This window comes from Neisseria mucosa, assembly GCF_003044445.1.
Taxonomy (GTDB): domain Bacteria; phylum Pseudomonadota; class Gammaproteobacteria; order Burkholderiales; family Neisseriaceae; genus Neisseria; species Neisseria mucosa_A.
The window spans coordinates 57672-113962 of record NZ_POWX01000005.1 but is presented as its reverse complement, the minus strand read 5'-3'; the positions used below and the strand labels follow the sequence as shown (position 1 = coordinate 113962).

General features: G+C 52.8%; 58 protein-coding genes and 2 pseudogenes (1 of these 60 only partly in view). 26 read left to right on the top strand and 34 right to left on the bottom strand.

All coding sequences use genetic code 11. The features are described from left to right. Positions 1-314 precede the first annotated feature (314 nt). Positions 315-1241, bottom strand: coding sequence for an ACP S-malonyltransferase (gene fabD, locus DBY90_RS04605; RefSeq protein WP_070491020.1), 927 nt, complete (start codon positions 1239-1241; stop codon positions 315-317). 19 nt (positions 1242-1260) lie between these two features. Then, positions 1261-2550, bottom strand: coding sequence for a DUF1294 domain-containing protein (locus DBY90_RS04600; RefSeq protein ID WP_107986599.1), 1290 nt, complete (start codon positions 2548-2550; stop codon positions 1261-1263). 422 nt (positions 2551-2972) lie between these two features. Between DBY90_RS04600 and DBY90_RS04595 the strand changes: the two genes are divergently transcribed. Next, positions 2973-3800, top strand: coding sequence for a factor H binding protein domain-containing protein (locus DBY90_RS04595; RefSeq protein ID WP_060975295.1), 828 nt, complete (start codon positions 2973-2975; stop codon positions 3798-3800). Between the two features lie 423 nt (positions 3801-4223). On the opposite strand, the gene DBY90_RS04585 is transcribed toward DBY90_RS04595, so the two are convergent. Beyond that, positions 4224-5186: a beta-ketoacyl-ACP synthase III gene (locus DBY90_RS04585; protein ID WP_101810279.1), complete on the bottom strand. Its 963-nt coding sequence runs from the start codon at positions 5184-5186 to the stop codon at positions 4224-4226. A 199-nt stretch (positions 5187-5385) separates the two neighbouring features. Next, on the bottom strand, positions 5386-6111 hold the full coding sequence (locus DBY90_RS04580; protein ID WP_070492054.1) for a 16S rRNA (uracil(1498)-N(3))-methyltransferase: 726 nt from the start codon (positions 6109-6111) through the stop codon (positions 5386-5388). Between the two features lie 76 nt (positions 6112-6187). Here DBY90_RS04580 and DBY90_RS04575 point away from each other — a divergent pair, with 76 nt between their 5' ends. Beyond that, the gene (locus DBY90_RS04575; RefSeq protein WP_036492236.1) at positions 6188-6982 is read left to right on the top strand and encodes an inositol monophosphatase family protein; all 795 of its coding nucleotides are present in this window, start codon (positions 6188-6190) and stop codon (positions 6980-6982) included. Between the two features lie 104 nt (positions 6983-7086). Next, positions 7087-7404 (top strand): DUF705 domain-containing protein, encoded by a 318-nt coding sequence (locus tag DBY90_RS04570; protein ID WP_267894283.1) that lies wholly within the window; start codon positions 7087-7089, stop codon positions 7402-7404. A 131-nt stretch (positions 7405-7535) separates the two neighbouring features. Here the strand turns inward: DBY90_RS04570 and purH are convergent, their stop codons facing one another. Continuing rightward, entirely contained in the window at positions 7536-9116 is a 1581-nt protein-coding gene (purH, locus tag DBY90_RS04565) for a bifunctional phosphoribosylaminoimidazolecarboxamide formyltransferase/IMP cyclohydrolase (protein ID WP_107986595.1), read from the bottom strand. A 321-nt stretch (positions 9117-9437) separates the two neighbouring features. Here purH and DBY90_RS04560 point away from each other — a divergent pair, with 321 nt between their 5' ends. From DBY90_RS04560 to DBY90_RS04550, 3 genes are read left to right on the top strand one after another with little or no spacing between them, the layout of a single operon-like run. Next, the gene (locus tag DBY90_RS04560) at positions 9438-10103 is read left to right on the top strand and encodes a CsgG/HfaB family protein (protein WP_003741163.1); all 666 of its coding nucleotides are present in this window, start codon (positions 9438-9440) and stop codon (positions 10101-10103) included. A 13-nt stretch (positions 10104-10116) separates the two neighbouring features. After that, positions 10117-10476, top strand: a complete 360-nt coding sequence (locus DBY90_RS04555) for a DUF4810 domain-containing protein (protein ID WP_039406100.1) — start codon at positions 10117-10119, stop codon at positions 10474-10476. Between the two features lie 5 nt (positions 10477-10481). Further along, on the top strand, positions 10482-11144 hold the full coding sequence (locus DBY90_RS04550) for a DUF799 domain-containing protein (RefSeq protein WP_411713445.1): 663 nt from the start codon (positions 10482-10484) through the stop codon (positions 11142-11144). A 173-nt stretch (positions 11145-11317) separates the two neighbouring features. Here the strand turns inward: DBY90_RS04550 and DBY90_RS04545 are convergent, their stop codons facing one another. From DBY90_RS04545 to DBY90_RS04505, 9 genes are all read right to left on the bottom strand, one after another. Continuing rightward, positions 11318-12487: a chloride channel protein gene (locus DBY90_RS04545; protein ID WP_199904693.1), complete on the bottom strand. Its 1170-nt coding sequence runs from the start codon at positions 12485-12487 to the stop codon at positions 11318-11320. 108 nt (positions 12488-12595) lie between these two features. Continuing rightward, the gene (locus tag DBY90_RS04540; protein WP_070492586.1) at positions 12596-13414 is read right to left on the bottom strand and encodes a hypothetical protein; all 819 of its coding nucleotides are present in this window, start codon (positions 13412-13414) and stop codon (positions 12596-12598) included. Positions 13415-13620: 206 nt separating this feature from the next. Continuing rightward, positions 13621-14484 carry a DMT family transporter gene (locus tag DBY90_RS04535; protein WP_107986591.1) on the bottom strand — a complete coding sequence of 288 codons (864 nt, stop codon included), beginning with the start codon at positions 14482-14484 and terminating at the stop codon, positions 13621-13623. 11 nt (positions 14485-14495) lie between these two features. Next, positions 14496-14738, bottom strand: a complete 243-nt coding sequence (locus DBY90_RS04530; RefSeq protein WP_049228114.1) for a Fis family transcriptional regulator — start codon at positions 14736-14738, stop codon at positions 14496-14498. A gap of 49 nt (positions 14739-14787) precedes the next feature. Beyond that, positions 14788-15414: a LysE family transporter gene (locus DBY90_RS04525; protein ID WP_070492540.1), complete on the bottom strand. Its 627-nt coding sequence runs from the start codon at positions 15412-15414 to the stop codon at positions 14788-14790. A gap of 53 nt (positions 15415-15467) precedes the next feature. Next, on the bottom strand, positions 15468-16466 hold the full coding sequence (dusB, locus tag DBY90_RS04520; protein ID WP_070492539.1) for a tRNA dihydrouridine synthase DusB: 999 nt from the start codon (positions 16464-16466) through the stop codon (positions 15468-15470). A 158-nt stretch (positions 16467-16624) separates the two neighbouring features. Continuing rightward, positions 16625-17275 carry a site-2 protease family protein gene (locus DBY90_RS04515; RefSeq protein WP_016686674.1) on the bottom strand — a complete coding sequence of 217 codons (651 nt, stop codon included), beginning with the start codon at positions 17273-17275 and terminating at the stop codon, positions 16625-16627. A 196-nt stretch (positions 17276-17471) separates the two neighbouring features. Continuing rightward, complete coding sequence (holA, locus tag DBY90_RS04510) at positions 17472-18473, bottom strand: DNA polymerase III subunit delta (RefSeq protein WP_070492538.1); 1002 nt, start codon at positions 18471-18473, stop codon at positions 17472-17474. Next, a complete protein-coding gene (locus DBY90_RS04505) occupies positions 18473-18952 on the bottom strand; it encodes an LPS-assembly lipoprotein LptE (protein WP_003741184.1) in 480 nt (159 codons plus the stop codon). The genes holA and DBY90_RS04505 overlap by 1 nt, the downstream gene beginning before the upstream one ends. A gap of 157 nt (positions 18953-19109) precedes the next feature. On the opposite strand from DBY90_RS04505, the gene pip reads away from it, so the two are divergent. From pip to DBY90_RS04490, 3 genes are all read left to right on the top strand, one after another. Next, the gene (gene pip, locus DBY90_RS04500) at positions 19110-20045 is read left to right on the top strand and encodes a prolyl aminopeptidase (protein ID WP_070492537.1); all 936 of its coding nucleotides are present in this window, start codon (positions 19110-19112) and stop codon (positions 20043-20045) included. Positions 20046-20308: 263 nt separating this feature from the next. Next, complete coding sequence (locus tag DBY90_RS04495; RefSeq protein ID WP_070492536.1) at positions 20309-20728, top strand: hypothetical protein; 420 nt, start codon at positions 20309-20311, stop codon at positions 20726-20728. A 97-nt stretch (positions 20729-20825) separates the two neighbouring features. Beyond that, positions 20826-21350, top strand: a complete 525-nt coding sequence (locus tag DBY90_RS04490; protein ID WP_070492584.1) for an RDD family protein — start codon at positions 20826-20828, stop codon at positions 21348-21350. A 94-nt stretch (positions 21351-21444) separates the two neighbouring features. Here DBY90_RS04490 and dnaN read toward each other — a convergent pair whose 3' ends face one another. Together dnaN and dnaA are read right to left on the bottom strand one after the other, a co-directional pair. Beyond that, entirely contained in the window at positions 21445-22548 is a 1104-nt protein-coding gene (gene dnaN, locus DBY90_RS04485) for a DNA polymerase III subunit beta (RefSeq protein ID WP_003758101.1), read from the bottom strand. 149 nt (positions 22549-22697) lie between these two features. Next, on the bottom strand, positions 22698-24248 hold the full coding sequence (dnaA, locus tag DBY90_RS04480) for a chromosomal replication initiator protein DnaA (RefSeq protein ID WP_070492535.1): 1551 nt from the start codon (positions 24246-24248) through the stop codon (positions 22698-22700). On the opposite strand from dnaA, the gene DBY90_RS04475 reads away from it, so the two are divergent. From DBY90_RS04475 to yidC, 5 genes are all read left to right on the top strand, one after another. After that, the gene (locus DBY90_RS04475) at positions 24247-24666 is read left to right on the top strand and encodes a hypothetical protein (protein WP_185952182.1); all 420 of its coding nucleotides are present in this window, start codon (positions 24247-24249) and stop codon (positions 24664-24666) included. The genes dnaA and DBY90_RS04475 overlap by 2 nt on opposite strands. Before the next feature lie 8 nt (positions 24667-24674). Further along, the gene (gene rpmH / locus DBY90_RS04470) at positions 24675-24809 is read left to right on the top strand and encodes a 50S ribosomal protein L34 (RefSeq protein WP_002214728.1); all 135 of its coding nucleotides are present in this window, start codon (positions 24675-24677) and stop codon (positions 24807-24809) included. Between the two features lie 2 nt (positions 24810-24811). Then, entirely contained in the window at positions 24812-25150 is a 339-nt protein-coding gene (gene rnpA, locus DBY90_RS04465) for a ribonuclease P protein component (protein WP_016687878.1), read from the top strand. Continuing rightward, a complete protein-coding gene (yidD, locus tag DBY90_RS04460; RefSeq protein ID WP_003741200.1) occupies positions 25150-25371 on the top strand; it encodes a membrane protein insertion efficiency factor YidD in 222 nt (73 codons plus the stop codon). Before rnpA ends, yidD begins: the two co-directional genes overlap by 1 nt. 112 nt (positions 25372-25483) lie before the next feature. After that, complete coding sequence (gene yidC / locus DBY90_RS04455; RefSeq protein ID WP_070492534.1) at positions 25484-27127, top strand: membrane protein insertase YidC; 1644 nt, start codon at positions 25484-25486, stop codon at positions 27125-27127. Between the two features lie 81 nt (positions 27128-27208). Here the strand turns inward: yidC and murI are convergent, their stop codons facing one another. Next, a complete protein-coding gene (murI, locus tag DBY90_RS04450) occupies positions 27209-28018 on the bottom strand; it encodes a glutamate racemase (RefSeq protein ID WP_070492533.1) in 810 nt (269 codons plus the stop codon). A 188-nt stretch (positions 28019-28206) separates the two neighbouring features. Here murI and ychF point away from each other — a divergent pair, with 188 nt between their 5' ends. From ychF to tyrS, 3 genes are all read left to right on the top strand, one after another. Beyond that, positions 28207-29298, top strand: coding sequence for a redox-regulated ATPase YchF (ychF, locus tag DBY90_RS04445; RefSeq protein ID WP_070492532.1), 1092 nt, complete (start codon positions 28207-28209; stop codon positions 29296-29298). A gap of 63 nt (positions 29299-29361) precedes the next feature. Further along, on the top strand, positions 29362-30183 hold the full coding sequence (locus DBY90_RS04440; RefSeq protein WP_070492531.1) for a hypothetical protein: 822 nt from the start codon (positions 29362-29364) through the stop codon (positions 30181-30183). 62 nt (positions 30184-30245) lie between these two features. Then, positions 30246-31544 carry a tyrosine--tRNA ligase gene (gene tyrS / locus DBY90_RS04435; RefSeq protein ID WP_070492530.1) on the top strand — a complete coding sequence of 433 codons (1299 nt, stop codon included), beginning with the start codon at positions 30246-30248 and terminating at the stop codon, positions 31542-31544. A gap of 119 nt (positions 31545-31663) precedes the next feature. Here tyrS and DBY90_RS04430 read toward each other — a convergent pair whose 3' ends face one another. The 6 genes and pseudogenes from DBY90_RS04430 to asd all read right to left on the bottom strand — a co-directional run bounded on the left by DBY90_RS04430 (position 31664) and on the right by asd (position 38174). Further along, complete coding sequence (locus tag DBY90_RS04430; RefSeq protein WP_070492529.1) at positions 31664-32149, bottom strand: pilin; 486 nt, start codon at positions 32147-32149, stop codon at positions 31664-31666. 84 nt (positions 32150-32233) lie between these two features. Then, positions 32234-32728 carry an REP-associated tyrosine transposase gene (locus DBY90_RS04425; RefSeq protein WP_070492528.1) on the bottom strand — a complete coding sequence of 165 codons (495 nt, stop codon included), beginning with the start codon at positions 32726-32728 and terminating at the stop codon, positions 32234-32236. Positions 32729-33072: 344 nt separating this feature from the next. After that, a complete protein-coding gene (locus DBY90_RS04420; protein WP_234405101.1) occupies positions 33073-33417 on the bottom strand; it encodes a pilin in 345 nt (114 codons plus the stop codon). Between the two features lie 47 nt (positions 33418-33464). Continuing rightward, positions 33465-33576: pseudogene (locus DBY90_RS13640) on the bottom strand (prepilin-type N-terminal cleavage/methylation domain-containing protein); the annotation flags it as partial. A gap of 1091 nt (positions 33577-34667) precedes the next feature. After that, positions 34668-36710: an ATP-dependent DNA helicase RecG gene (gene recG / locus DBY90_RS04410; RefSeq protein ID WP_107986587.1), complete on the bottom strand. Its 2043-nt coding sequence runs from the start codon at positions 36708-36710 to the stop codon at positions 34668-34670. A 348-nt stretch (positions 36711-37058) separates the two neighbouring features. Continuing rightward, positions 37059-38174 carry an aspartate-semialdehyde dehydrogenase gene (gene asd / locus DBY90_RS04405; protein WP_070492507.1) on the bottom strand — a complete coding sequence of 372 codons (1116 nt, stop codon included), beginning with the start codon at positions 38172-38174 and terminating at the stop codon, positions 37059-37061. A 306-nt stretch (positions 38175-38480) separates the two neighbouring features. Here asd and tsaE point away from each other — a divergent pair, with 306 nt between their 5' ends. The 5 genes from tsaE (at position 38481) to DBY90_RS04380 (ending at position 43009) form a co-directional block, all read left to right on the top strand. Continuing rightward, on the top strand, positions 38481-38957 hold the full coding sequence (gene tsaE, locus DBY90_RS04400; RefSeq protein ID WP_070492508.1) for a tRNA (adenosine(37)-N6)-threonylcarbamoyltransferase complex ATPase subunit type 1 TsaE: 477 nt from the start codon (positions 38481-38483) through the stop codon (positions 38955-38957). Then, positions 38939-40198, top strand: coding sequence for an N-acetylmuramoyl-L-alanine amidase (locus DBY90_RS04395; protein WP_070492509.1), 1260 nt, complete (start codon positions 38939-38941; stop codon positions 40196-40198). Before tsaE ends, DBY90_RS04395 begins: the two co-directional genes overlap by 19 nt. A 411-nt stretch (positions 40199-40609) precedes the next feature. Continuing rightward, the gene (locus tag DBY90_RS04390; RefSeq protein WP_070492510.1) at positions 40610-42145 is read left to right on the top strand and encodes a sodium-dependent transporter; all 1536 of its coding nucleotides are present in this window, start codon (positions 40610-40612) and stop codon (positions 42143-42145) included. Beyond that, positions 42142-42234 (top strand): methionine/alanine import family NSS transporter small subunit, encoded by a 93-nt coding sequence (locus DBY90_RS04385; RefSeq protein WP_009311042.1) that lies wholly within the window; start codon positions 42142-42144, stop codon positions 42232-42234. The genes DBY90_RS04390 and DBY90_RS04385 overlap by 4 nt, the downstream gene beginning before the upstream one ends. A gap of 367 nt (positions 42235-42601) precedes the next feature. After that, positions 42602-43009, top strand: a complete 408-nt coding sequence (locus DBY90_RS04380) for a YMGG-like glycine zipper-containing protein (protein ID WP_070493441.1) — start codon at positions 42602-42604, stop codon at positions 43007-43009. A 98-nt stretch (positions 43010-43107) separates the two neighbouring features. On the opposite strand, the gene smc is transcribed toward DBY90_RS04380, so the two are convergent. The 4 genes from smc to DBY90_RS04360 form a co-directional block, all read right to left on the bottom strand. Then, positions 43108-46590, bottom strand: coding sequence for a chromosome segregation protein SMC (gene smc / locus DBY90_RS04375; RefSeq protein ID WP_107986585.1), 3483 nt, complete (start codon positions 46588-46590; stop codon positions 43108-43110). 127 nt (positions 46591-46717) lie between these two features. Continuing rightward, the gene (locus DBY90_RS04370; protein ID WP_003743659.1) at positions 46718-48430 is read right to left on the bottom strand and encodes a flotillin family protein; all 1713 of its coding nucleotides are present in this window, start codon (positions 48428-48430) and stop codon (positions 46718-46720) included. A 282-nt stretch (positions 48431-48712) separates the two neighbouring features. Beyond that, positions 48713-49405 carry a transglycosylase gene (locus DBY90_RS04365; protein WP_107986583.1) on the bottom strand — a complete coding sequence of 231 codons (693 nt, stop codon included), beginning with the start codon at positions 49403-49405 and terminating at the stop codon, positions 48713-48715. Between the two features lie 84 nt (positions 49406-49489). After that, positions 49490-50053, bottom strand: a complete 564-nt coding sequence (locus DBY90_RS04360; RefSeq protein ID WP_003743664.1) for a hypothetical protein — start codon at positions 50051-50053, stop codon at positions 49490-49492. Positions 50054-50084: 31 nt separating this feature from the next. Between DBY90_RS04360 and DBY90_RS04355 the strand changes: the two are divergent. Then, positions 50085-50246, top strand: a pseudogene (locus DBY90_RS04355) (IS5/IS1182 family transposase); the annotation flags it as partial. Here the strand turns inward: DBY90_RS04355 and DBY90_RS04350 are convergent. The 3 genes from DBY90_RS04350 to DBY90_RS04340 all read right to left on the bottom strand — a co-directional run bounded on the left by DBY90_RS04350 (position 50237) and on the right by DBY90_RS04340 (position 51919). Further along, positions 50237-50902, bottom strand: coding sequence for a YqiJ family protein (locus DBY90_RS04350; protein WP_003743667.1), 666 nt, complete (start codon positions 50900-50902; stop codon positions 50237-50239). The pseudogene DBY90_RS04355 and the gene DBY90_RS04350 overlap by 10 nt on opposite strands. Before the next feature lie 239 nt (positions 50903-51141). Continuing rightward, positions 51142-51624 (bottom strand): OsmC family protein, encoded by a 483-nt coding sequence (locus DBY90_RS04345; RefSeq protein WP_107986581.1) that lies wholly within the window; start codon positions 51622-51624, stop codon positions 51142-51144. Between the two features lie 67 nt (positions 51625-51691). Beyond that, positions 51692-51919: a hypothetical protein gene (locus DBY90_RS04340; RefSeq protein ID WP_070865239.1), complete on the bottom strand. Its 228-nt coding sequence runs from the start codon at positions 51917-51919 to the stop codon at positions 51692-51694. Positions 51920-52047: 128 nt separating this feature from the next. Here DBY90_RS04340 and DBY90_RS04335 point away from each other — a divergent pair, with 128 nt between their 5' ends. Together DBY90_RS04335 and DBY90_RS13635 are read left to right on the top strand one after the other, a co-directional pair. Next, complete coding sequence (locus DBY90_RS04335; RefSeq protein WP_003743670.1) at positions 52048-52392, top strand: hypothetical protein; 345 nt, start codon at positions 52048-52050, stop codon at positions 52390-52392. A 54-nt stretch (positions 52393-52446) separates the two neighbouring features. Continuing rightward, a complete protein-coding gene (locus DBY90_RS13635) occupies positions 52447-52884 on the top strand; it encodes a PepSY domain-containing protein (RefSeq protein ID WP_003743671.1) in 438 nt (145 codons plus the stop codon). Between the two features lie 98 nt (positions 52885-52982). Here the strand turns inward: DBY90_RS13635 and DBY90_RS04325 are convergent, their stop codons facing one another. Genes DBY90_RS04325 through DBY90_RS04310 form a run of 4 tightly spaced genes read right to left on the bottom strand, consistent with a single transcriptional unit; the run spans position 52983 to position 55349 of the window. Beyond that, the gene (locus tag DBY90_RS04325; protein ID WP_070493413.1) at positions 52983-53645 is read right to left on the bottom strand and encodes a PspA/IM30 family protein; all 663 of its coding nucleotides are present in this window, start codon (positions 53643-53645) and stop codon (positions 52983-52985) included. A gap of 42 nt (positions 53646-53687) precedes the next feature. Further along, entirely contained in the window at positions 53688-54479 is a 792-nt protein-coding gene (locus DBY90_RS04320; RefSeq protein WP_234405099.1) for a hypothetical protein, read from the bottom strand. Between the two features lie 52 nt (positions 54480-54531). After that, positions 54532-54822 carry an NTF2 fold immunity protein gene (locus DBY90_RS04315; RefSeq protein ID WP_070493410.1) on the bottom strand — a complete coding sequence of 97 codons (291 nt, stop codon included), beginning with the start codon at positions 54820-54822 and terminating at the stop codon, positions 54532-54534. A 26-nt stretch (positions 54823-54848) separates the two neighbouring features. Next, positions 54849-55349 carry a hypothetical protein gene (locus tag DBY90_RS04310; RefSeq protein WP_070493407.1) on the bottom strand — a complete coding sequence of 167 codons (501 nt, stop codon included), beginning with the start codon at positions 55347-55349 and terminating at the stop codon, positions 54849-54851. Positions 55350-55539: 190 nt separating this feature from the next. On the opposite strand from DBY90_RS04310, the gene tldD reads away from it, so the two are divergent. After that, positions 55540-56291, top strand: partial view of a metalloprotease TldD gene (gene tldD / locus DBY90_RS04305; protein ID WP_199904692.1) — the 5' portion only. It continues 745 nt past the right edge of the window; the window shows 752 of its 1497 coding nt (coding positions 1-752); its start codon is at positions 55540-55542; the stop codon falls past the right edge of the window.

Here is a 56291-nt window from a genome sequence, read left to right as displayed (position 1 = left end):
GACGAAATTGCTGTTTTTAAATGAATAACGATTTTTATTTCTGTAAAGTTTTTTCAGACGACCTTAAATGTTCAAAATAAATTGATAGTGAACTGGAATGTATAGTGGATTAACTTTAAATCAGGACAAGGCGACGAAGCCGCAGACAGTACAGACAGTACGGCAAGGCGAGGCAACGCCGTACTGGTTTAAAGTTAATCCACTATAAAACATCCCCCTGTTGCTATTCCCTCCCCTATCCGAACACAACCGACAGACATTAAAAAACGACCTTTCATTAAGAAAGGTCGTCTAAAACATAACAAGCGGCAAACTTAATGCGCTTCGATAAAGGCAGCAACTTGTTCGGAATTGGTCAAAGCGCTGCACACGGCTTCTTTGTTGATACGTTTTGCCAAACCTGCCAACACTTTGCCCGGTCCGCATTCGGCTGACTCGGCAATGCCTTCAGCAACCAGCGCATTGACGGTTTCCGTCCAGCGCACAGGGCTGTAAAGTTGGCGGACAAGTGCGTCTTTGATTTTCTCTGCATCATCGTAAGCGGCAACATCGGCATTATGGATGACGCGGATTTGCGGTTGTTTGATTTCGACGGTTTTGAGTGCTTCGGCAAGTTTTTCCGCAGCAGGCTTCATCAGACTGCAATGCGAAGGAACGGATACAGGCAGCGGCAGCGCGCGTTTGGCTCCTGCTTCTTTAGCAGCGTTCATGGCGCGCTCGACGGCGGCGGCATTGCCCGCAATCACGACTTGTCCGGGTGAATTGAAGTTGACGGCTTCGACCACTTCGCCTTGCGCGGCTTCTGCGCAAATGGCTTTTACCTGTTCATCTTCCAAGCCGAGAATCGCCGCCATCGCACCTACGCCCTGCGGCACGGCAGACTGCATCAGTTCGGCGCGCAGGCGGACGAGTTTGACTGCATCCGCAAAATCCAATGCACCGGCGGCAACGAGTGCGGTGTATTCACCGAGGCTGTGGCCGGCAACGACGGCTGGTGTTGTGCCGCCCGCTTCCAGATAAGCACGATAAACGGCAACACCGGCGGCAAGCATGATGGGCTGGGTATTCACGGTTTGCCCAATGAGGTCGGCATCCGTACCGTTAATCATCGCCCACAAATCTTGACCCAAGACTGCGGAAGCTTCGTCAAAGGTATTTTTTACGACCGATTGTCCTGCGAAGCCGTCCATCATATTGAGGCTTTGCGAACCCTGACCGGGGAAGAAAAATGCAAAAGACATGATATTCCTTTGTTTTGGTTTAGTTTTTCAGAAAATTCGTCAGAGGATTATCGGCGTAATGTATCAGCAGGGCATAGGTAATGGCAACATTTATTGCCACTGTCAGCCAGAAAATCTGAACAAAAGGAACTTTCTTGGTTTTGTGGCGGAACGCGGCGCGCGCAACCAATGCGCCGGGCCAGCCGCCCAGTAGGCTGAATGCGTGCAGTTTGTTTTCAGGGATGCGGTTTTGGTACTCGTTTTTACGTCTGATTTTGCGCGCGGACTCCATCGCCGTCTGCTTATCCTGTTGATAGAGAATGAAGGCGGCAATACTGATAAGGACGTAAATGAAAAACAGTTTATTAGAAAGCGCGGCGACAACGGTCAGGAAAACGACGGCAATGACGCTGTTGATAAGGAGAGCCTGCATATCGATATTGAGCCTGTTGTGGTCGGGTGGCAATTCGTCAAACAGAAATGCTTCATCGCCCAACTGGACGACCTTGATCGCTTGTTGGCGGTTGCCTTCTATCGGGCGGTTGCAGTAGAAACTGACGCGCTGACCTGTTTGCGGACGGCTGGTATTGTAATGGTACGCGCTGATGTGAAAGAAAATATTTTGAGACTCGTCGCCGAAACGGATGAAGCCATAGCCTTTGGCATCATCCCATGTGGTAATCGTACCACTCATGACCTGATTAGGCGGTAGCAGATTCTTTTGGGCGGATTTCGGAGCGGGATAACGGGTTTCGGCAACCAACGGCTGCTCGATTTTGGCTTGAACTTTGGGACCGTGCTCCGGACGGGAAAAGTGTATGGTTTGAACATTTTCTTTTTTAGCGGACGCAGCGTGTATCGACTCAGGTTCGGGTTCGGATTCAGGCGTACTGCGGATAACGGCATTGACCAGCAGCCACTGTCCGTTGGGATGGCGGCGCAGCGTGCCTTCAAGGCGGTCGCCCGCCCTAGGCGTACGGGTTTGGTCGGCAAGAAACTGTCCCAGCACAAAGACCGGCTGCCCTTCATTTGAAACATCCATTCCATAACCACCATTCTTCGACCAATCCCAGTCGGTCAGCGTAATGACCGCGCTGTCATTGTTTTTATAACCCGGATTGACGCGCTCGACACCCCTTGCGACGGCGCGGTTGTTTTCCGTTTCTATTTGAAAGCTGACACGGTGTCCGGTTTCAGGTTCTTGATAATCGGGGTGGAGGGATTGGCGGTTGGCAAAGATGCGTTGCGAAGACTCGTCGCAAATAATGGAGCCGCGGCTCATTTCCCCGAACCAATGGGCGATTGTCCCGTAATGTTTATTATGGTTCATTTTATTTTTATATTAAGGAAAAAATGTATTGGATAATAACCAGCTTTCCAATTATACCGATTTATCATAATTTATGCAGAATTTAACCATAATGAATAAAAGGTCGTCTGAAACGGTGTCGGTTTGAAGCAACTACACGTTTTCAGACAACCTTTTTTGCGTGAAAAGAATTAGGAGGTATCTACAAGCATTGAGTTGTGCATTTGAAAAATAAATTGACGCATACAAAAAGCTTCCCCCCTCCCTGTTTCAATGTAATTAAATGAAAAACTCCCTCTTAACCCCCTATCAAAAAACTGACCAAAGTCTAAAATAACTTCTTGAAAAATTATAAAAAACATAAGAGAATGAACATCTTCGCACCCGAAGAAAATCTTTACATTATCCTTTACATTGTCCATAAACGAGCTTAGGGAAATATCATGACATACCTATCACGCGCCTTCTCTTTGTCTATCCTCGCAGTCGCACTTGCCGCCTGTGGCAGCAGCGGTGGAGACTCTCCCTCAACCCAAGCAGCAAATAACGCCAAGCCGCAAACGCCTGCAACCACACCGGCCGCAGATCAATCAGGTGGCAGCAGCGGCGATTCACCTACAACCCAAGCAGCAGACAACACCAAACCGCAAACGCCTGCAACCCAACCGCCAACAGACCAGACAGCAGGCAACGCTCCCAAAGAGCCGAAGCTGACGCTGGCAACCATGCCGGATAAAAGTGCCAAGCGGATTTACGAACTGCCTTACTCGACAGTTACAGGCATTACGCAAACGAAGCTGCAAGCTAACGGCTACACTGGAGAGGTTACAGATATCCAAATCAGCGGCACCCCGACACTTGAGTCAGCCTTGCCTAAAATGGGCAAGGTGGTTTATCACGGCGATGCTTTTAACGATCGAACCGATCCTGTAGAAGGTACTATTGGCTACGGCACAAGTCCCGGTTCTTTGGAATACACCATAGATTTCGACGAACGTACCGGCCATGGAAAAATTTCCTCGCTTCAATTAGATTTTGGAGACATCATGCTGAGACAGGGCAAGCTCGAAAAAATCAATCTGGACGGACAGGAAGTCATGGGTGTACGAAGCAATGTCGATGTTGCCAGGTCGGGCGATCCTTATAATCCGGACTATATACCGGCAGGCAATTACGAATTGGGCATCTTTGGTCCGAATGCCGACTCGATTGCAGGTAAACTCAAATCGTTTTTCAATATCGGTTTCGGTGGTACGCGGGACGGTAAATAAATACTTTGTACGAAGCAGGAAAATCATATGGCAAATGCCATCTGTGTCTGATCGAACAGCGCATTTTTTGGACTTTCATAAGGTCTGAATGATGAAAGGTCGTATGAAAACCCAAAGCATCAGGTTTTCAGACGACCTTTCATATTTTAAGCGGATATAGGGCTGGTCATCTTCTTTTGATATGACACTTGCCGTCTGCCTTCCCGCACAGGCAGGAATTCATCGGCAAGCTCAAGAAATCTTTGTTTGAAAAGAAATTGCTGCAATTCAAAATTGGATTCCCACCTGCGTGGGAATATAGTGGATTAACTTTAAATCAGGACAAGGCGACGAAGCCGCAGACAGTACAAATAGTACGGCAAGGCGAGGCAACGCCGTACTGGTTTAAATTTAATCCACTATAAGTTTGAAACAAACAAAAAATCAGTATTTCACCAGCACCGCGCCCCATGCGAAGCCGCCGCCTATGCCTTCGAGCAACAAGTTTTGTCCGCGCTTGATTTGACCGTTTTGGATGCCGACGTCGAGTGCGAGCGGGATGGAAGCGGCGGATGTGTTGCCGTGTTCCTGTACGGTCAGGATGACTTTTTCCATGTCCAGACCCAAGTGTTTGGCGGTGGAGTCTATGATGCGTTTGTTGGCTTGGTGTGGCACGAGCCAGTCGATTTGATCGGGGGTATAACCTGCTTCGCTGATGACTTCGTCGGCGATTTTTGCGAGCATTTTGACCGCGAATTTAAACACGCCCGGCCCGTCCATTTTGACGTAAGGAGAACCGCAAACTTGCCCGTTGGCGATTTGACCGGGTACGTTGAGCAGGTCGAGGTAGTTGCCGTCTGCTTTGAGTTTGCTATGAATGATACCTGCTTCGTCGGACGCGCCCAATACTACCGCGCCTGCGCCGTCGCCAAACAAAACGCAGGTCGTGCGGTCGTTCCAATCCACGATGCGGCTGAACGTTTCCGCGCCGATGACCAAAACCTTTTTCGCCATGCCGCTTTTGATGTAGGCGTTGGCGGTGGTCAGGGCGTACATAAAGCCCGCGCAGACCGCCTGCACGTCAAATGCGGGACAGCCGTTTTCTATGCCGAGTTTTTGCTGGACGATGGTCGCGGTGGACGGGAACTGCATATCGGGGGTAGCGGTTGCCACGATAATCAAATCGATTTCATCGGCAGCGACACCCGCTGCAACCAGCGCGCGGCGTGATGCTTCGGCGGCGAGGTCGCTGGTTTTTTCGCCTTCGTCTGCAATATGGCGGAACTTGATGCCGGTACGGGTGGTAATCCACTCGTCGGACGTATCGACTTTTTTCGCCAAATCGTCGTTGCTGACGCGGTTGGCGGGAAGATAGCTGCCGGTACCTAAAATTTTGGCGTATTGCATGTGAAGGCCTTTGAGCGTTGATTCGGATAATCGGCTATTGTAAGCGAAAACGGATGAATTGCCCAACGCCGCGAAGGCGTAAAACAGGTAAAGCGGGCAATGGCTTGAAAAACAAATATAAACATATGATTTTAATAAAACTTACTTTTCAAACCATCTAAAAATTTACGTTTCCCATCCCGTTTTCAGACGACCTCGGTTACACAAAATCCCCCCAAAGCGTCTGCATCGCTGCAATCGCCGCCAGCGAAGCGGTTTCCGTCCGCAAAACCCGCTTGCCCAGCGTTACCGACTGAAATCCCGCTTCAAACGCCAACCGTTCCTCCTCGTCCGTCCAGCCGCCTTCCGGCCCCACCATAAAAATCAGGTCGTCTGAAAACGGCTTGACGGCACGCAAACTCTGGGCACGGTTCAAACTCATCAACAGCTTGGTCGTTTCAGACGACATCTGTTTCAAAGCCTCGCGGTAAGGCAGCAGCGGGCGCACTTCCGGCACAATATTCCTGCCGCTTTGTTCGCAGGCAGACACCACAATTTCCTGCCAACGCACCACCCGTTTATCCGCCCTCTCGCCGCTCAGGCGTACGACGCAGCGTTCACTGATCACCGGCTGAATCGCCACCACGCCCAGTTCCACGCTTTTCTGCAAAGTAAAATCCATACGTTCACCGCTCGATACCGACTGCACCAGCGTGATTTTCAGCGGCGACTCGTTGTCCGTCTCCTCCTCGCGCAACACTTCCGCACAGGCACGGCGTTTTTCCAAAACATCCAAACGCGCGGGATACGCCTTGCCGTTGCCGTTAAACAAAACGACCTCTTCCCCGCAGCGCACGCGCAAAACATTTAAATGACGCACAACATTATCAGGCAGTTCAACGACTTGCCCCGCATATAAAGCATCAGGCAGATAAAATCTGGACATGGTTCTTCAAGTGAAAACGGATATAATAACGCGATTATACGATTTCGCACCCCAACCGCAAAAACAAGGACAAAAAGTGTTACACCGATTGCAAAAAGTCGTCCGGCACATCGCGCAAACCGAAGTCATGCCGCGCTTCCTGAATACCCCGTCGCACCGCAAAGAAGACGGCTCCATGCTCAGCGAAGCCGACCTTGCCGCCCAAACCGCCTTCGCCGCCGCCCTGCCCTTGTTGATCGACAGCCCCATGCTCGGCGAAGAAATGAGCGTGCAAGAACAAACCACCCTTTGGAAACTGCACGCGCATACCGACGGGCTGTGGGTCGTCGACCCCATAGACGGAACCAACAACTTCGTCAACGGACTGCCCCATTTCGCCGTTTCCGTCGCCTTCGTCAAAAACGGCCGCGCCGAACTCGGCATCATCTACAACCCCGTCAGCGGCGAATGTTTCTACGCCGAACGCGGCAAAGGCGCATACCTCAACGGCACACCACTCCCCCTGCGCACCGTCGACAAAAAACTCAGCGAAGCCATCGCAGGCGTTGAAATCAAATACCTGCGCTCCGGCAAACTCACCAGCCGCATGAGCACGCTCGCCCCCTTCGGCACCATCCGCAGCATGGGCAGCAGCACGCTCGACTGGTGCTACCTCGCCAGCGGACGCTACGACGTGTACGTCCACGGCGGGCAAAAACTGTGGGACTACGCCGCCGGCGCGTTGATTTTCGAAGAAGCAGGCGGCAACCTGTCCACTTTGGAAGGCGACGACTTCTGGAGCGGCGAACACGTCTTCAAACGCTCCGTCATCGCCGCCCTGCAACCTGCCCTGTTCGAGCGTTGGGAAAAATGGATACGGGAGAACCAATAAACCCGTTTTAACAAATAAAGCAGTAATTGAACAAAACAATGATAGAAAATATGAAAAGGTTTTTCAGACGACCTTTTTGATATCCATCCACCCATTTCAAAGCAATTAATCTAATGAGTAGACCTACCGTTATTTTCATTGATGTGGACGACACCCTTGTCAGAAGCGTAGGCAGTACGCGCATTCCCATGCCCGAAGTCATCCGCCAAGTCCGCCGCCTGCATGAAAACGGACATATGCTTTACCTCTGGAGCAGCGGAGGAGCCGACTACGCCCGTCGCAGCGCAGAAGAATTGGGCATATCGGAATGTTTTCAAGCATTTTTACCCAAACCGAACGCCTATATCGATGATCAAGCAGTACACGAATGGCGGTTCTGCACCCACTTCCTCCCCATCAACAGTGGGCAAATTGACCAATAGCCTCAACAGCGGCATTTTGTCGGACAGAATGAAAATGCAATTGCCGTGTATCTCTGGACATCTCTTGTACAAAAAGGTCGTCTGAAAATAGTTTTTCAGACGACCTTTGTTCACATTATTTATTTCCCGAATCAATGTCTAAAATGGCGAACACCCGTTACCACCATGGCGATGCCGTGTTCGTCCGCCGCATCGAAGACTTCCTGATCGCGCATCGAGCCTGCGGGGTGGATGATGGCTTTGATGCCCTGTTCGGCAATCACGTCCACGCCGTCGCGGAACGGGAAGAAGGCATCGGAGGCAGCGCATGCGCCGTTTAAGTCCAAACCTGCGTCCTGCGCTTTGCGGGCAGCGATGCGGGTGCTGTCCACGCGGCTCATTTGGCCTGCGCCGATGCCGTAGGTTTGACCGCCTTTGCCGAACACGATGGCGTTGGATTTGACGTATTTGGCGACGTTCCAAACGAACAGCAAATCGTTCCATTCCTGCTCGGTCGGTTGGCGTTTGGAGACGACTTTCAAATCGGCGCGGCTGATGCGGTGGATGTCGGGCGTTTGTACCAACAGTCCGCCGCCGACGCGTTTGAGTTCGAAGCGATTCGCGCCTGCTTCGAGCGGCACTTCCAACACGCGCACGTTTTTCTTGGCAGCGGCGATTTCGAGGGCTTCGGCGGTGAACTTCGGCGCCATCAAGACTTCCATAAACTGATTATCGGTAATCTGTTTAACGGTTTCGCCGTCCACTTCGCGGTTGAAGGCGATGATGCCGCCGAACGCGCTGGTGGTGTCGGTGGCGTAGGCGAGTTTGTAGGCGGTCAATGTATTGGCTGCAACGGCGACGCCGCACGGATTGGCGTGTTTCACAATCACGCAGGCGGGCGCGTCGAAGGATTTGACGGCTTCCCAAGCGGCATCGGCATCAGCGATATTGTTGTACGACAATTCTTTGCCTTGGAGCTGTTTGTAGGCTGCGAGGCTGCCTGCGGCGGGGTACACATCGCGGTAGAACGCGGCGCGTTGGTGCGGGTTTTCGCCGTAGCGCATGTCTTGCACTTTAATCCAGCTTTGGTTGAACTGGCTTGGGAATTCACCGATTTCGGGCGTGCCGCTCAAGACGTCGTCTGAAAGCGAGGTTAGGTAGTTGGAAATCATGCCGTCGTATTGGGCGGTGTGGCTGAACGCCTTGCGCGACAGGTTGAAGCGGGTTTTGTCGCTCAACGCGCCGCCGTTGGCTTCCATTTCGGCGGCGATGGCGGGGAAGTCGGCGGTATCGGTAACGATGGCGACGTGTTTCCAGTTTTTCGCGGCGGAGCGCACCATGGTAGGGCCGCCGATGTCGATGTTTTCAATCGCGTCTTCCAGCGTGCAGTCGGGCTTGGCGATGGTGGCGGCGAAGGGGTAAAGATTGACGCACACGAGGTCGATGTTGCCGATGCCGTGCTCTTCCATCTTGGCGACGTGTTCGCCCAAATCGCGCCGACCCAAAATACCACCGTGGATTTTCGGATGCAGCGTTTTCACGCGGCCGTCAAGCATTTCGGGAAAACCGGTGTAGTCGGCGACTTCAATCACGGGAACGCCCGCATCGGCAAGCAGCTTCGCCGTGCCGCCGGTGGAGAGGATTTCGACACCGAGTTTGTGCAGGGTTTGGGCAAATTCGACTGCGCCGTTTTTGTCGGACAGGCTGATCAGGGCGCGTTTGATGGAAGGCATGGGGATTCCTTTTAAGCAGATTTATAACTGGAAACAAACACTTTCAGGGGCGGTATTATCCTCTAGTTTCGGCTTTTTAGCAGCAGTTTTCCAGAAAAATTGTTGACAATTTTTCGATAAAAAAGGTCGTCTGAAAACCGTGTTCATAAGTTTTCAGACGACTTTCGCATATCCAACCACTTAACATTTTTAAATATTTTTAAAATTTCATACAGTTAAATCTTGCATACATTAACAAACAGCCATAGAATGCAAAATCGGTCGGATTGCATAATCTGCCCTAAAAAGTCCAAATTCCGAGTTACTCAGGAGTAATCAAACATGTACAGAAAATTCCTCTGCATTTTCGCAACCGCGGCCTTGGCAGCCGGCTGTGCGACCGAGTCTTCCAAAACCATCGAAGCCGTCAAAGTCAGCAGCTACAATACCCCTTATCACGGTGCGCGCGCGCCTATTTCCATCGGTAGCTTCGACAACCGCTCCACTTACCAGCGCGGCGTATTTTCCGACGGTGAAGACCGTTTGGGCAGTCAGGCGAAAACCATTTTACTGACCCACCTGCAACAGACTAACCGTTTCAACGTACTCAACCGTACACAATTGAGCGCGCTGAAGCAGGAAGCGGGCATCGGCGGCAAAACCCAAGCCCTTAAAGGTGCGGATTATGTGATTACCGGCGATGTAACCGAGTTTGGCCGCAAAGATGTCGGCGACCATCAGCTTTTCGGGATTTTAGGACGCGGCAAATCCCAAGTCGCCTATGCCAAAGTAGCGTTGAACGTCGTGGATGTACGCACTTCCGAAGTGGTTTATTCAGCGCAGGGCGCAGGGGAATTTTCATTGTCCAACCGCGAAGTCGTCGGCTTTGGCGGCACTGCGGGCTACGATGCGACGCTGAACGGCAAAGTATTGGACCTGGCCATCCGCGAAGCAGTCAATAATTTGGTTGCCGGCATCGAAAGCGGTGCTTGGACGCCTGCCCGCTGAAAGGTCGTCTGAAATGGACAAACTCATCAAAACAGGCTGCCTGGGCGCATTCTGCCTGCTGCTTGCCGCATGCGGCAACCCTCAGCAGACCCTTTATTATTGGGGAAACAACAATGCCGATGTTTACGAACGCCTCAAAAGCGACGGCAAACCCCTAGGCGAACAAATCGACGCAATGGAAAAATATTTCCAGAAAACCCGGAGCGAAAATAAAAAAGAAGCACCCGGCACACACGCCCATTTGGGAATGCTGTTGAGCGAAGCGGGGCAGGATCAGTCGGCAGCGGAACACTTCGAAACCGAAAAACGCCTGTTCCCCGAATCTTCCGCCTTCATGGACTTCCTGTTGAAAAATAAAGGAGCCCGAAAATGAGCAGCCTGAAAACCGCCCTTTTTGCCTCTGCAACCGCTATCATACTGTCAGCCTGTTCCGCTACCGCGCCGCAGCCTTTCGACTATTCCGCATTCAGGGAAAGCAAACCCCGCTCCATTTTGGTATTGCCCCCCTTAAACGAATCGCCGGAAGTCAAGGCAAGTGCGGGGATGCTCGCCTCTTCCACGCAACCGTTGGCAGAATCAGGCTATTACGTGTTCCCGGTTGCCGCAGTGGCCGAAACCTTCAAGCAAAACGGTCTGGACAATGCGCACGACATCCATCAAGTCAGCCTTGAAAAACTCAATCGGATTTTCGGCGCGGATGCCGTACTCTATATAAAAATCAACCAATATGGCACCAGCTACCAACTCATCCAAAGCGATACCCGGGTTACGGCGGAAGCCAAACTGGTTGACGCGAAAACCGGAAAAGAGTTGTGGCACGGTTCTGCAACGGCTTCCAGCACCGAGAACAACAATACTGCCGGACAAGGCCTGCTCGGCGCAATGTTGAGCGCAATCGTCCAACAGATTGCAAGCTCCGTCGGTGACAAAGGATTCGATATTGCCCAAGTTGCAGGCACGCGTCTGCTTTCGGCGTCCGCGACGAACGGCATCATGTACGGCCCTTATTCGCCCCACTATGAAACCCAGCCGGGTAAATAATCCCCAAAGCAAAGGTCGTCTGAAAATAGAGTTTCAGACGACCTTTTTTCTGCTGCGACATTCTCAATTCCGACCCCTCCATCATTTACAGCCGATACACCTTGCTCTCGATATGGCACTCCGCCATCTACCGCCATTTATCCTTTTCAAACAACTACTTTTCCCTATCTCTTCTATTCAAACCCCATTTTCCTTGCCGTTGCCACTGCGCCCGCCATCGTGATACACAAAGGCATCAGCAGGGCGGCGGGGGCGTAGGTGAGTTCGAGGATGAAGACTATGGCGGTCAGGGGCATTTTGAGGGAAACGCCGAGAAAAGCCGCCGCACCGATGACGGCGGCACTTTCAGACGACATGGCGGGGAAGAAGGTGTTCCACGCGGTGGCAGCGGCAAAGGCGATGGTACTGCCGAGCATCATGGACGGGGTAATCAGACCGCCGTATGCGCCGACGGCAAGCGCCATTAAGACGACCAGCCATTTGACGGCGGTCAGCTCAAGGCTGTGTTGCCAGTCGGTCAATCCGCCAAAGGTCAGTTGATTGCCTGCTTTGCCATTGCCCAAAATTTCGGGAAACCAGATGGAAATTACGCCGATGAGTGCAAACATACAGACGGCCAAGGGAATGATTTTGACATTGTCGCGCTTAATGAAGGGGAACTTTTGGGCGGTACGCTGGAAAAAGACGGCGGTTGCGCCCAGTATCGGGCCGATGATGGCGGAAAACCAAAGTAATGAGGTGTTGATGGAAAGGTTGGTCGGATGATATTGCTGCACGTCGCCCAAGCCGATGCGTGCGACGGCGGTGGCGATGACTGAAGTCAGCAATGCGGCGGCGACGGCTTGCTGCGTCCACAAGCCCAGCATGGCTTCGAGGATGAAAAGTGTGGACGCGAGCGGTACGTTATACACGGCCGCCAAACCTGCACCCGAGGCGCAAGCAATGACCAGCCTTGCGTCGTCTTCGCTAAATCCGAAACGGTTGACGCCGACTGAAGCGAAAGCGGCGGTCATTTCGCGCGGCGCAACTTCACGACCGAGCGGCGAACCAAGCCCGACGGTAATGATTTGCAACAGTGCATGGCTGACGGTTTCAAAAAACGGAAAACCGGCGAGCGGATTTTTAACCACGGCTTTGATACTCGGTTGCGGCCTGCCGTGGCGTTTGAGCAACCACCACCCCAAGCCGACCACCGCACCACAAAAAGCCATCACGCCGATACGCCGCGCAGGACTTGCCTGCGATACGCCCTCCCTGAAAGAAACGTATAGGCCGTCTGAACCATAACCATAGGCAAGATGTTGAATCGTATGCATGATTTCGGTTAATACAATGCCGACCATGCCGCCGATAATGCCGGTAATGATGAGGGTGGCCCAAAGTTTATGCGTTTCTTTCACGGGATTTGACTTGAGGTAGTAATGGTTTGATAAAAGCATTTTTTAAGGGAACTATTGTCCGCCTAAGGGATAGTTTTTGGGGGCAACGTGTGTCTTGCCGTCATAAGGAATCACATATTTCTGATTTTTATAACGTTTTTTACCATCCACCCCCTTTACCGTTGCGCTTAATGCCCAAACGCCTGAGGCTGAAGGACGGCTTTTATCCAAGGCAATTTTTGCATCGATGCTGGTATATCGGTCTTCACAATCGCGTTTTTCCCGCCCTTTGTATACATCACAATTGCCATAATATGCGCCGTTATCTTTACCATTCACAATGAAGCTGCGACGGATACGGTTGCTATTATCGGTAAACAGAAAGTTTCTTCCAGTTGTCGTTTCGCCTTGCCCCGTATAGCCTGATTCGACAGCGTAGCCCCAGTTTTGCTCACCCATCTGGACAAACTGCCAAGCCTTATTCTCCGGCACGTCCCCCCATGCGCCGATTTCATCTTTTCCGTGCTGTTTGATTGTCCACTTGCCGTCTGTTTTTTCCAAAACAAACAATTCTGCCAAGCCCGAAGAAGCATGCGCGCCCTGTTTTAATTTGTACTTCATATCATAGGCAAAACCCGTGTACAAAACATAGCGCGTGGCTTTACCGTTGCGCGTTACGCTATGGTCAGCAACGGGTTTCATACAATACATAATATTGTCAGATGCTGTCTCACTGTCTTTCGGCGGCTCGGTAAGCTGACAGTTGTGCGCCGCAAGCGGACGGTTGTAATACTGGGCAATAGCTGCTTGGACGGCAGCTTTGTCGTTATTGGGCGCAGCCGATGCCAAAACGGGGCTAGCGGCAAGCAGCAGGGCAATCATATATTTCATCGAAAATTTCCTGATATTGTTATAGTGGATTAAATTTAAATCAGGACAAGGCGACGAAGCCGCAGACAGTACAAATAGTACGGCAAGGCGAGGCAACGCCGTACTGGTTTAAAGTTAATCCACTACAAAACCACATTAAAACAAGATACTTGCGTATACCTTCTCAGGTCGTCTGAAACCCGATTCACACGTTTTCAGACGACCCCTTACGCATTCTTTCCTCTGTTCGACAGCCATCCCACCACAAACGTCGAAGCGATGACGATGAACACGCCCGAAGCGGACACGGCGGATAAATGTTCGCCCAAAATCAGTACCGCCATGATGACGCCGATGACGGGTTCGAGCGAAATCAAGAGACCGGAGACATTGGCAGGGACTTTGTTCATGCCCTTATTCCATAAAAGATAGGCAAGCCAACTGCACCCAATCCCCAAATACAAAACCGACAACACGCCGCCCCACGACCAGCGGACTTCATAACTTTCAGCCAACACCAGCGAAAACGGCAGACACAACACCGCCGCCGCCGCCATGGAAGCAGAAGTAAATGCAGGCGCGCCGATGCGGGCAATCATCTCTCGGCTCGGGCGCATCACACCGGCAAAACCGATTCCGGCAAGCAAAATCAGCAAACAGCCGAACCAATCAACCGCGCCGCCCTCTTCCGCGCCGCCCAATACCATCATCCCGATACCGACAAACGCCGCCGCACCGCAAATCCAGTGGTAAATTCTCGCTTTGTCGTTGAAAAAGAAATGACCGACAAACACCACCAGCAATGGTTCAAGCCCGACCATGGTAATCGCGCTGGCGGCAGAGGTGTATTTCAAACCGATAAACTGAAGCAGCAAAACGACGACGTAGTTGATAAAGGCAATCCACAACAACGGCTTCCACTCGCGGCGCGGAATCTTGCCGAAATGACGGTAACAGGAAGGCAGCACCATCAACGCAGCAATCAACAGCCGCGCCTCGACCATCAGTGCGGCATCAAGCATCTCGTAGGAATATTTGGCGGCGATAAACGAACTGCCCCAAATAATCAAGGCAAGGACTTGATAGAACATTTCAGACGACCTCAGCCCTCCAGCAGACCGTGTTGCAAGAGTTTTTTACGCAGCGTATTGCGGTTCAGCCCCAAAATCACCGCCGCTTTAGACTGATTGCCGCCGCATTGTTCCATCACGCAAATCAGCATCGGTTTTTCGACTTGGTGCAACACCATATCGTAAACCGCACACGGCGTTTCCCCGTTCAAATCCTTAAAGTATTGCTTCAGGTTTTGTTCGATACATTGCGCGATGTCTATTTTTTGTTCCATTTTATCTTCCCTTTCCAAAATCGATTGCCATATCCGTTTTCAGACGGCCTCAGCTTCCGCTCATCACTTTCACGCCCAACAACGCCAGCGCGCCGCCGCAAACCCTGTCTATCCAGTGGCCGAAACGCGAGAACCGCCTGCTCACGGCGGGAACGGACAGCATCAGCGCCACCAGTGCGAACCAGATAAAAATCATCAGCGTCATCCACGCGCCGTAAACCGCCATCTGCCACATCGGGGTCGCAGGCAACAACACCACGGTAAACAGCGACAGCATATACACCACCGCCTTCGGGTTCAGCACGTTGCACAACACGCCGCGCCACACGGTTTTGCCAACCGGTTCGCGCGCGGCTTTCTCCGCTCTGATTTCCAACACATCGCCGCCGGCTTTGGCGCGGATGCCCTTATAGCCGGTATAGACCAGATACAGGCCGCCGATGATTTTAACCGCCGTCAGCAACGGCGCGGACTGCGCGACCAGTGTAACCAGTCCGAATACCGAATAAACGATGTGCACGCCGAAACCGAGCGCGATACCCAGCGCGGTCAGCAGCCCTGCCGCCCTGCCGCGGCCCAACGACTGCTGCGAAACCAACACGAAATCGGGGCCGGGCGACATGCACGCTAGAAAATGCACGCCGGTGATAATCCAAAAACCATGCCAAAAGTCCATTTGCGTTTCCTTTCTGACGCATTTCCCCACAGAAACAGCGTTTTCAGACGGCCTCAGCGGTAACCGCACGCCCAAGCATCGGTCAGTTCGGGCAGCCTGTCCAGATAGTCGGCCACCGCGTCATATTGCGCCGCCGCGTCGTCCAGACGGTTGATTTCCCGACGTGCCGCTTCGCCTTCGGGCATGGAATCCAGATACCAGCCTATGTGTTTGCGCGCAATCCTCGCTCCGGCGGCGGCACCGTAAAAATCGTGCATGGCGCGAATGTGGTTCAAAATCGTGGCGTTGCATTCTGCCAAGCTCAAGGCAGGCGGCAAAACGCCGTGTTCGGCGTAATATTTCAAATCGCGGAAGAGCCACGGTCTGCCTTGTGCGCCGCGCCCTATCATGATGCCGTCGGCGGCGGTTTGTTTGAGGACGGCGGCGGCTTTTTGCGGCGAAGTGATGTCGCCGTTGACCCAGACGGGGATTTTCAGACGACCTTTGGTTTCGGCAATCAGGTCGTAAGTTGCTTCGCCCTTGTACATTTGCGTGCGTGTGCGTCCGTGGACGGCAAGGGCGGCAATGCCGCAATCTTCGGCAATGCGGGCGATGGCGGGTAGGTTTTTGTGGTCGTCATGCCAGCCCAAACGGGTTTTGAGGGTCACAGGAACATCCACCGCACGGACGACGGCTTCGAGAATGGCGGCAACCAGCGGCTCGTTCTGCATCAGCGCGCTACCGGCTTGAACGTTGCAGACTTTTTTGGCGGGACAGCCCATGTTGATGTCGATAACCTGCGCCCCAAGGCTGACGTTGTAACGCGCAGCATCCGCCATCTGCTGCGGATCGCTGCCGGCAATTTGGACGGCAACGATGCCGCCTTCACCGGCAAAATCGCTGCGGCGCAGGGTCTTTTTGGTATTTCTCAGCGTCGGGTCGCTGGTCAGCATTTCGCACACTGCCCAACCTGCGCCAAAATCCCGGCAAAGTCGGCGGAACGGCTTGTCGGTAATGCCCGCCATCGGGGCGAGTGCAATGGGATTGTCGATAATGTAGCCGCCGATGCGCATGGTCAAACCGCCGTATGGAAAGGGCTGCCATTGTACAATTTTTAAGCAGGGTTTCCAATGGGATTTACTATGGAAACAGGTAAAACAAAGGGCGCAATCATGCGCCCTGCGGGTGTGTTTAAGGTTTCAGACGACCTCTTCGCCGTCTTGCAGACGGTTCAGTTTAACAAGGTCATAAAGAGGTACACAGCCGTCTGTATCAGCGCAACGATAGGCAGGATGATTTTTGCCAGCAGCCCTGTGAACATCAATATTAGGACAATCCACATTCCGTAAGGTTCGATTTTGCGAAACTGCATGGACTGTTTGGCAGACAGGAAAGTATCGATAAAGATGCCGCCGTCCCAAGGCAGGATGGGAATCAGGCTGAAAGCGACCCAAATCGCGTTCACGATAACGCCGTATTGCGCCATTCGGACCAACGGCTCCTGATAGGATTCGGGCGCGTAAACGGCAAAGGCGGCGACAAAGCCCCAGAAAAACGCCAAAATCAGATTGGCAATCGGACCGGAAATGGAAACCCAACGCCAAGCGCGACGCGGATCGCGGAAATTGCGCGGGTCGATGGGCATCGGGCGCGCCCAGCCGAAAACGAACGGGGTCAGCAGCAGGCTGATTATGGGTACGACGATCGTACCAACCGGATCGATATGCGGCAGGGGGTTGAGTGTCAGCCGCCCGTATTGTTGGGCGGTACTGTCGCCCCAACGGCGGGCGGTATAACCACGCGCGACTTCGCGTATGGTCAGGGCGAGGAGGACGGGTGGAATCGCGAGCAGGACAGTGCCCAGGTCAAAGTTTTGAAACATGGTTTTCCTTTGAAAGGTCGTCTGAAAACGACGGTGTATGTGCGGATGGCCTATTTATCGGAAACGGGAAGATTTCTGCCTCATTCAATATGTTCTTTTTTGTCGGGTTTTCAACCCCTCCCCAGTCTTCATCATACCCGGGCAGGCTCTAATAACGGGATGTGTCTCGCCGCAAGCGACCCGGCTATACACACCTTCACACCGCCAGCCCCGTTACCAACTGCTTGAACTCCGTCCACGCGTCGCCGTCTTCTGCACCTTTGATGATGCGGTCGATTTTGGCGCAGGTTTTGAGGGCTTCGATCAGGCGGACGGCGGGAATGCGTTTGACGGCAATCGGCGCGAGGGTTTGTTTGTCGCCCCACAGGCGCAGGCTGTTGCGAACGGATTGCACGCTCTGCCCTTGTTTGAGCGCGGCGGTCAGGCGGATGAGGGTGCGGATGTCTTCGGCAACCGCCCATAGCAGCAAGACGGGTTCTTCGCCTTCTTCTTCGAGTCCGTCCAGAAGGCGGGCGACGCGCAGGGCATCGCCTTTCATCCATGCGCCGGAAAGCTGGAACACGTCGAAACGGGCGACGTTGGCGACGGCGGCTTCGGCATCGGCGATGTTGACGGTATGGTTTTGCGGGTGCAGCAGGGCAAGTTTGTCGATTTCTTGGCGGGCGGCGAGCAGGTTGCCTTCGACGCGTTCAGCAAACAGGGCGAGCGCGTCGGGTTCGATGTCGAGTCCGACCTTTTTCAGACGACCCTTTATCCACTGCGGCAGGGCTTGCGCGCTAATGGCTTTGGCTTCGAGTACCGTGCCTTTGGCGGCGAGCGCGGTGAACCATTTTGCCTGCGTTTGGGCTTTTTCGAGCTTGGGCAGCAGAATCAGGGAAACGGTGTCTTCGGGCAGGCGTTCGGCGAAGGTTTGCAGCGCGTCGCCGCCGTTTTTGCCGGGCTTGCCGTTCGGAATGTGGATTTCCAAAAGTTTCAAATCGGCGAAAAGCCCCGCGCTGCCTGCACTTTGCAGCAGTTCGTTCCAGTCGGCGCCGTTGTCCGCCGTAAAGACTTCTCGGTTGAGATAGCCTTGTTTTTTGGCGGCGGCGCGCAGGGTGTCGAGGGCTTCGATGCGCAACAGGTCTTCTTCGCCGTGAATGATGTACAGCGGCGAAAGCGGCATATCCGCGCTGACCTGTTCGATATTCATGACCGCCATCAATACGCTTTCAAGAACGTCAGGCGGCGGACGATTTGGTCGGCGGCGTCGGCACGCATTTCCGCCCAAATGGTTTCGCTTTCTTCCTGTTTGCCCAATACTTCGCTGTCGTTGTAGTCCATCGTGCGGTTGACGAGAATGGTCATCGGTTCGCCCACAGGCTCGCCGTTGCGCATGGCTTGGGCTTCGACGCGCAGGGTCAGCAGGTATTCGTTGACCAGCGCGGCGCGGGTGATGGTGTAGATGTCCTGACGGGTTTCAATGTTCTTGATGTGCAAAGTCATTTGCGCTTCGGCGGCGGAAACGGGTTTGCCGTCGGCGCGGCGCAGGGCGTTTTCCAAAGCCTTTTGCATGACGGAGGCGTTTTGGATGTGCCAAGCGGGATACGGCAGCGTGCGTGCGGTGCCGCCCATGCCTTTGAGGTGAAAGCCGCAGGCGGACAGAAGCAGTACGGCGGCGGTCATCAGGATTTTGTTCATTTCATTCTTTCTGTTGCGCGGGTATCGGGGAATTATAGCGGATAGTCGGGCGGTCGGGAAACGCGGCGGCAGAAGCGGATTTCAGACGACCCCTTGCCGTTTGTCGTTTACCTGCCCGATGGGTACAATCCAAACGTCAGACAACAGGAGAAACATCATGCACCCCATCCGCGAACCCATCCGCAGCGGCCTGCTGCCCGTATCGGACATCCACCAAATCTACTGGGAAGAATCCGGCAATCCCGACGGGCTGCCCGTCATCTTCCTGCACGGCGGCCCGGGCGCGGGCGCATCGCCTGCCTGCCGCGGCTTTTTCAATCCCGACGTGTTCCGCATCGTCATCATTGACCAGCGCGGCTGCGGCCGTTCGCTGCCTTACGCCTGCACCGATGACAACACGACTTGGGACTTGGTTGCCGACATCGAAAAAGTCCGCGAAATGCTGGACATCCAAAAATGGCTGGTGTTCGGCGGCTCATGGGGCAGCACCTTGTCGCTCGCGTATGCCGAAACCCATCCCGAACGCGTTGCCGGACTCGTTTTGCGCGGGATATTCCTGTGCCGCCCGTCCGAAATGGCGTGGCTCGACGAAGCGGGCGGCGTCAGCCAGATTTATCCCGCGCAATGGCAGAAATTCCTCGCGCCCGTCGCCGAAGAAAAACGCGGCAGCCTGATTGCGGCGTATCACGAAATGCTGTTCGGCGAAGACGAAGCAGGTCGTCTGAAAGCCGCCAAAGCATGGGCGGACTGGGAAAGCTACCTGATCCGCTTCGAGCCGCAAGACGTCGATGAAGACGCCTACCAATCGCTCGCCATCGCCCGTTTGGAAAACCATTATTTCGTCAACGAAGGCTGGCTGAAGGGCGACAAAGCGATTTTGGCGAACACGGACAAAATCCGCCATATCCCGACCATCATCGTGCAAGGACGCTACGACTTATGCACCCCCATGCAAAGCGCGTGGGAACTGTCGCAGGCGCTCCCCGACGCCGAGTTGCGCGTGATTCAGGCGGGACACTCGTCGTTTGATCCACCCTTGGCGGCGGCGTTGGTGGAAGCGGTGGAAGATATGAGGGAACGTGCGGCGTGGTAATAATAAGGAATTGAAATCATAAAAGCATGGTTTGCCGTTATTTCTGTGCGAATGGGAATAACGGCAGACAAACAATATCGTTTTCTTTGACTTTGCGACAGGAAAATCCGCCTGCCGCCACCTTCCCACCAAATTCCGAAAATACTGTAAAATAGCGTTAATTACGAGATTCAAGGTCGTCTGAAAACCGACGCGGCAGGTTCTACAAAACTAGCCTCCGTTTTTCAGACGATCTCCCACCCTTAATAAGGAACTGCAACTTCATGGACAACCAAACCAAACTCCGTATCGGCGGCCTGCTTGTGCTGACCACCGCCGTTTTAAGCCTGCTCATCGTCTTAATCGTCGATTCATGGCCGCTCGCCATCCTGCTCGCCGTTATTATTGTCGCCGCAGCCGCCGGCGGCTTCGTCTGGACTTCGCGCCGCCAACAGCACCAGTTCATCGAACGTCTGAAAAAATTCGACATCGATCCTGAAAAAGGCCGCATCAACGAAGCCAACCTGCGCCGTATGTACCACAGCGGCGGACAACACCAAAAAGACGCGGTAACGTTGGTCTGCCTGTCGCAAAAATGCTCGGTCGATGAAGCGCACGCCATGTTCAAAAAACGCCCGACCCGTCAGGAAATGAACCAAATGGCAGCCCAGCAGGCGCGCGGACAAAAACGTCCCCACCGCTGATTCCTCCCAAACAAAGGTCGTCTGAAAACGAATGCGGCGGATTTGCCGAAACAAAACATTCCGTTTTTCAGACGACCTTTTTACCGACAAGACCGCCATGACCGCCCTTCCCCCCGCACCCATCAAACGCCGCCTTGCCGCCCTGATGTACGAGTTGCTGCTGACCGGCGCCGTAACCGCCATCGCCGCCATCCTTGCCGGCATCGCCGCCATTTTCCTCAACCCCATCTCCCAGCTTCTTTCCAGCTTGGCTACCTGCATTATCTTTGTAGGAAGCTGGTGGCTCTACTTCAAAACCAACTGGACGAAGACCGGCCGCACCCTCGCCATGCAGACTTGGAAAATCGGACTGCACGGCCGCAACGGCACGCTGCCGCCATTATCGCAACTGCGCATCCGCTTTATTTGGGCATGCATCTTCGTCGTTTTCATCCCCCTGCTCGCATACGCGGGCTTGCGCCACCTGCTCGCCATCCCGCCCGTGCCCGCCTTCGGCGCCGCCCTGATCTGGCTCATCCTGCCATGGGGCTTCGCCCTACTGAACCCCGACCGGCAGTTTTTATACGATTTCTTGGCAGGAACGCGATTGGTCGATTTGAAACAGGAAGCATCCGAAAGCTGATCGTTTCACTGCCGTGTAACTACATAAAAAGGTCGTCTGAAAACCAAACAGGTTTTCAGACGACCTTTTTATTCATTTCAAAACAACCATCGTATCAGATGCGCATCGGCATAACGATGTATTTGAAGTTCGGGTTGTTCGGTACGGTAAACAAGGTCGAGCGGTTGGCATCGCCGAAGGCAAGCTGCATATCGTCGGAATGGATGTTGCGCAATACGTCCATCAGATAGCCGATATTGAAGCCGACTTCGAGTTCGCCGCCTTGGTAGGCGATTTCGAGTTCTTCGCGTGCTTCTTCCTGCTCGTTGTTGCTGCACACGACGCTCAAGAGGCCGGGTTGCAGGAACAGGCGCGCGCCGCGGAATTTTTCGTTGGCAAGGATGGCGGCACGTTCAAGTGCGCCCAAAAGTTGGGTGCGTGAAACGAGGAAGATTTTGTCGTTGTCCAACGGGATGACGCGGTTGAAGTCGGGGAATTTGCCGTCGATGACTTTGCTGACGATGGTCGTACCGTTGCATTGAAAGCGCACTTGGTTGTTGAGCAATTCGACGCTGATGGGTTCGGATGGGTTGTTCAGCAGCTTGAAAAGTTCCAAAACGGTTTTGCGCGGCAGGATGACTTCGGTTTTTGGCAATTCGGCTTCGATTTGGCTGGCGGCGTAGGCAAGGCGGTGGCCGTCGGTGGCGACGAGGCGCAGTTGGTTGCCTTCAACCTGCATCAGCAAGCCGTTGAGGTAGTAGCGGATGTCTTGCACTGCCATGCTGTATTGGACTTGCGAAAGCATGGTTTTGAAGGTTTCTTGCGACAGGGAAAACGCTGCACTGATGTCTTCGCCGACGCTCATCAGCGGGAAGTCTTCGGCAGGCAGGGTTTGCAGGGCGAAGCGTGATTTGCCTGCACGCAGGGTCAGGCGGTTGTCCGCCCAGTCGAGCGAAACGATGGCGCTGTCGGGCAAGGCGCGCAGGATGTCTTGGAATTTTTTGGCGTTTGTGGTGATACGGAAGTCGCCTGCCTGACTTTCCGGACCGGCTGTGTTGATTTGGATTTCCAAGTCGGTCGCCAGGAGTTTGGTTTGACCGTCTTTGCTTTCGAGCAAGACGTTAGAGAGGATGGGCAGGGTATGGCGGCGTTCGACGATACCGGTAACGGCTTGCAGCGGCTTGAGCAGACTGTCGCGGTCGGCTTGTAAAATCAGCATGGTCAATTCCTTTTGAATCGGTTATTTCGGATGTTTCTGAATCGGGTTCGGCGTGCGGGATGAATAATGCGCCGCCGTTAAAATCAAAGTGTATTTGTGTTTTCAGACGACCTTTTTAAGAGAGGGGTCGTCTGAAAGCCGGTTCTGACTCAGTTTTGAATCAGAATCAGGAGTTTTTCATAATCTTGCGCCAACTCGGGATCTTCTTCGCGCAGTTTTGCGACGGCTTTCACGCCGTGCATGACGGTCGTGTGGTCGCGTCCGCCGAACGCATCGCCGATGGACGGCAGGCTGAGGGTGGTCAGCTCTTTGGTCAGGCTCATGGCGACTTGACGCGGACGGGCAATGTTGCGCGTGCGCTTTTTACCGAGTATATCGCTGATTTTAATGCGGTAATATTTGGCAGTCGCGTCGATAATGGTGTCGGCGGTAATGATTTTGTGTTTTTCGGCGATGATGTCCTGCAAAGCCGTGCGCGCCAAATCCATGTCGATAACGGGGCGGTTCATAAAGCGGCTGCTTGCGCTGACGCGGTTGAACGCGCCTTCCAGTTCGCGCACGTTGGAACGAATCAGGTTGGCAACAAACAATGCGGCCTCGTCTTCAATGCTGATGCCTGCCGCTTCTGCCTTTTTCTGCAAAATCGCCACGCGCATTTCCAGCTCGGGCGGCTCGAGTTCTAAAGTCAAACCCCATGAAAAACGCGATTTGAGGCGGTCGTCCATGCCTTCGATTTTGGCAGGCAACACGTCGCAAGTGAGGATGAGCTGTTTTTTCTCGTTGTGAAAATGGTTGTACAGATAGAAAAATTCTTCCATCGTACGGTCTTTGCCTTTGATGAACTGGATGTCGTCGATAATCAGCAGGTCGTATTGTTTGTATTGCTGCTTGAACACATCGTAAGTATTGTTGCGCACTGCTTTCATAAAGCTGCGGATATAGTCGTCTGAATGCATATAGCGCACTTTGGCGTCAGGGCGGTTTTTCAGCAGTTCGTTGCCGATGGCCTGCACCAAGTGGGTTTTACCCAAACCCGTGCTGCCGTATAGGAAAAACGGGTTGTAGCCCTGCCCCGGATTCTCCGCAATGGCTTGGGCGGCGGCTGCGGCAAGGCGGTTGCCCTTACCTTCGACCAAGGTATCGAATGTGTAATCGCGCGACAGATTGGTTTGCTCGTAACGCGCTTCTTCCGCATCGCGCTGCGCTTCCGTTTTGGCTTTGGTAACGACTTTGGATTCTGCGGGCGCGGCGGCAGGCTGTTTGCTCTCGTGCGGCAGATTTTTCATGCGCTGCGCCAAAATATCCGCCGCCGTTTTCGCAACGGAGGGCTTGTCCGAGTTTTCAGACGACGTCTCGTCCGAAAAAGATTCTTGTGCGTCAGCTTTCGGCATTTCTTCCGTCAACGCAGCGTGTTCAGGCGCAACCGCCTCCGCATTTTCCGCCATTTCATAATGCTGCCCAGCACCCGCCTTAAACGCAAAAGCCGCTTGCAGCGGAGCCAATTCCGCACGCACTACTTCGATTTTGGCGGCAAACTGGCTTTTGAGCATATTGCAGGCAAACTGGTTTTTACCGTAAACCACCCACACGCCGTTTTCCTCACCCACGGTCAAGGGCGCAATCCATTGCGCGAACTGCCCGGCAGGCAAAATATCGTGAAGTCGGCGGAGGCACTGCGGCCAAAATTCTGCTAGCGTCATGAATAAGCTCGAGTCGTGGAAGTCGTTGGAAAGAAACGGAGAGAAACCGTCGGAAATTGCAGCCTTTGAAAATGCGGTTTCAGCCCGACGGGAAAAGTGTCGCAAATACCGCACAAACCCTATCCGCCAAACCGAACGTCGTCTGAAAATACAATTAAATTATTTTCAGAAAATCATCACGATAAATCCGTATCAACATTTTCAGACGACCTATCGCCCGGCAAAGGGACAGGAATTGCCGATTATACCCACTCCGACCAACTTTATCCACAACCCGCCGGAAATTTTATCCACAAAGCGCCGCGCAAATCCGCAAACCGAATCATCCCGCGCGCCATATCCATTTACTCAACCGAGATTGACAAAAGATGAAAATTGGAGTGTAATTCACGGTTTATTTATCTACCGATTTTTTTAGGAAACATCATGAAACGCACTTATCAACCTTCCGTTACCAAACGCAAACGCACCCACGGCTTCCTGGTTCGCTCCAAAACCCGCGGTGGTCGCGCAGTATTGGCAGCCCGTCGCGCCAAAGGCCGCAAACGCTTGGCAGTGTAATTTTGGACTACCGCTTCGGAAAGCAGTACCGCTTATTAAAAACGGATGATTTTTCATCCGTTTTTGCGTTCAAAAACCGGCGCAGCCGCGATTTGCTGCAAGTTTCCCAATCTGCCGACAACGGATTGAACCATCCGCGGCTCGGCTTGGTCGTCAGCAAAAAAACAGCAAAACGCGCGCATGAGCGCAACTATATGAAGCGCGTCATCCGCGACTGGTTCAGACTGAACAAAAACAGCCTGCCGCCGCATGATTTCGTCGTACGCGTCCGTTTGGCATTCAACCGGCAAAATGCCGCCGAAGCGCGAAACCAATTGACGCAACTCATGCGCAAACGCTGATGAATACCCTGTTGTCCAAATTCATCCTCGCGCTGATCCGTTTTTACCAATACGCCATCAGCCCGCTGATACCGCCGCGCTGCCGCTATACCCCGACCTGTTCGCAATATGCGGTCGAGGCAGTCAAAAAATACGGCGCATTTAAAGGCGGCTGGCTCGCCGTCAAACGCATCGCCCGCTGCCACCCCTTCGGCGGACACGGACACGACCCTGTCCCGTAATCCGAATCATTCGGATAACTTGATTTCCTTTAATTTCCCGTCGGTTTCTATATAATGCCGTCTGAAGCAGTTTTCATCTCCATTACATACCCGTCAATTCCAGGAATCTCTTATGGATTTTAAAAGACTAGTGGCATTTTTTGCCATCTCGCTGGCAATCTTTGCCGGCTGGGAACATTTCTTCCCCAGCCCCAAACCCAATCCGGCACAACAAGCCGCGCAGCAACAGCAGCAAACCGCCGCAACCGCTGCCGCTGAAGCCGCACTCGCTCCCGCAACGCCGATTACCGTAACGACCGACACAGTCAAAGCCGTCATCGACGAAAAAAGCGGCGACCTGCGTCAAATGACCCTGCTCAAATACAAAGCAAATGGCGACGAAAACAAAGCATTCACCCTGTTTAACGACAGCAAAGAATACACCTACGTCGCCCAATCCGAGCTTTTGGATGCGCAAGGCAACAACATACTGAAAGGTGTCAACTTTACCGCAGCGCAAAAAGAATACAGCCTCAACGGCGACAAAGTCGAAGTCCGCCTGAGTGCGCCTGAAACAAACGGACTGAAAATCGACAAAGTCTATACCTTCACTAAAGACAGCTACCTCGTCAACGTCCGTTTCGACATCACCAACAGCAGCGGCAAGCCTGTCAACCTGAGCGCGGACTACCGCATCGTACGCGACCACAGCGAACCTGAAGGTCAAGGCTACTTTACCCACTCCTACCTCGGCCCCGTCGTTTACACTCCTGAAGACAAATTCCAAAAAGTCAGCTTCTCCGACTTGGACGACGATGCCAAATCAGGCAAAAACGAAGCCGAATACGCCCGCAAAACCCAAACCGGCTGGCTCGGCATGATTGAACACCACTTCATGTCCACCTGGATTCTCCAGCCTAAAGGCGGACAAAGCGTTTGCGCCGCAGGCGACTGCCGTATCGACATCAAACGCCGCAATGACAACCTGTACAGCACCAGCGTCAGCGTTCCCCTTGCCGCCATCCAAAACGGCGCAAAATCCGAAGCCTCCATCAACCTCTACGCCGGCCCGCAGACCACATCCGTTATCGCCAATATCGCCGACAATCTGCAACTGGCAAAAGACTACGGTAAAGTACACTGGTTTGCTTCCCCACTCTTCTGGCTTCTGAACCAACTGCACAACATCATCGGCAACTGGGGCTGGGCAATCGTCGTTTTGACCATCATCGTCAAAGCCGTACTCTACCCGCTGACCAACGCGTCCTACCGCTCGATGGCAAAAATGCGCGCTGCCGCGCCCAAACTGCAAGCCATCAAAGAAAAATACGGCGACGACCGCATGGCACAACAGCAAGCCATGATGCAGCTTTACAAAGATGAAAAAATCAACCCGCTGGGCGGCTGTCTGCCTATGCTGTTGCAAATCCCCGTCTTCATCGGCTTGTACTGGGCATTGTTCGCCTCCGTAGAATTGCGTCAGGCTCCTTGGCTGGGCTGGATTACCGACCTTAGCCGCTCCGACCCCTACTACATCCTGCCCGTAATTATGGCGGTCACCATGTTTGCCCAAACATTCCTCAACCCGCCGCCGACCGACCCGATGCAGGCAAAAATGATGAAAGTCATGCCGCTGGTTTTCTCAGCCATGTTCTTCTTCTTCCCTGCCGGCCTGGTATTGTACTGGGTAGTCAACAACCTCCTGACCATCGCCCAACAATGGCACATCAACCGCAGCATCGACAAACAACGCGCCCAAGGCGAAGTGGTTTCCTAACAGCGGTTTGACACACTAAAAAGGTCGTCTGAAAACTTAATTTCAGACGACCTTTTTTAGTTTCGGAAGGCGGGATACGCCTTATCCCAGCGAGACCATTTCGATTTGTTCCATGCTGCGTCCGAGGAAGCGTTCGCCTATGGTGCGGAAACGCAGAGGAATGTCGCTGACGTAGAAGCGGTAGTCGGGGCTGTCGTTTTCAGTGTTGAGCAATCCTGCTTGGGCGAGCGCTTGGGCGGTGGCTTCGGCGGTGGTGATGGCGGAATCGACCAGGGCAACGTTTTGCGCTTCTTTGCCGATCAGGGGCTTGAGCAGCGGGAAGTGGGTACAGCCGAGGACGAGTGTGTCGATGTCGTCCACCAAGAGCGGTTGGAGATATTCGCGCACGGTCAGGCGGGTTACTTCGTGGTCGAGCCAGCCTTCTTCCACCAGCGGCACGAGCAGCGGCGTCGCCTGCGTGCGCACGAGCGTGTCGGGATTTTGGGCGTGGATGGCGCGGGCATAGGCGTTGCTGTTGACGGTGGTGTTGGTGGCGATGATGCCGATTTTGTTGTTGCGCGTGGTGTTCAAAGCCGCCTGAGCGCCGGCGGAAATCACGTCCAATACCGGCATATTGCCTGCTTTTTGGCGGATTTTCTGTCCGGCAACGGCGGCGATGGTGTTGCACGCGATGACGAGTGCCTTAACATCGTTTTCCAGCAGGAAATCGACAATCTGCATGGCGAAGGTTTCGATGGTGGCGCGGGATTTGGTGCCGTAGGGAACGCGGGCGGTGTCGCCGAAGTAGATGATGTTTTCCATCGGCAGGCGTTCCATCAGGGCGCGGACGTTGGTCAGGCCGCCGACGCCGGAATCGAAAACGCCGATGGGGCGTTGTTTGCTGGTAGTCATGATGCGGTTTGTACGGATTAGGTATGATGGGGCGATTGTACACGTTCGGCGCAAGGCTTAACAGGGACGGAGGTCGTCTGAAAGGGGGACGTGTGGAAACAACGCTTTTCAGACGACCTTTACAGTTTTTGAGTCATTCCCGATATGCTATAATCCGCCGTTAAACTTTTATCTTTTCAGGAAAAAACATGAGCTTGAAATGCGGCATCGTCGGCCTGCCCAACGTCGGCAAATCCACCCTCTTTAACGCGCTGACCCAATCGGGCATCGAAGCGGCGAACTATCCCTTCTGCACCATCGAACCCAACGTCGGCATCGTCGAAGTACCCGACCCGCGCATGGCGGAGCTGGCAAAAATCGTCAATCCGCAAAAAATGCAGCCCGCCATCGTCGAGTTCGTCGATATTGCCGGTTTGGTCGCAGGCGCGAGCAAAGGCGAAGGCTTGGGCAACCAGTTCCTCGCCAACATCCGCGAAACCGACGCCATCGTCAACGTCGTGCGCTGCTTTGACGACGACAACATCGTCCACGTTTCCGGCAAAGTCGATCCGATTGCCGATATCGAAACCATCGGCACCGAACTAGCACTTGCCGACCTCGCCAGCGTCGAAAAAGCCATCGTCCGCGAAGAAAAACGCGCCCGCTCAGGCGACAAAGACGCGCAAAAACTGGTCGAACTGTGCAAAAAACTGCTGCCGCATCTGGACGAAGGCAAACCCGTCCGCTCCTTCGGTTTGGACGCGGAAGAACTTGCCATGCTCAAACCGCTGTTCCTGCTGACCGCCAAACCCGCCATGTATGTCGGCAACGTTGCTGAAGACGGTTTTGAAAACAATCCGCACCTCGACCGCCTGAAAGAATTGGCTGAAAAAGAAAACGCCCCCGTCGTTGCCGTTTGCGCCGCGATGGAGAGCGAAATCGCCGAATTGGAAGAAGACGAAAAAGCCGAATTCCTCGCTGAAATGGGCTTGGAAGAACCCGGCCTGAACCGCCTGATTCGTGCCGGCTACGACCTCTTGGGCCTGCAAACCTACTTCACCGCCGGCGTCAAAGAAGTCCGCGCCTGGACCATCCACAAAGGCGACACTGCCCCACAAGCTGCCGGCGTCATCCACACCGACTTCGAACGCGGCTTCATCCGCGCCCAAGTCATTTCCTACGACGACTTTGTCTCGCTCGGCGGCGAAGCCAAAGCCAAAGAAGCCGGCAAAATGCGCGTAGAAGGCAAGGAATATGTCGTGCAGGACGGGGATGTGATGCACTTTTTGTTTAACGTGTAAGATATACATTTGGTCAGTTTCACAGAGGCTGACCAAACACAAATCTTTAAAGATGTCTAACTTATGAAACAGAGTTATATTGCATTGATTACTGGTCTAATTTTTCCTACTATTGTGGCCATATTCGCATGGTCCTTAGGCTGGATTACTATTCCAGATGACAAACTTTCTATAGATTACAGCTACTCAACAAAACCTCTTTTCCCCTCAGAAAATAATGAGTTATTGAAAAGTTTAAAAGTGTCATTTCAAGGGAAAGAAACCCAAAACCTCAACATAAGCACCATTGAATTTATCAATCAATCTCCCAAAAATCTTGACAATTTAGATATTCAGATTAAATGGCCAAAAAATTATACTCTTCTTTCATCCTCTAAAAATATACCTATTGGATATTCAGAAAAATCAATACATGACTTATACAATCCCAATGAATCTCAAATAACATACAATCTACAAAAGTTTGATAGAAGCAATCTTGACTCAGATAGAGAAATTATTTCTTTTACCTTATTATTTTTGGGAGATGCCCCACTTAAAGAAGAAATACATATCTCAACTTCAACAAAATCTATCCAATTTGCTGATTTTGATGAAAAAAGAGAAAAAATAAATACAAAAAATAAAATTTTTCTTTTTATATTTTTTATAATATATTTAATTGTACTTATAATTTCTTTATTTTACGCCAATAAGAAAAGTAAGCAGAAAGAAATAGAATATAAAGGAAAAATGGAAAACTATATAAAAAATACGATTATTCCCCGTTACAAAATATTAAATAATAGTATTGACCAAGAAGTTGATCAAACATTTAACGAGTTAAAAATGATCAGTCTATCTATTTATAATCCAAGAAAATTCAAAAAAATGAATAAAATTTAGCTCCCTACCATTTACTTAGCCATTTGGGCACTTTGATTTCACTAGTAATTTGAGAATTTAACATGACCCCCATCATCCAAGACCTACAATCGCGCGGCTTAATCGCGCAAACTACCGACATCGAAGCCTTAGACGCTTTGTTGAACGAACAAAAAATCTCCCTCTACTGCGGTTTCGACCCGACGGCCGACAGCCTGCATATCGGCCACTTGTTGCCCGTGTTGGCATTGCGCCGTTTCCAACAGGCAGGGCATACGCCGATCGCTTTGGTGGGCGGTGCGACCGGTATGATCGGCGATCCTAGCTTCAAAGCGGTAGAGCGCAGCTTGAATTCCGCGGAAACCGTTGCCGGCTGGGTAGAAAGCATCCGCAACCAACTGAAACCGTTTTTGAGCTTTGAAGGCGAAAACGCCGCCATCATGGCGAACAACGCTGACTGGTTCGGCAGCATGAACTGCCTCGATTTCCTGCGCGACATCGGCAAGCATTTCTCCGTCAACGCCATGCTGAACAAGGAATCCGTCAAACAGCGTATCGAGCGCGACGATGTGGGCATTTCCTTCACCGAGTTCGCCTACTCCCTACTGCAAGGCTACGACTTTGCCGAACTGAACAAACGCCATAGCGCGATTTTGGAAATCGGCGGTTCCGACCAATGGGGCAACATCACCGCCGGTATCGACCTGACCCGCCGTCTGAACCAAAAACAAGTATTCGGTCTGACCCTGCCGCTGGTCACCAAATCCGACGGCACCAAATTCGGCAAAACCGAAGGCGGCGCGGTATGGCTGAACGCGAAGAAAACCTCGCCGTATCAGTTCTACCAATTCTGGCTGAAAGTTGCCGATGCCGATGTGTATAAATTCCTGAAATACTTCACCTTCCTATCTATCGAGGAAATCGACGCCATCGAAGCAAAAGACAAAGCCAGCGGCACCAAGCCCGAAGCGCAACGCATCCTCGCCGAAGAAATGACCCGCCTGATTCACGGCGAAGCCGCCCTGCAAGCCGCGCAGCGCATTTCCGAAAGCCTGTTTGCCGAAGACCAAAGCAGCCTGACCGAAGGCGACTTCGAACAGCTCGCCCTCGACGGCCTGCCTGCATTTGAAGTTTCAGACGACCTCAACGTCGTTGAAGCCTTAGTCAAAACCGGCTTGGCCTCGTCCAACAAAGAAGCGCGCGGTTTTGTGAACAGCAAAGCGGTATTGCTCAACGGACAAGCCGCCGAATTGAACAACCCGAACCACGCCGCCGAACGCCCCGACGATGCCTATCTGCTGACCGACGCGCACAAACGCTTCGGCAAATACACCATCGTACGACGCGGCAAACGCAACCACGCGCTCTTGGTTTGGAAATAAGCCTTAAATGACAGAGGTCGTCTGAAAACTTGTTTCAGACGACCTCTTCACTAAAAATATCTTTATAGGCAAAGCCCACACTATATTGTGGCTGCTAATTCAATCTACACACTACACTTCTAACGGCAGCTTGACGGTAGATAAATAGCAGAAATACCGTTGACAGCCGGAGCGGAACATTTCCAACCTCGCACTTCTTTTGCTGTCGCACGCATAAAATCTTTACTGGTTGCCGGAGTAGTCAATTCCGCGTCGGTATAAGGAATCAGTTCAACCTTATTATGCTTCCCCAGTTCGGGGATATTGTGCATGATGGCGGTGATCTTACCGTTTTCGTCGGTATCAACATTAAAGGTCAGATGGGTTGCACCCGTATTTCCACAACTAAACCCGTTGTTGGCAGCAGGAGCGTCGATAAACCCTGACATAGAGGCTTCGGTAACGGCTTCGCGGCATTGCGTCATCATCAACAAACCCTCGCTGACTTTGGCTCGAATGGTATAAGCATGATAAGACGGTAGGGCGACAGCGGCGATAATGCCGATAATGGCAACAACGACCATCAGTTCGATTAGTGTGAAACCTCGGATTGAAGACGTTTTCATTTCGTTCCTAACGTATGTAGTTGATATTTTTCGACGACCTTAAAAATAAAAGTAGGTCGGATTCTCGAATCCGACATTTTCAAACTACTCATCATATTTAATGCTAAAATCTACATTATCTCCACCCCAGTGCTTTGGGTAAATCCCCTGTTTGACATAACGATGAAAAGTAGAAAACGGCCAATCGGAAACCTGAACAACATAGCCATGCTTTACTGGATTAAAATGTAGATAATTGAAATGATGGATAAAGTCCGTTTCATCACGAATGGTATGTTCCCAAAACCTTTTTTGCCAAAGCCTGCTTTCCTTACCGATCAAATATTGGCTGTACCGTTTAATTTGCCGCCAACGTTCTGAATAATCCGCATCATTTTCAGGAAGACGCCAAATCGTATGTAAATGGTCGGGCATCAGCACCCATGCCTCAATTTCAAACGGATACCGCTCCCGAACCGTCATTACCGCCTGCCGCAAAGCCGAACGCACCGTTTCATCAGTCAGGATTTTTTGTCGTTTATCAGTAACCACCGTAAAAAAGTAAGTACCGCCCGTTTGATAAAAGCGTCGGTATCGCATGAATTCCCTTTTTTCAATTAGATTTTTTGTTTTTCAGAAAGATTTTTGTCGGATACCAGTATCCGTATGTCGAAACAGAACAATCCACGTAGATCGGATTCTCGAATCCGACATTCCAATCATTCCCAAATTTTCGCAATGTGTGAAAATCGGTTCTTTTGTCGGATACAAGTATCCGACCTACGTCGAAACCGAACAATCCATGTAGGTCGGATTCTCGAATCCGACATTCCAATCATTCCCAAATTTTTGCAAGGTGTGAACAGCGGCTTTTTTGTCGGATACGAGTATCCGACCTACGTCAAAACCCCGCCCGAGGGCGGGGTTTGCTATTCAAGCCTGAATTAGCGGCAAGAAGCAGGCAGGTATTTGGCTTGGATACCTTTTTCAGTAGGAGCAGCACATTTCCAACCTTTGATACCGCCATTAACCAAAGATTTGCGGTTAAAATCGGCAGCTTCCATGGCGCTAGTCAAATCAGTATCTTTATAAGGAGTGAATGTCAAATTAACATTTGTACCCAGTTGGCTGATGTTTTGAGCCTCTACGTTAATTGCACCAGCCGCAGTAGTTGTAATTGCTTTAACATATTGGGTAGAAGTTGCATCTGTAGTACCGGACTCACCACAACCAAAGCTATTAGCCTTAGTAGGAGTCTCAGCCAAACCGGTTTGAGAAGCTTCGGTAATTGCGGTACGGCATTGGGAAGCAGCCAGTACAACTTCAGATACTTTGGCGCGTGCGGTGTAGTCTTGGTAAGCCGGCAGGGCGATAGCGGCCAGGATACCGATAATTGCTACGACGATCATCAATTCGATCAGGGTGAAACCTTTTTGGATTGCTTTCATTTAATAAACTCCAGTTTAAAAAGTGTTGTGAATAAATTGTTTGTTGTTAAAAAACCGTAATGTGTTTGGCTCTCTTGTTTTATGAGTAAAACCATCAAGTAGAAGGAATATACAGCTTCCCGGTTCGGGCTTCGTTGCTTCGTTTCCTTGCCGGACGTAATGTATCAAGCAGGTGATGTGCCAAGTCTGGATTTTTTTGGATTTTTCGTGAAAATATTTTGTAATTTTATGTTTTTAATAGGTTTAAATTTGTTTTGAGAGATTTTTCTGGCAGATTCGGGCTTTTTTATGACGTAGAATTTTTTGGGGGATATGACGTGTTTTGTCATTTTCGAGAAAAAAAGGGAAACGTTTTATGTCATATGACGTATTTCGTCACTTTCATACCTATTTTAATAATATTGAAATAAATTTGATAAACGGTATAGTTTTTAGACAAGCGGTATTTTGAAGTTTTATATATTTTTAATACGATGATTTTATGTTAATTTTTTATACAAATTTGATAAACGGATTTTAATTCAGATAAACGGTCATACTAAAAAGGTAATTATAGATATTTAGTTTATTTTTGAACGTTTAGTTTGACTAAACCCGTCGTCTGAAAATATGGCTGGTTTCACCGGTAAAACATAAACGCCCTGCCGAGACCAATATTTCTGCAAACCGCATCTGTGGGCAAAGCCCACGCTACAATATAAGCTGATAAGGCAAAAAGGTCGTCTGAAAACTTGTTTCAGACGACCTTTTTTCTAAAAATACCTACATCGATACGGCTTGCTGCATATATCCGATAAGCCGTTAACCTGCCCGCCACTGCAAGCTATTTCTCCAATGTCCAAAATGTCGGATTCAAGAATCTGACTTACATCACTTGCGGGTATCTGCAAGCGGCTGCCGTAGCGTGGGCTTTGCACGCGAGAATATATAGAGACCTGCCGCAACTGACATTTCTGCAAACTGCATCCGTGGGCAAAGTCCATACTGCGGTAATCGTTGAATATTTCTGAAAATCAGAGGTCTGGATTCCCGCCTGCGCGGGAATGACGGCACGGTTGGCAGGGATATAGAGTGTGTTTTTTCAGACGACCTCACACGCCCAAATACCCTTCCCTGCTGGCAAGCCATCTTGCCAGATGCGCTTCGACGATTTCGGGGTTTTGTTCAATCAGCAAAGGGGCGATTTCGCGCGCTTGTTCCAAGAGGTGCAGGTCTTCTTCGAGGTTGGCGAAGCGCAGCATGGGGACGCCGCTTTGGCGCGCGCCGAGAAATTCGCCGGGGCCGCGGATATTGAGGTCTTGGCGGGCGATTTCGAAGCCGTCGGTGTGTTCGTAGATGACTTTCAGCCGCGCTTTGGCAAGTTCGCTCAAAGGTTCGGCAAACAGGAGGACGCACACGCTTTCTGCCGCGCCACGCCCTACCCGCCCGCGTAATTGGTGCAGCTGCGCCAAGCCCATGCGCTCGGCGTGTTCGATCACCATCAGGGCGGCGTTGGGCACATCTACGCCGACTTCGATGACGGTGGTGGCGACCAAGACGTTCAGACGGCCTGCGGCAAACTGAGCCATGACTTCGGCTTTTTCGGCGGCCTTCATGCGCCCGTGTACCAAGCCGATGTTGAGTTCGGGCAAGGCTGCCTGAAGCTGCTCTAAGGTTTCGGTAGCGGTTTGCAGTTGCAGGGTTTCGCTTTCTTCAATCAGCGGGCAGACCCAGTATGCCTGCTGCCCTTTGCGGCAGATGTTGAGGACGAAGCCTTCGACTTCGGCGCGGCGGACGTTGTTGACGAGGCGGGTTTTAATCGGGGTGCGCCCGGGCGGCAACTCGTCGATGACGGACACGTCCAAGTCGGCGAAGAAACTCATGGCGAGCGTGCGCGGGATGGGCGTGGCGGACATCATCAACTGGTGGACGTCGCGCCCTTTGTTTTTGAGGGCGAGGCGTTGGGCGACGCCGAAGCGGTGCTGTTCGTCCACAATCACCAAGCCCAGATTTTGGAACTCGACGTCGTCTGAAAATAGGGCGTGCGTGCCGACGGCGATTTTGACGGTGCCGTCGGCGAGTTTGGCTTTGGCTTCGTCTTTGGCTTTTTTGCGCTGGCTGCCGGAGAGCCAGACGACTTCGAGTCCTAACGGTTCGAGCCATTGTTTGAACTTGATGAAATGCTGTTCGGCAAGGATTTCGGTCGGCGCCATCACGGCCGCCTGCGCGCCGGATTCGATGGCGGTCAGGGCGGACAAGGCGGCGACGATGGTTTTGCCGCTGCCGACATCGCCTTGCAGCAGGCGGTGCATAGGGTGGGTTTGCGCCATATCGCGGCGGATTTCGGACACGACCCTTTCTTGTGCATCGGTCAGGGCAAACGGCAAGGCGTGGCGCAGGGCTTGGGTCAACGTGCCGTCGCCGCCCAATGCCGCCGCCGTGCCGCTGACGCGCTTCTGCCGCGCCAGCCGCATGGAAAGCTGTTGCGCCAAAAGTTCGTCGAATTTGAGCCGCTGCCATGCTGGCAACGCGCCGTCGGAAAGCTGGTGGATGGTAAAACTCGGTGGCGGCGAATGCAAAAGGCGCAGACTTTCGGCGAGGTGCGGCAGTTTCAGACGACCCAATAAGGCATCGGGCAGCGTGTCGTGCAGCGGCGTAACGTCCAACGCCGTCTGAATGATGCGGCGCAAAGTGGGCTGGTTCAAGCCGTTTACAGTCGGATAAATCGGCGTGAGGCTTTCCGCCAAACCGCTGCTCTCCGCATCGCGGATTTTGGGATGAATCATCTCGTCGCCGTAAAACCCGTGTTTGATTTCGCCCACGGCGCGGATGCGTTTGCCGGCCGCCATCTGTTTCTGATGGCTGGCGTAAAAGTGGATAAAGCGCAGAAAAAGGACGCTACCGGAATCGTCGGCGATTTGGACAATCAGCTGCTTGCGCGGTTTGAACGTTACTTCCTGATGGATAACTTCGCCCTCGACCTGACACGGTACGCCGATCGGCGCATCCTTAATCGGCATGATGTGCGTCTCATCCTCGTAACGCAGCGGCAAATGCAAAACCAAATCCCATGCGGTATGGAGGTTGAGTTTGTCGAGCTTCTTGGCGGAAACGTCGGTGATTTTGAGCTGTTTCTGGGTTTCGGGCGTCATCATGGCTTTGTCCTTTAATGGCGCGTATTTTAGCTGAAAATGTAAGAAGGGGTCGTCTGAAAGGACGTTCAGACGACCTTGGAGGCATTGCACAGGTAGAGTTTGAAAATTTATTCATGCCGTCGTTCCCACGCGGGAGGGAATCTCGATTTCGGAGCTTCAGAAAGATTTACAAAATTGCCATGATGTCAAATTTCTAGATTTCCGCCTGCGCGGGAATGACGGCATAAGGTTTCTATGTAAATCACTTTAAACCGTTAAATTCAAAAATCCGTCCACCCCTGCTACTTTCAGACGACCTTGATAAAAAAGCAACGGATAAACCGTTGCTTTTTGTTTGAACTGCGAATCTTACAAACTGCCCAACACGATGCGCAATACGCGGCGCAGAGGTTCGGCTGCACCCCACAAGAGCTGGTCGCCGACGGTAAACGCGCTGATGTATTCGCCGCCCATGCCCAGTTTGCGGATGCGTCCGACGGGGACGGACAGTGTACCGGTAACTTTTGCAGGGGTCAGCTCGTGGATGCTGGCTTCTTTTTCGTTGGGGATGACTTTTACCCAGTCGTTCGCGCCTGCCAAAATCGCTTCGATTTCGGAAACAGGCAGGTCTTTTTTCAGTTTCAGGGTGATGGCTTGGCTGTGGCAGCGCATAGAGCCAATGCGGACGCACAAGCCGTCGATTACGGTCGGATTGTCGCTGCGGCCGAGGATTTTGTTGGTTTCCACGCCGCCTTTCCATTCTTCTTTGGACTGGCCGTTGCCCAAATCCACGTCAATCCACGGAATCAGGCTGCCGGCGAGCGGTACGCCGAAGTTGGCTTTCGGATAGTCTTCGCTGCGCAGGAAATCGGACACTTTGCGGTCGATGTCGAGAATCGCGCTGGAAGGATCGGCAAGCTCGTCCGCTACTTTGGCGTGAATCGCACCCATGCCGCTGATGAGTTCGCGCATGTTTTTCGCGCCTGCACCGGATGCGGCTTGGTAGGTCATGCTGGTCGCCCATTCGACCAAATCGTTTTGGAACAGGCCGCCCAGCGCCATCAGCATCAGGGAAACGGTGCAGTTGCCGCCAATGTAGTTTTTCACGCCGTTTTTGAGGCCGTTGTCGATGACGTTGCGGTTGACAGGGTCGAGGACGATAATCGCGTCGTCTTTCATGCGCAGGGAGGACGCCGCATCAATCCAGTAGCCGTTCCAGCCGCTGTCGCGCAGGGGTTGGAACACGGATTTGGTGTAATCGCCGCCTTGGCAGGTCACGATAATGTCCATTTTCGCCAGTTCGGCAACGTCGTTCGCGTCCAATAATGTTTTAGCTGCCTGACCGAAATCAGGTGCCGCGCCGCCGACGTTGGAAGTGGTGAAGAAGAACGCTTCGGGAATGTGGGCGAAGTCGTTTTCTTCTTGCATACGCTGCATCAAAACCGAACCGACCATGCCGCGCCAGCCGACGAAACCTACTTTCATGTTGAGCTCCTTAGGGGGAAATTGTTAACAAATTTCTGAATATGAGAAAGGAAGAGTTTTAAACCTGTTTGAGGCAAATGTAAAGTTTTTTATAGTGAACGTACTTTAAATCGAAAAAGCCGTGGATTTAAAGATTGGACATAAAATTGTCGTATAAAGGTTAATTAATAAATAGCAAAGCAGCATTCACAAGCAAAAACCGGTTAAATATGGAACATCTTTATCTAACTTTATCCTCCCTTATGTTTGCAAATGCCCGTAAATACAGCATAATTAAGGTTTTTAGAACACGATAAGGCTGATTTCATGAGCGACGGCGCATCCCTTTCCCGCCAGCTTCCCGACGAAGAGTCCACACTCAAGCTGGGCGGGGGTTGGGCAAAATCGCTGCGCGCGCCATTGGTCATCCATCTGCAAGGCGATTTGGGTGCGGGAAAAACCACGTTCACGCGCGGCATCCTGCGCGGACTCGGACACACCGGCGCGGTCAAAAGCCCGACCTACGCCATCGTCGAATCCTACCCGCTGGAAGCGTTCATGCTCCATCATTTCGACCTCTACCGCTTTGCCTCGCCCGAAGAATGGGAAGATGCGGGTCTGGACGACCTGTTCTCCCCTGACAGCGTCTGCATCATCGAATGGCCGCAACAGGGCGGCGCGTTCACTCCGCCCGCAGACATCACCGTATCCCTGAATCACGCCGCGCAGGGCAGGACCTGCACCGCTACCGCACACACCGCCAACGGACAAAAAAGTTTAGAAGCATGGTTAAATTCAAACTGACACGAAGACAAGTCGTCCGCCAAACTGCCGGACTGTTGTTCACCCTCACGCCGATTGCCTCCGCCCTCGCCAAAGCCGCGCCGCCTGCCCAATTCGTCGCCGCCCGTATTTGGCCTTCGCACGCCTATACCCGTATCACCATCGAAAGCTCGCGCGCGCTGCAATATCAGCATTTCGCTTTGGAAAACCCCGGCAGGCTCGTCGTCGACATCCAAAATGCCAACATCAACAGCGTCCTGCAAGGCATTTCCGGCAAAGTCCTGCCCGACGACCCCTATATCCGCAGCATCCGCGCCGGACAAAACACCCCGACGACCGTACGCGTCGTGATCGACCTCAAGCAAAACGCCCATCCGCAAGTCTTCTCGCTTGCCCCTGTCGGCGGCTTTAAAAACCGCCTCGTGATCGACCTTTATCCGCACGGTGTCGATGCCAACGACCCGATGATGGCGCTGCTCAACGGCAATCCGCCGAACCGCATGCAAACGCAACGTCCTGCCGAGCGCACGAACATTGCCCAAGACGCGCCTGCGCGTTCCAACCGCGGCGGTCGCCGTCCTGTCGTCATGATAGACCCCGGTCATGGCGGCGAAGACCCCGGCGCGATCGGTCCGAGCGGCTTGAAAGAGAAAAACGTCGTCCTCTCCATCGCCCGCGAAGCCAAAAAACGCCTCGAAGGCATAGGCTACACCGTTTACATGACGCGCAACGAAGACATCTTCATCCCGTTAGGCGTGCGCGTTGCCAAAGCCCGCGCCCGCAATGCCGACGTGTTCGTCTCCATCCACGCCGACGCCTTCACCAGCCCGTCGGCGCGCGGTACCGGCGTGTATATGCTCAACACCAAAGGTGCGACCAGCTCCGCCGCCAAATTTCTCGCCCAAACCCAAAACAACGCCGACGCCATCGGCGGCGTCCTTAAAAGCGGCAACCGCAGCGTCGATAACACCATTCTCGACATGACCCAAACCGCTACCATGCGCGACAGCCGCATACTCGGACATTCCGTCCTGACCGAATTGGGCAAACTCAACCAACTCCACAAAGGCCGCGTTGACGAAGCCAACTTCGCCGTCCTGCGCGCGCCCGACATCCCGTCCATCCTCGTTGAAACCGCCTTCCTGTCCAACCCGACCGAAGAGCGGCTGCTCGGCAGCGATTCCTTCCGCCGCCAATGCGCCGATGCTATTGCCACCGGCATCCAAAAATACGTCAACAACGCCGTATTGCGCAGGGGGTAAACCGAGTTCGTTGGAAAAGATAAAAGGTCGTCTGAAACTTTGAAATCGGTTTTCAGACGACCTTTTATTTTTTACGTCATTCCTTAAAAAGGAATGTGTATTCGGATTCATACCGAATTGCGCAACAAGCCCTAACGCCAAAAACAATAACGTCTACATCCGGCAAACTCACCCCGCCCTTGGGCAATGCAAGGTTGTCTGAAATTCCCAGAGCTGCCCGAAACGCAACTTAAATCTGTTTCCCACTTGCCAAGCCTGTTAAATTTTTTTACGATACAGCCATAGATTGTAAACAAAAGGTCACAAGCCGATTGTTTTTTCAGACGACATTACCCCTGTCAGACCTCATTTCTATAACCGTAAGCCGCCAAGCGGCTGTTTTCATACCACATCAAAGCAAGAGGTATCAAAGTGTCTGATTCCAAAACAAACGAACGCGCGACGTTTAACAACCGCCGCGCGTTTATGGTTGCCGCCATCGGCTCTGCCGTCGGCTTGGGCAACATTTGGCGTTTCCCCTACATCGCCTTCGAAAACGGCGGCGGCGCATTTCTCCTCCCTTATCTGGTCGCGCTCTTGACTGCGGGCATCCCGCTGCTGCTGCTTGACTACGCCATCGGCCACCGCTACCGCGGCTCCGCTCCGCTGGCTTTCCGCCGTCTCGGCCGCTGGTTTGAGCCTGTGGGCTGGTGGAACGTCATGACCAACGTCATCATCTGTATCTACTACGCGGTCATCATCGGCTGGTCGGCAAGCTATGCCTACTACTCGCTGAACGCCGCATGGGGCGCAGATCCGCAGGCGTTTTTCTTTAAAGACTTTTTGAACATGGCAGGTCCTGAAGCCTTTGGCTTGGATTTTGTCGGCAAAGTCGTCGGCCCGCTGATCGGCGTATGGCTGTTTACCTGCATCATCATGGCTTTAGGCGTACAAAAAGGCGTGGCGGGTGCATCTTCGTTCTTCATGCCGCTGCTTTTGATTATGTTCATCATAATGGTCGGCATCTCGCTGACGCTGCCGGGCGCGGCTAAGGGCTTGGACGCGCTGTTTACGCCCGACTGGTCGAAACTTGCCGATCCGAAAGTCTGGGTTGCCGCATACGGTCAGATTTTCTTCTCGCTCTCCATCTGTTTCGGCATCATGGTGACTTACTCTTCCTACCTGAAGAAAAAAACCGACTTGGGCGGTACCGGCTTGGTTGTCGGCTTTGCCAACAGCAGCTTTGAATTGCTTGCCGGGATCGGCGTATTCGCCGCACTGGGCTTTATGGCGCAAGCCAAAGGACAAGCCGTCAGCGAAGTGGCTTCCAGCGGCATCGGTTTGGCTTTCATCGCCTTCCCGACCATCATCAACCAAGCTCCGATGGGGGCGCTGATCGGCGTATTATTCTTCGGTTCGCTGGTATTCGCAGGCATTACCTCGATGATTTCCATCGTCGAGGTCATCGTTGCCGCCATTCAGGACAAATTGAACATCGGCCGCGTCAACTCCACCCTGCTTGTCTGCATTCCGATGGGCATTATCTCCACCCTGCTCTTCGGCACGACCACCGGCCTGCCCGTTTTGGACGTCTTGGACAAATTCGTCAACACCTACGGCATCGTCGCTGTCGGCTTTGTTTATGTATTGGCCATCGTCGCCCTGCGCAAACTGCCCGAGCTGCGCAACCACCTGAACGCACTCTCCTCCGTCCGCGTCGGCACGATTTGGACTGCCTGCGTCATCTTTACCGTTGCCATGCTCGGCTATATGTTGTACCAAGACACAATCGGCCTGCTTAAAGAGAACTACTCGAACTATCCCGACGATTTCCTCAATATCTTCGGCTGGGGTATGTCGATCGGTCTGATTGTCATCGCCGTGTTGCTGTCGCTTCTGCCTTGGAAACATGGTCAAAACTTCAACGTCAAAGACGAACACGAACATGAACAAGGAGACCAAGAATGAGTACCTCAGCCATCGTTATGATGATTATCGCACTCGTCGTCATCTGGGGCGGATTCATTCTGTCCGTATGGCGGCTGCCTGAAGAATAGGCTTTTTCAAATAAGTGTTGCAGACACCGCACAGGTCGTCTGAAAACCCGACGCCCCGAAACCGTATTGTCGCTTCGGGGCGTTTTGTTACCGCCAAATCCAATATATAGTGGATTATATTTAAATCAGGACAAGGCGACGAAGCCGCAGACAGTACAGATAGTACGGCAAGGCGAGGCAACGACGTACTGGTTTAAAGTTAATCCACTATAGTTAATACTTCCAATCTATCAACCAAGCAATCGCGCCTCAACAAACAACATTTGTTTACGCTAATTTTCTACAGAAAAATGAACAGCGAACAAAAGAATGACTATAATGCTGACCATTCTCCGGCACCTGCCGTGTTTCACGAAAGGACGAAACAATGACTATGAAACCACTTATGGCGGTATTGCTCGCCGCCAGCCTCAGCCTCCCCTCCATCAATGCGGAAGCTAGGGGCACTGATAACCAAAGAAAAGCTACCCTTATCGGTGCAGCAGCAGGCGCAGCTTTAGGCGGACTATTGGGTAACGATGAACAAAGCGCGTTCATCGGCGCGGTAGCAGGTGGTTTGGCAGGTAATGCCTACGCCTATCGAAATAAAAAAATGAACCAGAAAGACAACGACAGCTATTGGTACGACCGCCGTTACCACGACTACCGCTACGATCGTGATGGTTACGACTATGACGATCCTTACTACCGTGAGGCACGCTACAAAAGACATAAACACCACTATCGTAAATACCGCGACTGGTACAATGATTACTACGATTACAACGATGATTAAACACGCAGCCTGTATATCTTAAAAAAGGTCGTCTGAAAATACACTTTCAGACGACCTTTCCTATTTCAAATTCAAACAAGCAAAACTCCACCACTTCATCACGGCTCCGCCATTTCCAACGCCTGCTTGATGTCCACGGCGACGACGCGCGAGACGCCTTTTTCCTGCATGGTTACTCCGACGAGCTGTTCCGCCATTTCCATGGTCAGGCGGTTGTGGGAGATGTAGAGGAACTGGGTTTGCGCCGACATTTCTTTGACCAGGTTGCAGAAACGCGAGGTGTTGGCGTCGTCCAGCGGGGCGTCGACTTCGTCCAGAAGGCAGAAGGGGGCGGGGTTGAGGCTGAACAGAGCGAACACGAGGCTCATGGCGGTGAGGGCTTTTTCGCCGCCGGAAAGGAGGTGGATGGTGCTGTTTTTCTTGCCGGGCGGGCGCGCCATGATGGACACGCCGGCGGTCAGGAGGTCGTCGCCTATCATTTTGAGGGTGGCTTCGCCGCCGCCGAACAGGGTCGGGAAGAAGGTTTGGACTTTGCCGTTGACGGCGTCGAAGGTTTCTTTGAAGCGCGCTTTGGTTTTGTCGTCGATTTGGGCGATGGCTTCTTCCAAAAGGGTAATGGCTGCCTGCACGTCTTCGCTTTGGCTGCGGTAGTAGCCGTCGCGTTCGCGCGCTTCTTCGAGTTCTTGCAGAGCAGCGAGGTTGACGGCGCCGAGGGCTTCGATTTGCTGGGTGAGGCTGCCGATGCTGCTGTTCAATACTTTTGGCGATTCTTTCGCCAACGCTTCGAGCGCGTCCAAATCGGCGGCGCGTTCGGTCAGGTTTTGATGGTAGCGTTTGGCGTTAATCAGGGCTTCCTGCTGCTGCAACAGGGCGGTTTGGGTGGCTGCCTGAAGCTGCGGCAGCTTGGTTTGCAGGGTTTGTACGCGGGCGTATTGTTCCCTGCCCTGTTCCTGAATCTGCGCGAGTTTGTCCCGCACGGCGATGTATTCTTCGTCCAGCGTGTGCACGGCTTCGGTCAGCTCATCGAGCTTGATGTGCTGCTCGTCGTTTTGGAACTCGGTTTCATAGGCGAGGGCAAGCTCTTGCTGGCGTTCCTGCCAGTCTAGGGTTTGCTGCTCGAGTCGGACGATTTGCTGTTGGTAGTTTTGTTTTTGCTGGTTGAGCTTGTGGACGGCGACTTCGGCAAGCCCGTATTGGCGGTTGGCTTCCAGCAGGGCAAGCTGCGCCTGTTTCAGACGGCCTTGCTGCTCTTGGCGGTTGTGCGCGGTAGTTTGCTGTTGGTGTTCGAGTTCGGCGGCGGCTTCCTGCAAAGTAGCGATGTCGTCTGAAAGCCCGTCGGACGTGTGTTGCAACACGGTCTGTTCTTCCGCCAACTGCGCCAGTTCGCGCTCGATGTGTTCGCGGCGGATTTGCCCTTGGTTGGTGCGCGCTAAAAGTTCGGCGGCGCGTTGCTGCGCTTGACTGTATTGGCGCGTGTGCTGCTGTTGCTGCTGCATCAGGTTTTTGTGCTGCGTTTCAGATGAGCGCACGGCGGCCTCCGCCTGTTTGAACGCGGCTTCGGCGGCGGAAAGTTCGGGGGCGAGGTTTTCCAGTTCGGACGCGATGCCGTCGAGACGGGCTTTTTGGGCAATCAGGCTTTCCTGCGCGGGTTTGGCATAGAGCAGGACGCTGACTTTGTCGACCTGATGGCCTTCGGGCGTGAGCCAGATTTGGTGTGCGCCCAAATCGCTTTGATGCGCGAGGGCGTAGCTCAAATCGGGCGCGCACAATACGCCGTCAAGCCAGTGGTGCAACGCCGTCTGAAACGGCGGCTGCGCTTGGATTTGGTTCAGCAATGCCTGTACGGGCAGGGATTTTTTGATGCCGCCGGAGAGGTCGTCTGAAAGCCATGCCGCCTGCCCCTGCGGCAAAGGCGCGGGCGGAACGAAGCCGTGCGGCACGCTACGGGCGTGCAGACGTTCGGCAAGGAGGACGGACAAGGCGTGCTGCCACTCGGCGGGCGCGGTGATGTGTTGCCATAGTTGCGGTGCGGCGGCGTGGTCGGTTGCCTGCCAGAAGTCGGCGGCTTCCTGCTGTTGCGACAGGATTTGCGACAACGCCTGCTGCTGCGCCTGCAAGGTGATGTGTTGCTGCTTCAGGCTTTGGAAGCGGTTTGAGTCCGTCTGAAACGCCTCGCGGGCGGCGTGTAAGGCTTCTTCGGCGGCGATGATTTGTTCTTCGTAATGCTCTTGCTGGCTTTGCAACAAGGCGGCGGCTTCCTGCGCGGCGGCGGTTTCGGCTTCGTCGGGCAGGTTCAGGGCTTGGTTTTCCTGTTTCAGACGACCTTTGCGCTCTTCGTGCTTGGCAATCGTTTGTTCGGCATGGGCAAGCTGCTGCTGCTTTAACGCCAGTTCGCGGCGGATGCGGTTTGCCTCGTCCTGCTGGATTTGGAAGGCGGCGTTGAGCGTGGCTTGTGCTTCTTCCAATTCGGGCAGACGCTCTTCGTGTTCGGCAACCTGCATCGCCCATTCCGCCAATTCGGTTTGCTTTTCTTCGGCCTGCAACTCGTTTTCTTCAAGCTGCACGCGGATTTGCTGCTGCTCCTGATGGATGCGCTGCATCTGCGCCTGTGCTGCCTGCTTGTCGCGTTCGATGCGTTGGTGCAGGTTTTGCTGATGGCGGATTTGTTCTTCCAAACGGGCAATCTGCTCGCGCAACACGCCGCGTTTGTTGCTCAATTCGTGTACCGCCTGCTGCTGCGCCTGTTCGGCAGTCTGCAAGGCGTGTACTTCGTCGTTTAACGCCTGAACCTGCGCGGCGGTTTCGTCCTGCTGCGCCTGCAAAGACTGATGCTGCGCGGTCGCTTTGTCGGCGGCGGCAAGCGATTGCTGCCATTGGGCGTAATCGAGCAAATCCTGTTGTTGGTTCAACTGCGCGGTCAGGGATTTGTAGCGTTCAGCGGTTTCCGCTTGTTTTTCCAGCTTTTCCACCTGACGCGCCAATTCGTTCTGCAAATCACCCAAACGCTGCAAATGCTCGCGCGTGTCTTTCAGACGACCTTCCGTCTCCTTGCGGCGTTCCTTATATTTGGACACGCCCGCCGCCTCCTCGATATAGGCGCGCAACTCCTCCGGCCGCGCTTCGATGATACGCGAGATCATCCCCTGCTCGATAACGGCATAACCGCGCGCGCCCACTCCCGTACCCAAGAACAAATCGGTAATATCGCGGCGGCGCACAGTCTGATTGTTGATGAAATAAGTCGATTCACCCTGCCGCGTCAGCTGCCGCTTGATGCTCACTTCGGCATACTGCCCCCACGCGCCCTGCAAACTGTGGTCGCTGTTGTCAAACACCAGCTCCACCGAAGCCCTCGGCGCAGGACGGCGCGTCGCCGCACCGTTAAAAATCACGTCCTGCATACTCTCGCCGCGAAGCTGCTTCGCCGAAGCCTCACCCAACACCCAGCGCACCGCGTCAATCACATTCGACTTGCCGCAGCCGTTCGGCCCGATAACCGCAACAAGCTGCCCCGGAACATGAATCGTGGTCGGGTCGGTAAAAGATTTGAAGCCGGAGAGTTTGATGTGGGTCAGGCGCATGGGATAAGGACGGGGAGAAAAAATAAAGTGGGATTTTATACTAAAACATCTGACAAAAGGTCGTCTGAAACCCTGTTTCGGGTTTCAGACGACCTTTGCTTTTGAACCTTCTTTACGAAGAAGCGGCTTATTCTTTGCCGATGCCTTTATCCAGCCCCTGCGTCAGACCGTTGATGTCGCCGCCGTTCAGACCCAATTCTTTCAAGAGGCCGTCAACCAGCGGGGCTTGGCTGCGGTAGCGCAGGGCGCTGTTGACCATTTGGTCGGCGAGGCTGGCTTGTGTGGTTTGACCGTCCGATACGCCTTCGGAGCCGTTGGCAGCACCGCTGAATCCGCCCAAGCCGTTGACTTGCAGAATCTTGATATCGTCGATGTTTTCCATCGGGCGCACGGATTCGCGGATGATGTCGGGCAGGTGTTTCAAGAGGGCGAGGCGCACTTGCATTTCGACTTGCTCGACGCTCAGGACGTTGGCGGCTTCGTTCACGGCACGGGTACCTTCGGCATCGACTTTGTATTGCTGCTCTTGCGCTTGTGCCAACAGGACTTTGGCATCGGCTTCGCCTTTGGCTTGCAGGCGTTGTTTCTCCGCTTCGGCTTCGGCGGCGATGCGCACGGCTTCGGCGCGGTCTTGCGCGGCTTGTTTCTCGGCTTCGGCGGCAACGGTGAGCGAGATCGCGTCTTTTTGCGCGGCTTCTTCGGCGGCAATCAGTTCGACCGCTTTGGCACGCTCGGCGCGTTCGGTTTCGCGTACGGTAATCACGCTCTCTTCTTCACGCACGGCGGCGGCGCGGGCTTTGTCTGCCTCGGCTTTGGCTTCGGATTCGGCACGCGATTTCTCGGCAACGGCGATGGCGCGGTCTTGTTCGGCAAGCTCGATGGCTTTGCGGCGTTCGACCTCCGCCTGCTCGACAGCTTGGGCTTTGCGGATGTCTTCGTTTTTAATGTCGCGTTCGGCGGCGATGCGTTTCAAATCCACTTCGCGTTCGGCAGCGATTTTGGCTTCTTCCGCCTCGCGTTTTTTCTGCGCTTCCTGCTCGGCGATACTGGCTTCCTGTTCGGCACGGCGCACGGCGATTTCGCGTTCTTGTTCGAGTTTGGCGTATTCTTCTTCGCGCGATATTTTCAGGCGTTGCTGCTCGGCTTCGAGGTTTTTGGTTTTAATCGCCAAATCAGTGTCTTGTTCGATTTCGTTACGTTTTTTGCGGCGGCCTTCGATGGTTTCGGTCAGTTTGGTCAGACCTTCCGCGTCAAACGCATTTTGCGGGTTGAAAAACTCGAAGCTGGTCTGGTCGAGGCCGGTCAGGGAGACGGTTTCGAGTTCGAGACCGTTTTTAAACAAATCTTCGCTCACGACTTGTTGCACTTTCTGAACGAAATCAACACGTTTTTCGTGCAGCTCTTCCATCGCCATTTCGGCGGCGACGGCGCGCAGGGCATCGACGAATTTACCTTCGACGAGGTCTTTCAATTCGTCGGGCGACATGGTTTTCATACCCAGCGTTTGTGCGGCGGTGGCAATGCTTTCTGCGCTGGGTTTGACGCGGACGTAAAATTCCGCCATCACATCGACGCGCATCCGGTCGCGGGTAATCAACGCCTGCTGCGCCGCGCGGCGCACTTCGAGACGCAATGTGTTCATGTTGACGGGGATGATTTCGTGCAGCACGGGCAGCACCATCGCACCGCCGTTCATGATGACTTTTTCGCCGCCAAAACCGGTGCGGACGAAGGAGACTTCTTTGCTGGCGCGGCGGTACAGGCGGGTGAGGATAAGGCCGAGTACAAACAGCGCGACGAGTATGACGCCGGCGATGATGCCGATGGAAACTAAGTTCATGGGTTTTCCTTTCTTGTTGTCGATATACCCTTGAGGGGCGTGGTTTCAGACGGTTTTTTTAGGGTTTGGGGTCGTCTGAAAAAGTTAAAAATCTGCGGTGGGCGATAATTGCGCACCATTTCTGTTTTTTGCAAGCCATAGCGTGGGCTTTGCCCGCAAAACCTACTGCCGTTCGAATCAAACGATCATCCGAGCTGTTTGCCTCGTGGGCGAAGCCCACGCTACGGACTTGGTTATCTAAATAGGCATCATGTCGAATTACATCGGAGACGGATATCTGACCTACCACGTTTTCTGTTGTTGTGCATATTTTTGGAACAATTTTGCCAACCCATTCCAGCAGTAATATGCAGCACATCCCGACAGTACGGTTAGGATGAAGATAAAGCAGAAAGTAGCAGGCTCAATTCCTTCAGGCAATGCCATTTGGCGCAGAAGCGCATACAGGCAGAGCAAGATGGTTGCCGACCATAACAGTGCAAAAATAAAGCTCCATATCAGCCGCCATACCGTTGCACGGACTTCGGTATTTTTCCGTAGCCGGTAATCGGCAATCAGCCGTTTACCGCGCAAATATGCAGACACGCCCGCCAAGCCGCTAAAAATCAGGCAAAAAACCACCAATCCTATGTTTTGTTTATCGAAAATGATGCTTGCAAAAAATAAGGCGAAAAATGTTTCAAGCGTCCATATTGCCCAATGAATGGCGGGGTAGCGGATTTGCGGGTTTTCAGACGACCTGAACCAGCCTGTCAGTCGTCCGCCGAAATAGATACCGTACCACGCCCCTGCCGACAATAAGGCGACGAGTATCAGATTTGCAGGTTCATTGCCCACTCTGGTCAGACCATACAAAGCCGTTACACCCGACAGAAACGCGGCAAGCCACAATATTAAGACCGCTGTCCGTTTCAGCCATAATGCTGCCGGGTTGGATTTTTCCAAACTTGGCTCGTTGTTAAGAGAGTTATCCATACAAATTTGTTTTCCTGATTATTGTTTTGTGTTTTATCAATATTCTTGTGTGTTTCTTTTTTCGCAGTCTGATAGCTGGGTATCTTACCTTGAATTCCACTGCCAACCTGTTAATTCAATAAATGCGTTTTGGGAAGCTGTTGTACAAATATTGTGTCTTCCTAAGCCCAGCAGCCCGCCGATTAATGTTGTTCCTTTGCGTTCGGTAATCAGACTGACTCCGACGATGTCCCGTATATGGTTAAACTTCCTGTAAGCCCCGTCATGTCCGCCTTGATAACGGATGCGTCCGAATGCACCGTAAATAATCAATTTTTCGCGATCAATATAAATCGATTTCCGGGTCGTCAGCCCGCACCACCAACGTTCCGCACGCCACAACCACCATAGCGTGAATACAATAGCCAGCAGCCAAGTCATGTTGCTTGAAAGCGATAGATCCATCCATTTCACTATCTTCAGCCAGAGGCCGCCCACGCCGATGAGACCGAACAAGAAAGCAACCAAGGGTTGAAACAACAAACCTCTAAATAACGAATGTTTAAACAGCAGCCCGTCGCCGACAGCGATAACCCCTCGCGGCAGCTTGTTTTTCAACGCTTCGATGCGGGATTGCATATCGCGCTCAGGCTGCGCCAAATGATCCATATCTATCCCCGTTTTGTTTTTCTAATCTGATAAAAATGACGGTTCATTGCAAACTGACGTTTATAGTGGATTAAATTTAAATCAGGACAAGGCGACGAAGCCGCAGACAGTACAGATAGTACGGCAAGACAAGGCAACGCCGTACTGGTTTAAATTCAATCCACTATATCTTTTCAGACGACCTCAATCCACCAAACTCCCGCTCGGATTCAAAATCGCCTTAAACGTATTTCCCTTCAGCGACACCAGCAACACCGCGTCGCCCTGTTTCAACACTTCGTCGGAATCCGGTTCCGCCATCACATAATGCTGCTGCCCGTACACATCCTTCACCCGCACCTGCGCTGCGCTGCCTGCCCGCGCCTCGCCCAGCACCACTGTGCCGATGCGTCCGATCAGGCTTTCCTGCGAAACGGCGGTGGTTTCGTCTTTGGGCATGATTTTGTACAGTCCGCCTGCGGTCAGGCGCACCAGCGGCAGCGAGAGGAACCATACGGCGACTGCCGCCAGCCATCCGTTCAGATAGCTACCGAACACGGCGGCAAAGGTCGTCTGAAACAGGTAGCCCGTCAGCCCGTACACGGCAAGGAACACGACCATCAGCATCAACACCGGCACGCGACCGACATACAGCCAGCTCAGAAACCTGACGAACACGCCCGCGTCCGCTGCATCCAGCCCGACTTCGGCGTGCGCGGTTTCGGTCAGGCTGTCGGGCAGCAGGTTGTCCAGCCAGTCGCTGATGCCGCCCGCCAGCATGGAGATGACTTCCAACACGCCGAGTAAAACCATCAGCGCTATGGCGATGCCGAAGATTTCCGTTTCGGGGGCGTTGATTAAATTCCACATATTCCGTTCCTTGTTCTGTCAACTTTCAGACGACCTTAAATAGACTGCTTGCGAAAATTTGAATGTTTGATTGTCGTCATTCCCGCGCAGGCGGGAATCCAGAAGTTTGAGATGACGGCAATCTTCAAATAATACTTCTAGAATCGAGGTCTGGATTCCCGCCTGCGCGGGAATGACGGCATTAGGTATGCCTTATTTGAATTTGACCTATCCGTGCATCCCAAACAGACATTCGGTTTTCAGACGACCTCTTTGCTCTCAATCTCGGCGCGGCATTCAATCGGAAAGTTGACCGAGTTGGCGATGAAACACAGGCGGTGCGCTTCGTGATGCAGTTCCAAAGCCTTGGCGCGGTCGCTTCCTGCGGCGATGGTAACGCGCGGCTTCAACACGGCAGAGACGAAACGCCCCGCGTTCCCATTCCCGCCTTCGTCCATCACCGCTTCGGCGTGATCGGTGTAGGCGGTAACGCAAATGCCCGCGTCGGCACACAGGTGCAGGTACCATAGTTTGTGGCAGGCAGAAACGGCGGCCAACAGCATTTCTTCCGGGTTCCAGCGATCTGCATCGCCGCGGAAAGCAGGGTCGGCGGAACCGTGCAGGTCGGGCTTACCCTCGGCGGAAACGGTAAAGTTGCGCAAATAAGCGGTGTAGGATGATGTGCCTTCGCCGAGATTGCCCGTCCATGTTGTCGCGGTGCGGTAGGTGTGTTTTTTGCTCATTTTGACATTCCTTTCAATTATTTACTGTTCGCGGCAATAAGACCGTATCAGCCTTAAAACGTCGGTTCTATTCGAGCCAGAAATAGGCAGATACGCCAGCTGTTACGCTGATGCCCAGCCACAGCAGGATTTTGGTTTCCGCCCATACGTCATCCCAATACCGCCCCCGAAGCGCGCTGAAAATGTCGGGAGTGCAATAGAATTCGACGCATTCGACAAATTCTTCCCAATCCTTAAACATCACAAAGTAAAGCAATACGGCGGTTAGCAAGCCGATCAAAATGGCAAAAATCATCAAATTCCCCTATTTTTCAGACGACCTGTGCGTATCGTAAAGAAAGGTCGTCTGAAACTGCTCCTAACTTTTCCCTAAGTCCTGCGTGTTTAAATGTCTATACCGACAACAGACGCAAAGGGAACGAAATGAAACATTCTCAGTCGCAATATACAAAACCGTCCAAACCGCTTTTGAAAAAATTGCTGCTTCCTGTCGCCGCTGTTTGCGCCATTTTTCTTGCAGCAGAAGGTTTCGACCTTTACGAAGACTACGCCCAATACCGCATGGAGACAGACCCCGCGTTCGCGCAACACCACGACCGCGCTTTGTCTATCCTGCACAGCAGAGGCTACGAAGTCCACGATTCCGACACCGACCTGCATTGGGCAAGACCCGTTTTGGAATTTGAGGCCTACAAAGGCAGCTTGGAATACAAAATCGTGATGTCTTATCCCGATTTGAACATTCTCGTAGAACGCGTTGATTTATAATCCGCTTCCGAATATTCTTGATTTGACTTACCCCACGTCCCGAAAGGATACGACATGAAAAAACTCTTACCGGTATTACTCTTAGGCAGTATCGCACTGACCGCTTGTGCCGCCCCTTATCCTTACGACTATTACGATGACGACTATCGTACCGACCGCTACGAGCAGCGTTATGACCGTTACGACGACCGCTATGATGACCGTTATGAGCGCGATTACGACCGTTATGACGACTACCGTTACCGCGACGGCAAGTATTACGATGACGACTACATCGAACACCAAATTTACAGCGATCCGTCTTTCGAGCAAAAACGCGCACAAGTCATGCGGATTCTCGAACGACGCGGCTACCAAGTTCACGAAATCGAAGCCGATGACCGCCGCGGCCGCCCCGTATTGAAAGCCGAAGCCTTCAAAAACGGACGCGAATACGACATCGTTTTCTCATGGCCGGATTTACGCATCATCAGCGAACGTATCGACTACTGATTCGATTAATCCGTTCCGCCATACGCCGCAAGGATAAGCTCCGCGCGGCGTTTTTCTTTTCAGACGACCCTTTCTGATAAAGAAGGTCGTCTGAAAACTTATTTTCCAGCCTTCAACGCTGCCAATCGTTCAGCAATACGGTTGTTGCGGCTCAAATCTTCCAATTCCTTCAATTTTTCCAACTGCGCCGCATCGGTACTGCTGTGTACCGCGTTTTGACGACCCATCACGCGGTCGAAGGCGTTGCCGCTTTTTTCGGCATCACGGGCGATGCGGTTGAGGTCGCTGCCGCCTGCCGCTTTGCCTGCGCCCGCGCTTTGCTGCGCGGCGCGCCAGTCTTGCAACTGCTGCTGCATCTCGCGTTTTTTCGCCTGCAAGGCGGCGATAAAGCCCTCAAGCTCTTTCTCCTGCGCGGCACAGTCGGCGATGGTGTTTTCCAAAACAGGCAGACGCGCTTCGATGTCCATTTGTTCGGCGATACCCGCCTCGGCAAGATCGTCGCGCCCCGCCGCTACGGCAGCTTGCAGGTTGGCATCGATGGCTTCGTGGCGGTTGCTCTCGTCCGCCATTTTCTTGGCTGCGAGGTGTTTCTGCGCCAACACTTTGCCCAACTCGGCACGCACTTCGTCCACCGCCCGCTCGATTTCGCGGATGCTCTCGTTCATTGCCGCCTCAGGCACAAGGTTTTCCGCCGCATCAATCAGGGCATGAAAACCGCCGCTTACCAGACGGCCCACTCTGCGGGATAGGGTTTCGCTCATTTGGATTTTCCTTTCTTTATAAAATCATGAGAAATATTGTGTTTAGCCGGCATTCGATTGTGCCAACCAGTCGTAACATTGCTCCCATGACAATGTTTCGTTTTCGTCTTCTTTGCCTTCCAGCAGGGCTTGTTCTAAAGCTCGTCTGAATGTGGTGCGGGTATTCGGGTGGGTAAACCAAGCCGACAGTCGGGCAGCGAATTGCGTTCTATTCGGACAATGCTCGGGTAGATAGCAGACTTTGTACCAATCCGGCTCGTTGCTGCCATACGGAATCTCTAAATACAAGTCGACAAATTCGCGTAAAGCTGCCGTTTTATCCGCCTGTTCCGTCCAAACTGCCAGCAGTTCGTCAACAACATCCAATCCGGCGAATTGAAACATATTAAGCCAAACGACCAAGCAGCCTTCGTAGCGGGGCGCGGTCAGTTGCGAGTCAAACCAAGCGGCGGCGAAACGTTTTAACCAATCGATTTCTTCTTTTGTCCAGCATTCGGGGAAATCGCAACGCAACTTATCGAGCAACGTTTCATCAAGCGATCGGACATCTTCCTCGTTGACCAAAGCCTGCAAAATACGCGGCAGGAAATGTTTCATGTCGAGAGCCGTCGCAGCTCCTTTGTCCAAAGGCACGCTGCCCAAATACGCCTGCAACATATCGGTAGGAATCTCGCGCAACGGATATTCCAACAACGCCTGTTGGAAATCTTCGGGAGAACAACTGTTGCAAGTGCAGATATTCAGCGGGAAGCGCACACTGTAAGGTGCAAATAATTCATATGCTTCTGCTATCCATTTTTCCATCAGTTTGCCTCTGTCTTTGATGTCCGACATGAATGTTTAGGAATGAGAGGGAAGGGGATTTCAGACGACCTCAAACCTTACACTACTTGCTATGCGTGATTTCTTCCAGCTGACCGTTTGCTCTGATAACGGCGCGGAAATTGCCGCCCAATGCTTTAGGTGGCTTGCCGCTGATAATCCAATGTTCCCGGTCTTTTTTCACCCGATATGGCTTTTGCGCTTGAGCGGTTTCTTTACCGTAATGCTGCGTCACATAAATTTCGGTCAGCCGCAGGACTTGCTGCTCGGTAACAGGTTGTGCGCCGCCGTCTGCGCTCGCAGCCAAAGAGGGATAGATGAACATACCGGTAAGCAGCCAATGATAGATTTTCATTTGTCAGTCAGCCTTCCATTTACGCCCTAAACCTCGCCCGCCTGCTGCACAATCTTCGCCAGTTTCAAAGTGTTTTCAAGCTGTTGCAGCACGGTATCGTCGTATGCCGCGCCTTTGCCGGTTACGGCGAGCTGCAAGATGCTGTCGGTCAGGCGGACGATGCGCCACATCAGTTCGCGTTCATATTTTTTCAAACTGTCGAGGTCGGCTTCTTCAGGCAGGTCGGCGGCAAGCGTCGCGCCCAAGTCGGGCAGTTGTTCAAACAAGCGCGCCACGATATGCGAATGCACACCCGCCTGCTTTTCTGCGTACAGAACATCATGTTTCGCCGCTTGGAAAAACTGCTCCTGCGCCGTCAGCGCAGAACCGTAATCGCGCGTCTGCGTATGCGCCAAACGCGCCTGCTTGAGCAGCTCGCGGATTTTTTCAGACGGCGTATTCGCGCCTTCGATTTTTAATTCAGCAATAAAATCAGCGTCTTCCTGAGTAATTCTCACGCTGACTGGGATACGGTTTGTTGCACTCATATTCGTTTGATTTGTTTTGTATTCATTTGAATACAAATGTACAGCATGAAATGACAATATGCAATATTCAAAACAGTTTAATTATGTAAATACCGACCCATCTGAGAAACCATTCCTATCCGCCCCTTATTTTCAGACGACCCTAACCACTTATAAATACAAACAATCGACATATCCAAAGCCATAACAAATGCCGTATAATCAAGCCCCAAGTTTATCTAGCCCTGAAGGTCGTCTGAAAACCATGCACTCAACTTACGCTACCGTACAGCGCGATTTGCTCGAAGCCAATCACCTTTCCCCTGAGCTGCTCGCCAAAAGCCTGAGCATCATCGGCGCGCATCACGTCGATTACGCCGACATTTACTGCCAGCGCACTGCTTTTGAGAGTTGGCATTTGGAAGAGGGCATCGTCAAATCGGGCAGTTTTCAAATCGATCAGGGGGTGGGCGTGCGCGCTGTTTCAGGTGAAAAAACCGCTTTTGCCTATGCGGATAGTTTGTGTATCGATTCGATCAACCGTTCCGCCCAAGCCGTCCGCGTTATCGGTGCGGCAGGCGGCGAAGCTTCTGTCAAAGCACCGTCCGTTGCACACGGCAAATCCGTTCATGCGACGCTGAGTCCCATTATCGGTCTTGATTCTGCCGCCAAAGTTGCCTTATTGAACAAAGTGGAAACGCTTGCCAAAGCCGCCGACCCGCGCATTGTGCAAGTGATGGCGGGACTGACCTGCGAATACGACATGATTTACATCGCCCGCCTCGACGGCAGACACGCTGCCGACATCCGTCCGATGGTGCGCCTGAACGTTACCGTCATCGCCAAACAGGGCGACAGGCGCGAACAGGGCAGCGCAGGTGGTGGCGGACGCTACGACTTGGCTTATTTCGATGAAACTTTGGTGCGGCAGTTTATCGATTCAGCCGTCAAACAAGCCCTGAT

What these genes read in the sequence shown, in the direction of transcription:
- DBY90_RS04555 (WP_039406100.1), top strand. Translation starts at nt 10,117, where the DNA reads ATGGACAAACTCATCAAAACAGGCTGCCTGGGCGCATTCTGCCTGCTG.
- murI (WP_070492533.1), bottom strand. Translation starts at nt 28,018, where the DNA reads ATGACTACCAGCAAACAACGCCCCATCGGCGTTTTCGATTCCGGCGTC.
- DBY90_RS04350 (WP_003743667.1), bottom strand. Translation starts at nt 50,902, where the DNA reads ATGTGGAATTTAATCAACGCCCCCGAAACGGAAATCTTCGGCATCGCC.
- dnaA (WP_070492535.1), bottom strand. Translation starts at nt 24,248, where the DNA reads ATGACGCTAGCAGAATTTTGGCCGCAGTGCCTCCGCCGACTTCACGAT.
- DBY90_RS04495 (WP_070492536.1), top strand. Translation starts at nt 20,309, where the DNA reads ATGGACAACCAAACCAAACTCCGTATCGGCGGCCTGCTTGTGCTGACC.
- DBY90_RS04585 (WP_101810279.1), bottom strand. Translation starts at nt 5,186, where the DNA reads ATGCAATACGCCAAAATTTTAGGTACCGGCAGCTATCTTCCCGCCAAC.
- dusB (WP_070492539.1), bottom strand. Translation starts at nt 16,466, where the DNA reads ATGCGCATCGGCGGCTACATTATCGACAATCCCATTGCACTCGCCCCG.
- DBY90_RS04595 (WP_060975295.1), top strand. Translation starts at nt 2,973, where the DNA reads ATGACATACCTATCACGCGCCTTCTCTTTGTCTATCCTCGCAGTCGCA.
- tsaE (WP_070492508.1), top strand. Translation starts at nt 38,481, where the DNA reads ATGAGCGACGGCGCATCCCTTTCCCGCCAGCTTCCCGACGAAGAGTCC.
- DBY90_RS04360 (WP_003743664.1), bottom strand. Translation starts at nt 50,053, where the DNA reads ATGGATCATTTGGCGCAGCCTGAGCGCGATATGCAATCCCGCATCGAA.
- DBY90_RS04345 (WP_107986581.1), bottom strand. Translation starts at nt 51,624, where the DNA reads ATGAGCAAAAAACACACCTACCGCACCGCGACAACATGGACGGGCAAT.
- DBY90_RS04545 (WP_199904693.1), bottom strand. Translation starts at nt 12,487, where the DNA reads ATGGTCGGCATTGTATTAACCGAAATCATGCATACGATTCAACATCTT.
- DBY90_RS04385 (WP_009311042.1), top strand. Translation starts at nt 42,142, where the DNA reads ATGAGTACCTCAGCCATCGTTATGATGATTATCGCACTCGTCGTCATC.
- fabD (WP_070491020.1), bottom strand. Translation starts at nt 1,241, where the DNA reads ATGTCTTTTGCATTTTTCTTCCCCGGTCAGGGTTCGCAAAGCCTCAAT.
- DBY90_RS04315 (WP_070493410.1), bottom strand. Translation starts at nt 54,822, where the DNA reads ATGAAAATCTATCATTGGCTGCTTACCGGTATGTTCATCTATCCCTCT.
- DBY90_RS04505 (WP_003741184.1), bottom strand. Translation starts at nt 18,952, where the DNA reads ATGAACAAAATCCTGATGACCGCCGCCGTACTGCTTCTGTCCGCCTGC.
- DBY90_RS04425 (WP_070492528.1), bottom strand. Translation starts at nt 32,728, where the DNA reads ATGCGATACCGACGCTTTTATCAAACGGGCGGTACTTACTTTTTTACG.
- DBY90_RS04540 (WP_070492586.1), bottom strand. Translation starts at nt 13,414, where the DNA reads ATGAAATATATGATTGCCCTGCTGCTTGCCGCTAGCCCCGTTTTGGCA.
- yidD (WP_003741200.1), top strand. Translation starts at nt 25,150, where the DNA reads ATGAATACCCTGTTGTCCAAATTCATCCTCGCGCTGATCCGTTTTTAC.
- DBY90_RS04340 (WP_070865239.1), bottom strand. Translation starts at nt 51,919, where the DNA reads ATGATTTTTGCCATTTTGATCGGCTTGCTAACCGCCGTATTGCTTTAC.
- DBY90_RS04430 (WP_070492529.1), bottom strand. Translation starts at nt 32,149, where the DNA reads ATGAAAACGTCTTCAATCCGAGGTTTCACACTAATCGAACTGATGGTC.
- DBY90_RS04310 (WP_070493407.1), bottom strand. Translation starts at nt 55,349, where the DNA reads ATGAGTGCAACAAACCGTATCCCAGTCAGCGTGAGAATTACTCAGGAA.
- DBY90_RS04475 (WP_185952182.1), top strand. Translation starts at nt 24,247, where the DNA reads ATGAATAAGCTCGAGTCGTGGAAGTCGTTGGAAAGAAACGGAGAGAAA.
- DBY90_RS04320 (WP_234405099.1), bottom strand. Translation starts at nt 54,479, where the DNA reads ATGTCGGACATCAAAGACAGAGGCAAACTGATGGAAAAATGGATAGCA.
- pip (WP_070492537.1), top strand. Translation starts at nt 19,110, where the DNA reads ATGCACCCCATCCGCGAACCCATCCGCAGCGGCCTGCTGCCCGTATCG.
- DBY90_RS04580 (WP_070492054.1), bottom strand. Translation starts at nt 6,111, where the DNA reads ATGTCCAGATTTTATCTGCCTGATGCTTTATATGCGGGGCAAGTCGTT.
- purH (WP_107986595.1), bottom strand. Translation starts at nt 9,116, where the DNA reads ATGCCTTCCATCAAACGCGCCCTGATCAGCCTGTCCGACAAAAACGGC.
- DBY90_RS04530 (WP_049228114.1), bottom strand. Translation starts at nt 14,738, where the DNA reads ATGGAACAAAAAATAGACATCGCGCAATGTATCGAACAAAACCTGAAG.
- DBY90_RS04535 (WP_107986591.1), bottom strand. Translation starts at nt 14,484, where the DNA reads ATGTTCTATCAAGTCCTTGCCTTGATTATTTGGGGCAGTTCGTTTATC.
- DBY90_RS04440 (WP_070492531.1), top strand. Translation starts at nt 29,362, where the DNA reads ATGAAACAGAGTTATATTGCATTGATTACTGGTCTAATTTTTCCTACT.
- rpmH (WP_002214728.1), top strand. Translation starts at nt 24,675, where the DNA reads ATGAAACGCACTTATCAACCTTCCGTTACCAAACGCAAACGCACCCAC.
- DBY90_RS13635 (WP_003743671.1), top strand. Translation starts at nt 52,447, where the DNA reads ATGAAAAAACTCTTACCGGTATTACTCTTAGGCAGTATCGCACTGACC.
- ychF (WP_070492532.1), top strand. Translation starts at nt 28,207, where the DNA reads ATGAGCTTGAAATGCGGCATCGTCGGCCTGCCCAACGTCGGCAAATCC.
- DBY90_RS04525 (WP_070492540.1), bottom strand. Translation starts at nt 15,414, where the DNA reads ATGGACTTTTGGCATGGTTTTTGGATTATCACCGGCGTGCATTTTCTA.
- recG (WP_107986587.1), bottom strand. Translation starts at nt 36,710, where the DNA reads ATGATGACGCCCGAAACCCAGAAACAGCTCAAAATCACCGACGTTTCC.
- DBY90_RS04325 (WP_070493413.1), bottom strand. Translation starts at nt 53,645, where the DNA reads ATGAGCGAAACCCTATCCCGCAGAGTGGGCCGTCTGGTAAGCGGCGGT.
- DBY90_RS04515 (WP_016686674.1), bottom strand. Translation starts at nt 17,275, where the DNA reads ATGTTTCAAAACTTTGACCTGGGCACTGTCCTGCTCGCGATTCCACCC.
- dnaN (WP_003758101.1), bottom strand. Translation starts at nt 22,548, where the DNA reads ATGCTGATTTTACAAGCCGACCGCGACAGTCTGCTCAAGCCGCTGCAA.
- DBY90_RS04490 (WP_070492584.1), top strand. Translation starts at nt 20,826, where the DNA reads ATGACCGCCCTTCCCCCCGCACCCATCAAACGCCGCCTTGCCGCCCTG.
- asd (WP_070492507.1), bottom strand. Translation starts at nt 38,174, where the DNA reads ATGAAAGTAGGTTTCGTCGGCTGGCGCGGCATGGTCGGTTCGGTTTTG.
- DBY90_RS04365 (WP_107986583.1), bottom strand. Translation starts at nt 49,405, where the DNA reads ATGGATAACTCTCTTAACAACGAGCCAAGTTTGGAAAAATCCAACCCG.
- holA (WP_070492538.1), bottom strand. Translation starts at nt 18,473, where the DNA reads ATGGCGGTCATGAATATCGAACAGGTCAGCGCGGATATGCCGCTTTCG.
- DBY90_RS04395 (WP_070492509.1), top strand. Translation starts at nt 38,939, where the DNA reads ATGGTTAAATTCAAACTGACACGAAGACAAGTCGTCCGCCAAACTGCC.
- DBY90_RS04380 (WP_070493441.1), top strand. Translation starts at nt 42,602, where the DNA reads ATGACTATGAAACCACTTATGGCGGTATTGCTCGCCGCCAGCCTCAGC.
- DBY90_RS04600 (WP_107986599.1), bottom strand. Translation starts at nt 2,550, where the DNA reads ATGAACCATAATAAACATTACGGGACAATCGCCCATTGGTTCGGGGAA.
- DBY90_RS04370 (WP_003743659.1), bottom strand. Translation starts at nt 48,430, where the DNA reads ATGAACTTAGTTTCCATCGGCATCATCGCCGGCGTCATACTCGTCGCG.
- yidC (WP_070492534.1), top strand. Translation starts at nt 25,484, where the DNA reads ATGGATTTTAAAAGACTAGTGGCATTTTTTGCCATCTCGCTGGCAATC.
- DBY90_RS04335 (WP_003743670.1), top strand. Translation starts at nt 52,048, where the DNA reads ATGAAACATTCTCAGTCGCAATATACAAAACCGTCCAAACCGCTTTTG.
- smc (WP_107986585.1), bottom strand. Translation starts at nt 46,590, where the DNA reads ATGCGCCTGACCCACATCAAACTCTCCGGCTTCAAATCTTTTACCGAC.
- tyrS (WP_070492530.1), top strand. Translation starts at nt 30,246, where the DNA reads ATGACCCCCATCATCCAAGACCTACAATCGCGCGGCTTAATCGCGCAA.
- DBY90_RS04560 (WP_003741163.1), top strand. Translation starts at nt 9,438, where the DNA reads ATGTACAGAAAATTCCTCTGCATTTTCGCAACCGCGGCCTTGGCAGCC.